The 57,671-nt window shown below is 58.1% G+C and carries 52 protein-coding genes (1 of these 52 running past the window's edge); 22 read left to right on the top strand and 30 right to left on the bottom strand.

The genetic code is table 11. From position 1 onward, the window contains the following. Nucleotides 1–617, bottom strand: the 5' portion of a protein-coding gene (sctJ, locus tag ACZBJS_RS28005) for a type III secretion system inner membrane ring lipoprotein SctJ (RefSeq protein WP_463439561.1). Its footprint begins 247 nt before the window's first position; 617 of the gene's 864 nt are visible here — the first part of the coding sequence; its start codon is at nucleotides 615–617; the stop codon falls past the left edge of the window. An 8-nt stretch (nucleotides 618–625) separates the two neighbouring features. Beyond that, nucleotides 626–1,135 carry a nodulation protein NolB gene (locus ACZBJS_RS28000; RefSeq protein WP_463439560.1) on the bottom strand — a complete coding sequence of 170 codons (510 nt, stop codon included), beginning with the start codon at nucleotides 1,133–1,135 and terminating at the stop codon, nucleotides 626–628. Nucleotides 1,136–1,400: 265 nt separating this feature from the next. Between ACZBJS_RS28000 and ACZBJS_RS27995 the strand changes: the two genes are divergently transcribed. The 10 genes from ACZBJS_RS27995 (at nucleotide 1,401) to ACZBJS_RS27950 (ending at nucleotide 11,576) form a co-directional block, all read left to right on the top strand. Then, on the top strand, nucleotides 1,401–2,042 hold the full coding sequence (locus ACZBJS_RS27995) for a secretin N-terminal domain-containing protein (protein ID WP_463439587.1): 642 nt from the start codon (nucleotides 1,401–1,403) through the stop codon (nucleotides 2,040–2,042). 298 nt (nucleotides 2,043–2,340) lie between these two features. Continuing rightward, the gene (locus ACZBJS_RS27990) at nucleotides 2,341–2,970 is read left to right on the top strand and encodes a hypothetical protein (RefSeq protein WP_463439559.1); all 630 of its coding nucleotides are present in this window, start codon (nucleotides 2,341–2,343) and stop codon (nucleotides 2,968–2,970) included. A gap of 614 nt (nucleotides 2,971–3,584) precedes the next feature. Further along, a complete protein-coding gene (locus tag ACZBJS_RS27985) occupies nucleotides 3,585–5,390 on the top strand; it encodes an HrpF/NolX family T3SS translocon protein (protein WP_463439586.1) in 1,806 nt (601 codons plus the stop codon). An 847-nt stretch (nucleotides 5,391–6,237) separates the two neighbouring features. Next, nucleotides 6,238–6,534 (top strand): hypothetical protein, encoded by a 297-nt coding sequence (locus ACZBJS_RS27980; RefSeq protein WP_456783826.1) that lies wholly within the window; start codon nucleotides 6,238–6,240, stop codon nucleotides 6,532–6,534. A gap of 73 nt (nucleotides 6,535–6,607) precedes the next feature. Beyond that, complete coding sequence (locus ACZBJS_RS27975) at nucleotides 6,608–6,841, top strand: nodulation protein NopA (RefSeq protein ID WP_229157596.1); 234 nt, start codon at nucleotides 6,608–6,610, stop codon at nucleotides 6,839–6,841. A gap of 115 nt (nucleotides 6,842–6,956) precedes the next feature. Next, nucleotides 6,957–7,844: a SctD/MshK family protein gene (locus ACZBJS_RS27970; protein WP_463439558.1), complete on the top strand. Its 888-nt coding sequence runs from the start codon at nucleotides 6,957–6,959 to the stop codon at nucleotides 7,842–7,844. 33 nt (nucleotides 7,845–7,877) lie between these two features. Beyond that, nucleotides 7,878–8,417, top strand: coding sequence for a hypothetical protein (locus tag ACZBJS_RS27965; protein ID WP_463439557.1), 540 nt, complete (start codon nucleotides 7,878–7,880; stop codon nucleotides 8,415–8,417). Nucleotides 8,418–8,419: 2 nt separating this feature from the next. After that, nucleotides 8,420–8,848 (top strand): type III secretion apparatus assembly chaperone SctY, encoded by a 429-nt coding sequence (sctY, locus tag ACZBJS_RS27960; RefSeq protein ID WP_463439556.1) that lies wholly within the window; start codon nucleotides 8,420–8,422, stop codon nucleotides 8,846–8,848. 8 nt (nucleotides 8,849–8,856) lie between these two features. Next, nucleotides 8,857–10,968, top strand: a complete 2,112-nt coding sequence (gene sctV, locus ACZBJS_RS27955; RefSeq protein WP_463439555.1) for a type III secretion system export apparatus subunit SctV — start codon at nucleotides 8,857–8,859, stop codon at nucleotides 10,966–10,968. A 104-nt stretch (nucleotides 10,969–11,072) separates the two neighbouring features. Next, entirely contained in the window at nucleotides 11,073–11,576 is a 504-nt protein-coding gene (locus ACZBJS_RS27950) for a tetratricopeptide repeat protein (protein WP_463439554.1), read from the top strand. 381 nt (nucleotides 11,577–11,957) lie between these two features. Here the strand turns inward: ACZBJS_RS27950 and ACZBJS_RS27945 are convergent, their stop codons facing one another. After that, complete coding sequence (locus ACZBJS_RS27945; RefSeq protein ID WP_076828248.1) at nucleotides 11,958–12,143, bottom strand: hypothetical protein; 186 nt, start codon at nucleotides 12,141–12,143, stop codon at nucleotides 11,958–11,960. A gap of 771 nt (nucleotides 12,144–12,914) precedes the next feature. Here ACZBJS_RS27945 and ACZBJS_RS27940 point away from each other — a divergent pair. From ACZBJS_RS27940 to ACZBJS_RS27930, 3 genes are all read left to right on the top strand, one after another. Further along, the gene (locus ACZBJS_RS27940; RefSeq protein ID WP_253640809.1) at nucleotides 12,915–13,691 is read left to right on the top strand and encodes a hypothetical protein; all 777 of its coding nucleotides are present in this window, start codon (nucleotides 12,915–12,917) and stop codon (nucleotides 13,689–13,691) included. An 831-nt stretch (nucleotides 13,692–14,522) separates the two neighbouring features. After that, entirely contained in the window at nucleotides 14,523–15,272 is a 750-nt protein-coding gene (locus ACZBJS_RS27935; protein WP_229157581.1) for a P-loop NTPase family protein, read from the top strand. Nucleotides 15,273–15,332: 60 nt separating this feature from the next. Next, nucleotides 15,333–16,052: a hypothetical protein gene (locus ACZBJS_RS27930; RefSeq protein ID WP_463439553.1), complete on the top strand. Its 720-nt coding sequence runs from the start codon at nucleotides 15,333–15,335 to the stop codon at nucleotides 16,050–16,052. Nucleotides 16,053–16,277: 225 nt separating this feature from the next. On the opposite strand, the gene ACZBJS_RS27925 is transcribed toward ACZBJS_RS27930, so the two are convergent. The 4 genes from ACZBJS_RS27925 to ACZBJS_RS27910 form a co-directional block, all read right to left on the bottom strand. Next, the gene (locus tag ACZBJS_RS27925) at nucleotides 16,278–18,098 is read right to left on the bottom strand and encodes an NEL-type E3 ubiquitin ligase domain-containing protein (RefSeq protein WP_463439552.1); all 1,821 of its coding nucleotides are present in this window, start codon (nucleotides 18,096–18,098) and stop codon (nucleotides 16,278–16,280) included. A 791-nt stretch (nucleotides 18,099–18,889) separates the two neighbouring features. Continuing rightward, nucleotides 18,890–19,135: a hypothetical protein gene (locus ACZBJS_RS27920; protein ID WP_229157577.1), complete on the bottom strand. Its 246-nt coding sequence runs from the start codon at nucleotides 19,133–19,135 to the stop codon at nucleotides 18,890–18,892. A gap of 206 nt (nucleotides 19,136–19,341) precedes the next feature. Beyond that, complete coding sequence (locus ACZBJS_RS27915; protein ID WP_463439551.1) at nucleotides 19,342–20,925, bottom strand: hypothetical protein; 1,584 nt, start codon at nucleotides 20,923–20,925, stop codon at nucleotides 19,342–19,344. A 163-nt stretch (nucleotides 20,926–21,088) separates the two neighbouring features. Then, nucleotides 21,089–21,850 (bottom strand): hypothetical protein, encoded by a 762-nt coding sequence (locus ACZBJS_RS27910; RefSeq protein ID WP_463439550.1) that lies wholly within the window; start codon nucleotides 21,848–21,850, stop codon nucleotides 21,089–21,091. 2,492 nt (nucleotides 21,851–24,342) lie between these two features. Here ACZBJS_RS27910 and ACZBJS_RS27905 point away from each other — a divergent pair. Further along, nucleotides 24,343–25,413 (top strand): cytochrome-c peroxidase, encoded by a 1,071-nt coding sequence (locus tag ACZBJS_RS27905; protein WP_463439549.1) that lies wholly within the window; start codon nucleotides 24,343–24,345, stop codon nucleotides 25,411–25,413. A gap of 811 nt (nucleotides 25,414–26,224) precedes the next feature. On the opposite strand, the gene ACZBJS_RS27900 is transcribed toward ACZBJS_RS27905, so the two are convergent. After that, nucleotides 26,225–28,492, bottom strand: coding sequence for a S9 family peptidase (locus ACZBJS_RS27900; RefSeq protein WP_463439585.1), 2,268 nt, complete (start codon nucleotides 28,490–28,492; stop codon nucleotides 26,225–26,227). 1,258 nt (nucleotides 28,493–29,750) lie between these two features. On the opposite strand from ACZBJS_RS27900, the gene ACZBJS_RS27895 reads away from it, so the two are divergent. The 5 genes from ACZBJS_RS27895 to ahpD all read left to right on the top strand — a co-directional run bounded on the left by ACZBJS_RS27895 (nucleotide 29,751) and on the right by ahpD (nucleotide 33,882). Next, nucleotides 29,751–30,278, top strand: a complete 528-nt coding sequence (locus ACZBJS_RS27895; RefSeq protein ID WP_463439548.1) for a hypothetical protein — start codon at nucleotides 29,751–29,753, stop codon at nucleotides 30,276–30,278. A gap of 55 nt (nucleotides 30,279–30,333) precedes the next feature. Further along, nucleotides 30,334–31,530, top strand: coding sequence for a molybdenum ABC transporter ATP-binding protein (modC, locus tag ACZBJS_RS27890; RefSeq protein ID WP_463439547.1), 1,197 nt, complete (start codon nucleotides 30,334–30,336; stop codon nucleotides 31,528–31,530). Next, nucleotides 31,514–32,173: a DUF2478 domain-containing protein gene (locus ACZBJS_RS27885; protein WP_463439546.1), complete on the top strand. Its 660-nt coding sequence runs from the start codon at nucleotides 31,514–31,516 to the stop codon at nucleotides 32,171–32,173. The genes modC and ACZBJS_RS27885 overlap by 17 nt, the downstream gene beginning before the upstream one ends. 599 nt (nucleotides 32,174–32,772) lie before the next feature. Then, complete coding sequence (locus ACZBJS_RS27880; RefSeq protein ID WP_229157563.1) at nucleotides 32,773–33,327, top strand: peroxiredoxin; 555 nt, start codon at nucleotides 32,773–32,775, stop codon at nucleotides 33,325–33,327. Between the two features lie 6 nt (nucleotides 33,328–33,333). After that, complete coding sequence (gene ahpD, locus ACZBJS_RS27875) at nucleotides 33,334–33,882, top strand: alkylhydroperoxidase, AhpD family (protein ID WP_463439545.1); 549 nt, start codon at nucleotides 33,334–33,336, stop codon at nucleotides 33,880–33,882. A gap of 185 nt (nucleotides 33,883–34,067) precedes the next feature. Here the strand turns inward: ahpD and ACZBJS_RS27870 are convergent, their stop codons facing one another. The 7 genes from ACZBJS_RS27870 to nifH form a co-directional block, all read right to left on the bottom strand. Then, entirely contained in the window at nucleotides 34,068–34,364 is a 297-nt protein-coding gene (locus ACZBJS_RS27870) for a ferredoxin family protein (protein WP_157348532.1), read from the bottom strand. A gap of 39 nt (nucleotides 34,365–34,403) precedes the next feature. Then, nucleotides 34,404–35,711 (bottom strand): FAD-dependent oxidoreductase, encoded by a 1,308-nt coding sequence (locus ACZBJS_RS27865; RefSeq protein WP_253640819.1) that lies wholly within the window; start codon nucleotides 35,709–35,711, stop codon nucleotides 34,404–34,406. A gap of 11 nt (nucleotides 35,712–35,722) precedes the next feature. Then, nucleotides 35,723–36,832 (bottom strand): electron transfer flavoprotein subunit alpha/FixB family protein, encoded by a 1,110-nt coding sequence (locus ACZBJS_RS27860; protein ID WP_050420689.1) that lies wholly within the window; start codon nucleotides 36,830–36,832, stop codon nucleotides 35,723–35,725. A gap of 974 nt (nucleotides 36,833–37,806) precedes the next feature. After that, nucleotides 37,807–38,148 carry a nitrogenase stabilizing/protective protein NifW gene (gene nifW / locus ACZBJS_RS27855; RefSeq protein ID WP_253640820.1) on the bottom strand — a complete coding sequence of 114 codons (342 nt, stop codon included), beginning with the start codon at nucleotides 38,146–38,148 and terminating at the stop codon, nucleotides 37,807–37,809. 479 nt (nucleotides 38,149–38,627) lie between these two features. After that, complete coding sequence (nifV, locus tag ACZBJS_RS27850; protein WP_463439544.1) at nucleotides 38,628–39,812, bottom strand: homocitrate synthase; 1,185 nt, start codon at nucleotides 39,810–39,812, stop codon at nucleotides 38,628–38,630. Nucleotides 39,813–40,163: 351 nt separating this feature from the next. Further along, nucleotides 40,164–40,874 (bottom strand): nitrogen fixation protein NifQ, encoded by a 711-nt coding sequence (locus ACZBJS_RS27845; protein WP_463439543.1) that lies wholly within the window; start codon nucleotides 40,872–40,874, stop codon nucleotides 40,164–40,166. Between the two features lie 149 nt (nucleotides 40,875–41,023). Further along, nucleotides 41,024–41,908, bottom strand: a complete 885-nt coding sequence (gene nifH / locus ACZBJS_RS27840) for a nitrogenase iron protein (RefSeq protein WP_050403050.1) — start codon at nucleotides 41,906–41,908, stop codon at nucleotides 41,024–41,026. A gap of 558 nt (nucleotides 41,909–42,466) precedes the next feature. Between nifH and ACZBJS_RS27835 the strand changes: the two genes are divergently transcribed. Both ACZBJS_RS27835 and ACZBJS_RS27830 read left to right on the top strand, forming a co-directional pair. Further along, nucleotides 42,467–42,880, top strand: coding sequence for an ArsC/Spx/MgsR family protein (locus ACZBJS_RS27835; RefSeq protein ID WP_463439542.1), 414 nt, complete (start codon nucleotides 42,467–42,469; stop codon nucleotides 42,878–42,880). Between the two features lie 450 nt (nucleotides 42,881–43,330). After that, nucleotides 43,331–44,074, top strand: a complete 744-nt coding sequence (locus tag ACZBJS_RS27830; protein ID WP_375162638.1) for an OmpW/AlkL family protein — start codon at nucleotides 43,331–43,333, stop codon at nucleotides 44,072–44,074. 566 nt (nucleotides 44,075–44,640) lie between these two features. Here the strand turns inward: ACZBJS_RS27830 and ACZBJS_RS27825 are convergent. The 14 genes from ACZBJS_RS27825 to ACZBJS_RS27760 all read right to left on the bottom strand — a co-directional run bounded on the left by ACZBJS_RS27825 (nucleotide 44,641) and on the right by ACZBJS_RS27760 (nucleotide 55,957). Then, a complete protein-coding gene (locus ACZBJS_RS27825) occupies nucleotides 44,641–44,988 on the bottom strand; it encodes a (2Fe-2S) ferredoxin domain-containing protein (protein ID WP_050420686.1) in 348 nt (115 codons plus the stop codon). A 1,193-nt stretch (nucleotides 44,989–46,181) separates the two neighbouring features. After that, on the bottom strand, nucleotides 46,182–46,655 hold the full coding sequence (locus ACZBJS_RS27820; RefSeq protein ID WP_463439541.1) for a Rieske (2Fe-2S) protein: 474 nt from the start codon (nucleotides 46,653–46,655) through the stop codon (nucleotides 46,182–46,184). A 566-nt stretch (nucleotides 46,656–47,221) separates the two neighbouring features. Beyond that, a complete protein-coding gene (locus tag ACZBJS_RS27815) occupies nucleotides 47,222–48,376 on the bottom strand; it encodes a DegT/DnrJ/EryC1/StrS family aminotransferase (protein WP_463439584.1) in 1,155 nt (384 codons plus the stop codon). 44 nt (nucleotides 48,377–48,420) lie between these two features. Further along, on the bottom strand, nucleotides 48,421–48,690 hold the full coding sequence (locus ACZBJS_RS27810) for a hypothetical protein (protein WP_253640829.1): 270 nt from the start codon (nucleotides 48,688–48,690) through the stop codon (nucleotides 48,421–48,423). A gap of 34 nt (nucleotides 48,691–48,724) precedes the next feature. Further along, the gene (locus ACZBJS_RS27805; RefSeq protein WP_463439540.1) at nucleotides 48,725–49,084 is read right to left on the bottom strand and encodes a DUF3024 domain-containing protein; all 360 of its coding nucleotides are present in this window, start codon (nucleotides 49,082–49,084) and stop codon (nucleotides 48,725–48,727) included. Between the two features lie 15 nt (nucleotides 49,085–49,099). Then, nucleotides 49,100–49,339 carry a nitrogen fixation protein NifZ gene (locus tag ACZBJS_RS27800; RefSeq protein ID WP_463439539.1) on the bottom strand — a complete coding sequence of 80 codons (240 nt, stop codon included), beginning with the start codon at nucleotides 49,337–49,339 and terminating at the stop codon, nucleotides 49,100–49,102. Next, a complete protein-coding gene (locus tag ACZBJS_RS27795) occupies nucleotides 49,336–49,656 on the bottom strand; it encodes a nitrogen fixation protein NifZ (RefSeq protein ID WP_463439583.1) in 321 nt (106 codons plus the stop codon). Before ACZBJS_RS27795 ends, ACZBJS_RS27800 begins: the two co-directional genes overlap by 4 nt. 1,256 nt (nucleotides 49,657–50,912) lie before the next feature. Further along, nucleotides 50,913–51,137, bottom strand: a complete 225-nt coding sequence (locus tag ACZBJS_RS27790) for a 4Fe-4S binding protein (RefSeq protein WP_253640833.1) — start codon at nucleotides 51,135–51,137, stop codon at nucleotides 50,913–50,915. A gap of 10 nt (nucleotides 51,138–51,147) precedes the next feature. Next, entirely contained in the window at nucleotides 51,148–52,707 is a 1,560-nt protein-coding gene (gene nifB / locus ACZBJS_RS27785) for a nitrogenase cofactor biosynthesis protein NifB (protein WP_463439538.1), read from the bottom strand. 341 nt (nucleotides 52,708–53,048) lie between these two features. Then, nucleotides 53,049–53,894, bottom strand: coding sequence for an SIR2 family NAD-dependent protein deacylase (locus ACZBJS_RS27780; RefSeq protein WP_463439582.1), 846 nt, complete (start codon nucleotides 53,892–53,894; stop codon nucleotides 53,049–53,051). Nucleotides 53,895–53,908: 14 nt separating this feature from the next. After that, on the bottom strand, nucleotides 53,909–54,133 hold the full coding sequence (gene nifT, locus ACZBJS_RS27775) for a putative nitrogen fixation protein NifT (protein WP_253624742.1): 225 nt from the start codon (nucleotides 54,131–54,133) through the stop codon (nucleotides 53,909–53,911). Further along, nucleotides 54,130–55,380: a cysteine desulfurase NifS gene (gene nifS, locus ACZBJS_RS27770; protein ID WP_463439537.1), complete on the bottom strand. Its 1,251-nt coding sequence runs from the start codon at nucleotides 55,378–55,380 to the stop codon at nucleotides 54,130–54,132. Before nifS ends, nifT begins: the two co-directional genes overlap by 4 nt. Next, nucleotides 55,332–55,637 (bottom strand): NifU family protein, encoded by a 306-nt coding sequence (locus ACZBJS_RS27765; RefSeq protein WP_463439536.1) that lies wholly within the window; start codon nucleotides 55,635–55,637, stop codon nucleotides 55,332–55,334. Before ACZBJS_RS27765 ends, nifS begins: the two co-directional genes overlap by 49 nt. Next, nucleotides 55,637–55,957 (bottom strand): HesB/IscA family protein, encoded by a 321-nt coding sequence (locus tag ACZBJS_RS27760; protein WP_463439535.1) that lies wholly within the window; start codon nucleotides 55,955–55,957, stop codon nucleotides 55,637–55,639. The genes ACZBJS_RS27765 and ACZBJS_RS27760 overlap by 1 nt, the downstream gene beginning before the upstream one ends. 276 nt (nucleotides 55,958–56,233) lie before the next feature. Between ACZBJS_RS27760 and ACZBJS_RS27755 the strand changes: the two genes are divergently transcribed. Then, complete coding sequence (locus ACZBJS_RS27755; protein WP_463439581.1) at nucleotides 56,234–56,824, top strand: hypothetical protein; 591 nt, start codon at nucleotides 56,234–56,236, stop codon at nucleotides 56,822–56,824. 9 nt (nucleotides 56,825–56,833) lie between these two features. Here the strand turns inward: ACZBJS_RS27755 and ACZBJS_RS27750 are convergent, their stop codons facing one another. Further along, nucleotides 56,834–57,229, bottom strand: coding sequence for a Rieske (2Fe-2S) protein (locus ACZBJS_RS27750; protein ID WP_463439534.1), 396 nt, complete (start codon nucleotides 57,227–57,229; stop codon nucleotides 56,834–56,836). Nucleotides 57,230–57,671 lie beyond the last annotated feature (442 nt).

Below are 57,671 nucleotides of genomic sequence, written 5' to 3'. Positions count from 1 at the left end.
CGCTCAACGGGCACGAACACGACCGCCACCTTGTCATATGATAGACCTTCGATGCTGTTGGCGACGAGCATCTTGATCTGCGGCAGCAAGGCTGAGAGCTTTGCGTTGGAGGCGTGCCGAATGAAAACCGACGCCGAGGACGGGGTTGCATCGTGCCGCAAAAGATCATTCTTCGGCAGAACGACATGAACACGGGCGGAGAGAACCCCATCAATATCGTTGATCGTGCGCGACAATTCTTCACTGAGGGCATAGACGTAGCGGGCCCGCTCCTCAACCGGAGAGGCAACGAGCCCCGACCCCTTGAACACCTCACCAAGACTCTTGAAGGGCTGGCGCGGCAAGCCCTGGTCATTTAGCAGCTCGATGGAATAGGCGAGCTGCTTTTCTTCGACCTGAATGGTGCTCGTCCCATCCTTGCCGACGACCCGAATGGCATCGACGCCCCTGCTCAGCAGCAGCCCAAGCATCTCGTTGGCGTCACGCTCCTGCACTTTGGTATAGAGATCGGTTTTGCAACCGGTGAGGGTCGGTAAAAGTAGCAGCAGAACAAGAGCATGAAGCCGCTTGCTCGCGGGCCGACCGTCACCGATCTTACCTTTCGTCAAGACAGCCAACGGCCCGCTCAGCCTGCTGATAGAAGCTTATTCAGAGATGAACTGACGGCACCTGTACCCTTGGAGATGAGCGAAACCTGGACGACGCCGTTGTAAACATCGCGCAAATTCGTCAGCGCCGAATCGAAATGATCCGCACTTTCCGGCTTGCCCGCCGAATGCACCTCGACTTGCTGCGGCCGCAGGAGCGGTTGCGCGGCCGGCCCAAGCTGGAAACTCTTCGCAGGATCAAGGTCGCCGACGAGCGTCGGCGAAACTGCATCTCCAGGAAATGGTTTGCCCTGGTGGATAGCAGAAATGCTCTGAAGGACGCGATCGCCAAGCGGGCTCGCCGGCGTGACTGCGCGCTGCACTTCCGGCACCGATGAAACTGGCGCGCGCTCGGTCACAGAAGAGACGCCCCCCTGTTTCAAGGCGGCCTGCGCGAGACTCTCGTGAAACTGGGCGTGCGCCAGCGAACAGCCGCTGGAGGCACACTCGACGGGGTTGGCGGAGACCGACGCAATTCCAAGCAGCATGGGAGAAATCATTTCTGTCACGTGGTGAGATTAGCCATTCGCTCGCATGAATGGGCTGGCACCCTAGAGACCCAAACTGACCAAAAGCTGACGAGCATCTGTCATCTAATAATCACGGTTGGCTTCCAATTTCGGGCGAAGCGTCGGCCTCCAAATTTTGGGACGAATTCCGGTGCTTGGTCTCAAGTAGAAGAAAATCGCCGGAATGCTCATCCCGTCTACAAGGCTGCATATCTTGAAGAAAGTTCTCTATCTTGCTGTTTTCATGTGCTTGGGCGCCATCAAGGCGCTCGGCGCCCCGCTGGCGCTGCCGTCGACGCCGTATAGTTACACAGTGCTGGATCAGGACCTCGCGACCGCGCTGCAGGAGTTCGGTAACAACCTCAATATCAGAGTCAATATCAGCACGGGGGTGAAGGGACGAGTTCGCGGGCGAATGCCGGATCTCTCACCGCGGGAGTTTCTCGAACGGTTGATCAGTCTCTACAATCTTCAATGGTACTACGATGGGCTGGTGCTCTACGTATCTGACGCGCATGAGGCGCAAAGTCGCCTTCTGATACTGAATCCGATCAGCTTTGACGCGTTCAAGGCGGCGCTCGACGCACTTAACATCTCGGACGAGCGCTACATCGTGAGAGCCGTGCCGGGAGATGGCCTCGTCTTCGCGTCCGGTCCGCCTCGCTTTATCGCGCTTGTGGAGCAAACGCTCAAAGGACTGGTGACGGAGGCACAGGCGCGACGAAACCCGAACGGAGCCGAAAAGCCACCGCATGAGTCGGTCTTGATGCTGTTTCGCGGATCTTCCAGCGTGGTCGTTCGCGAAGGACGCCCCAACGACGCTCCTTCACCCGAGCTTTCACATCAAGACGGCGTGGATCACGCACCTGATACTGGCAAGAATTGAACGGATGATAACAGATGGGTTGGGAAGAGATGTAATTTCTACTTATGCCCTCTGTCAGCTTTTCGAAAGCTGCTGCTGTCATGATTAGCGGACGGCTGTCCAGCGGCGATGCCGCAAGACAGGCAATAAACGTCCGGGCCCGCACCACGGATGCTCGAGCCGGAAAGGGCAAGCAGTATCCGTGACCTGCTTTGCAGCCTTAGCGCTTCATGCGAGCCTTTGAAAAGCTCTACGAAGTCCGTCATGAAGTTCGCCGCATCGGTTGAGACCCGCTTTGTTGTGCAAAAGGAGGAACAGGATGGACTTCAATGCGCTAGGCGGAGCAGACAAGAGCCCACCGCCCCGCTCGGCCTCATCGTCCGCCGATCGAAGGGAGTTTGAGCGTGAACTGATGGCATTGCATGAAATGCCCGAATACAACCAGGACCTGATTTGGCAGGAGCTAGGAGGCCAATCATCGCGCGGCGAGCCGTCATTGATCGACGGCGAGCAGTCCAATTCCCAACAAGCGGCCGCTCAAGATCGCGCGGATGCCTCCGATTTCGGCAACGACCCTGTTTGGCAAGATCTTGAGCCTGGACTCCTGCGGGCGGGGTCGCCTCACGCCGGACCGTCCCAAGCGGGACCCGCGCTGCCCGCACGCGGCGCGCCGCCGGAGCTTGGCGATTTCGTCATGGCGAACGGATATCTCGCTAGCGAAAACTGGGTCTTCGTCGGCCAAACAGCTACGCCTGCTCAGATCGAGATGCTGAGAGGCCGTGACGTCATGCCGAGCAGAAATGTCCGGACTACAACGTTCACCGTCTTGGGTGTGCCTCACACGGCACAATGGCGAGCAGAAGGGTTCATTCGTCTCGAACCGTCGCTAGACGCCGCCCTTAGGCCCGCAGGTTCGAGCGAACACCCACCAGGTGACGAAGCACAGTGACATTGACAGATGCAGAGGTACATCTGAGATCCGAGGTGTCCGGAGTACCATGCGCCGCTCAACTTTTGGGCGATGGATTGATTCGTGCGTCCACCCCGGCAATCTGATCCGATCATGCTGCATCGCCGCGATCGGGCAGACGCCAACAACTTGTTTGACACGCAGGCGCGAGCTGGCTGAACGCTGGTGAGTTGCCGAGAGATGTTGCGGAACCGGCGATGTGTTGCATGAATCAGCGCACGCGAATCCTGCGAAGAGCGGCAGACTCGTTGACCTGGCTGTCGCAGAGGCGAGCGATCGAGCACCGAAGCAAGCCGATGCCGAATTGAGGACCCGTAGCCGCCTTGAGCGACGTCATTTCTCAACTCATTGTGAAATCCTTTGAGCGCCGTCAGCTTCTCGAAAGCTAATCGCTCCTACCATACGGCGTGAATATCTAGACGGCGATATGCCTATAGATTGTAGCCAAACTGAGCGCTGGGAGCGCTGTGCAATCGGAAGCAAGCGGTAGGAGCCATTGAAACCTATCGACATCTCTTGCTCGTTGTTCGCCGCGATCTCAGGCTGCGCCACATAGCCAGCTTGTGGTGCGATCTCAAATCAGAGGACGTATGATGTCAGTCAACAATCTGCCGCTAACCACCAGCTCGAATTTGGCTTTGTCGGGGCTAGCTTCCGGGCCCTCGCCGGCGCGCGACTTTTCAAGCTTCGAGGCGGTGCTGGTCAGTTTGTCGTTGAAGGGCACGACTGACGAGCATTCCCCACCGCAAGGTCCGACGGCCGAGGACTCGGCCAAGCAACTGACGGAGGAACTCACGCAAGAGGTGCGGAACATCATCCCGCCGGAGATCAAGGCCGCACTGGACGCATGTCAGGAGACCCCCGAGCCGTCCTCTGAGGAAGCCTCCTCCGCTGCGAACGCCCCAAAGATTGCAGAAGCCCCCGTACAAAGCTCCAGAATTACGTGGAACAGCGGCACCCCGACTGAGGCCGAGCTGCAGATTGTGTCGGTGCTGATCCGACATAAGGACAAATGCCCGCTGGATTGGAAATCTCTGGGAGATTTGGCCAACGATCCCTCCACACCGCCGGATCTAAAGGCGGCGATCGAGGCACTGCAGCGAGACCCCGAGCTCTTCTACGCGATAGGCTCGCAAGGCGACGGCCGCTGCGGCGGTAAAATCAAAGCGGGTGATCTCTCCGGCTTCTCCGATCACCACCCGCAAGTTGCTGAGTTCCAGGAGCAGCGGGCAAAGAACTATACGCAAAACTACATCCCCTCCGACGGCAGCGGCAACGGCGAGCCATCGGTTATGATGCTGACCGATGCATTGCGCGAGCTCTATCGCTATTCCGACAACCTGCCCAAGAACCTAAGCCTTTCGGATTTCAAGCAGATCGTCGACGGCGAAGCCAAGACGGGCAAATGCCCGCCGCAGGTTCTCGCGGCCGCTCAATACTTCCTCGACCATCCGGATGAATGGAAGCAGTTGTATGGCGGCTCGATAGACAAGGTCCACAAAGAGGACTTCCTGCAGGTTGCTTCATCATCGGTGAATCTCACGAAAGCCGAGCTCGATACGCTCGACACGATCAGCAAGTACCAAAGCGCCTTTTTCGGGAAGGGCGACCTGACGCGGGAAAAGCTGGCGAGCATGGCTGACGACAAGAGCCTCGCGCCCGAGGTGCGAAGGGCGGCATCCCAGCTGCTGTCCGACCCTGTGCTGTTCGGGTTGATGAACAACGCGATTACGGGCTACAAAACCCACCACAAGTTCTTCGACTTCGGCGGCGGTCATACGGTCGATTCCGGCAATATCAGCAAGAGCGACTTCAACCAGTTCTTCAGCAACATGTCCGGTGCGAACCGCACCGTTCAGCATGTGAAGACGCATGCCGCCCAAACGGCCGCCGAGAAGGACGCGATCGCGGACATGACGATGGGCGTGGCAGACCAGCCCGACATCAAGTCTCCCAAAAAAAACGGTGGCGCCTTCATGCACGCAATCAACGACGTGCTCAAGGTTGGCTCGAAGGTACTCGACTGGGCCGCGACAGCAGTCGGTGTACTTAGCTTCATTCCAGGCTTGGGCGAATTGGCCGATTTGGCGTCAATGGTGCTCGAAGCCGAAGCGCAAGCTGCAAATCTTCTTCACACCGCGATCAGCGGTGGCAATATAAAGCAAGCGCTCGAAGAAGCTGGCCTGAGCCTTGCGGCACAGGCGGTAGGCTGCATCGGCGGCCCTGAGGTCAAATTGGCAATGCGAGAAGGCTTGGTAAAGCAGGCAATTCAAGAAGCGGCCACGGCGGGGGTCAACCTCCCGGTTTCGGTAGCCCAGTCCTACGCGGAGGACTACTTGAACAACTTGAAGGCTCGCATCGAGTCCGAACGCATGCAAGCTGCAGGCGCTAACGCCTAGCCGGATCGCACTGTCTGTCAGGATCAGGCTGAAAACGCCAGTCGAGCTTGTGCGGCTTACGCGCGGTCAGGTCTCCCTGCCGAGCAGTCGGCCGCGCAAGCTCTACCATCCTCGATACCGTCCGTTGGATCCAAGGAACTTGCTCGCTCTTCACTGCGCACAATTTATGTGGGCCGCGCTCGATCGCGCGAGGGCGACCTCAAATCTAGTCTGCCGCTGCGAAGGTCGATCGACTGCATACGCAGCCCGGCAAGAAGGTCGATGCATTAAAACCGCGCGACAGAACCGGTCAGAGCCGCGGAGCCTGCCGGCTTGCGCAAGGATCAGGAGCACCCGGATCGTAGAGCGCCAGGGCTCAGGACCTTTCTCGAGCGGCAGGCTGCTGTTCGCTCTCCTGAAGGCGGGCCCCGATTGACGGATCCTTCATGAGCCCTCCAGGACCGAGGGATCGTCATGAATCGCCGTCAATCTCGCTTTCCGCCCCGCTCCAAACCAGGTCAAGATCCGTCCCGCTGCGCCCGGCCGCGAGCAAATTGTCGAAAGACCCCGCGGGTATCGAAAGGGACGTCAGCCCGGGATTGCAGCACGTCGACTTCGAACGTGATCTATTAATGGTTGCGTTAACATCCGCCTGTTGAAGCTTTTGACTTGATGAGCAGCGATCCGACCCGATCGAGCTCCACAAACGAACGTTTGTCCTGGTACATACCATCTGATCTGCAGCTTTCGCAGATCCAGCATCGGCTCAATTTTCTAGAACTCGTCAGCTTCTCGAAAGCTAACGTTTGCACATTGGTGGGCGGAGACTGCCTCCATTGGCACGATCGAATTGACAGAGGAGAACCCGATGCGCGTTACGAGCTCTAGCGCCGCAGGGCACGTTGATGCCGACCTCCATGCGGCTGGCGGCAAAAGCAGCGGCAAAAAAGGATCTCACAAACCTGACGAACGCGATGATCATGGCCGATCGCCAGATGCGAATAGTCCCGTAAACGGCGGCGCGTCCACTCCGGGCGGCACCTCGCGAGAAGCTGCTATGCAGCAAGCATTCAACGTCGCTCTGGGAGCCGCTGCTCTGCAGATTGCCAATAGTGCAATGGGTCATTTCGACGACGTCATGGCCGAAACAGAAGAGGATTCCTGACGTCGCATGTTGCGGCGTCAGGAAAATAGGAGCCGCACGTTGCGGCGAAATTCGAGCAAACAGGAGAATTACTATGACTAAGGGCGTTGGTGCGTCTGGTACCTCGATTGCAGGCGGTGCAGCTGGCACCGCTGCAACTGGAGCCGCTTCCGCCGGTGCTGAAGTTGCTGGAGAGGCGGCATTCCAACGGCAAATCGCCGCTCTGACCGCCACGAGCACCAAGGCTGCCGAGAGGGATGTGGAACTTCGCGTCGTCTCGACCGAGCTTTCGACCGTCAAGAAAGCAGCCGATGAGCGGGTGCAGTAAGGGATGAGGTGGGGCGACGTACGTCGCTCACTTTCCCGGGCTGTTTAGTCCGTGAAGTCGCAACGGGCCGTACGGTTTTGCCGTACGGTCCCGTTCGCAGTTCAGGAGAGCGACCGTGAATGAACCACATTGCCCGCGTTTCGAAGTGCTGCTGGGGTGCTATTCTGGGCTGACGGGCAAAGTAGGGGTCGGATCGTGTCTGATCGGAAGCAGCCTCGATGCTGATTTAATCTTTGTCGAACAGGGCCTCGAACCACACCATCTTCGTGTCACCCCGCAGTCCAACTCGATCGAGATCGAGGCCCTGGCGGGCGACGTTCGTGTCGAGGGACACGAGACGGTTTTGCCAAACGCGCCCATCGTTGTCCCTCTTCCTGTTGTCCTTCATGCCGGCGAAATGTCGATCCAGTGGTCTATCGAGGGTCTTGAAAAAGCTGGCTCTATCGATCGCCGGCGTGTATCGCTCGCCGGACTCGCCATGGTCGTTATCAGCCTTGCCGCGGCTGGCACATTGTCGACCAGTTTTGTCCAGACTGACACGGCTGCAGTGCCAAGTCCGCCTCCTGCCGCCGACGTTGCCCCCAAGCTGGCGCTCAGCGCTCCTGATGCTCTGGTCACCGATGCAACTGCGGGGCTGCTGCAAGAGGAAGTTGACAGAGCGGGCCTTGTCGGCATCAAAATCGGTTCTGGGGCCGGCGTTGTCACGGCCGACGGCAGCATTACGCCCGCTGCACTTGCCACGTGGCAAGACATCCAGCAACGCTTTGATCGCAATAGCAACGGCGCTTATACGCTCGTCAATGCAGTCGCCGTCAAGGATGAGAAGACACCCTCCGCAATTGGAATCCAGGCTGTGTGGCGCGGCAGCGACCCTTATATCGTCGTTGCTGGCCAAAAGTATTTTGTTGGCGCGCTCCTGAGCAATGGATGGACCGTCAACGGAATTGAGGAAGGGCGTGTTCTGCTGAGCCGGAATGGCCGGCTTGCCGCTCTGTCCTATTAGCGTTTCAGGCCGCAGGTAAGGAAGCAAAGTGCCATGACTAGGCTGCCCCCGAATTCCGTCGAGCCTGGCGCCTCTTTTCAGGGACCAAACCTTGATCATCATGCATCTAGCATCACGCCGGGCAATTCTCGAGCGAAGTCCATCGGGATCGATCGGACGCGTGGCAATGATGACAAGAACCACGGCGCAATTTCCCAGCATAAAGACGCGCCGGATCGCTTGGTTGAGGGCACGATCGACAGCGCGCTCGAGCTCGGTTCGATCAATGCGATTTCGCGCGTCAATCTCGACGAGGCCCGCGCCGAGCCAGGTCAGATCGAGCCAGGCTCGGAACTCGCTTGGCTTAACGGGCCTAATCTCGCGCATAGCCTGCTCTCTTTCGTGACGCCGCGGCTACGTCATTCGCACTTTCTGCGTCCCGAGCAACACGGCCCTCTTTTGGAGCGTTTAGCCAATACGCTATCTGCCGCGCCAGAGGATTTGGTGGCACGCGAAGGAGCCGCCCTTCTGCAGCTGGAGCTGCAGCGGTTAATCTTGCTCCGGCAGAGCCACAACGGCTTGATCAAAGGCTAGCAATGGCCGAGCCAGACAAATTGCAACACGTCACATCTACACAGCCGCCAAGCGTTTCCGAAGCCGATGCTCGCGAGCTGGTCTCTGGGCCGGAGCGAGATTTGCTCTGCGTGCTTTCTTATATCTATCTTTCCTGCGGGCAGAGCGCAAAGAGCCTGGCTCTGTTGCGGCTGGTTGCTCACGAACAGTCTCGAGACATCGGCTTGCTGCGGATCCTGGCCTACGCTCTCATCTCGGAGCGTCGCGGTGACGAAGCACTGTCGGTATTGGATCGGCTTGACAAACTAGATGACGAACCGTCCTCGTCTCTGCCCTTGATGCTTATGCGCAGCCACGCCCTGCGCCATGCCGGCCGCATGACCGAAGCGCAGGCCACCTTCAAGCGCTATGTTTCATTGCGGTGCAACACAGCTGCAGCTAGGCAACAATAAGGCTTTTCATGGCCCACGTTCTACGAAATCTCATCACGCGCGCGCCCGCTCATCCGGATTTGATGGTCGCGCTGATGCTTCTTCTGGCGATCGGAATGATGATCATGCCGATCCCGATCGTCGTGATCGATATGCTGATCGGCTTCAATCTGGGCTTTGCCATATTGCTGCTGATGGTCGCCCTGTATCTCAACACGCCACTCGACTTTTCGTCGCTGCCGGGCGTCATCCTGATCTCCACTGTTTTTCGTCTCGCTCTTACCGTTGCAACGACGCGGCTGATCCTGTCCGAGGGTGACGCCGGCAGCATCATCCATACGTTCGGCGATTTCGTCATATCCGGCAACATCGCCGTCGGCATTGTCATATTTCTGATCGTAACCATGGTGCAATTCATGGTTCTGGCCAAGGGCGCCGAACGAGTGGCAGAGGTGTCGGCGCGCTTCACGCTCGATGCGTTGCCGGGCAAGCAGATGGCGATCGACGCGGAGCTGCGCAACGGCCATATCGACCAGCACGAAGCCCGCAGCCGACGCGGCGCGCTGGAGCGGGAAAGCCAGCTTCACGGCGCGATGGACGGCGCCATGAAATTCGTGAAGGGCGACGCCATCGCCGGACTCATAGTCATCTGTATCAATATGCTAGGTGGCATCACGATCGGCTCGCTCTCCAGGGGCATGTCCCTTGAGGAGGCGATGCATCAATACACTATCCTGACAATCGGTGATGCGCTCATTTCGCAGATCCCAGCCCTGCTGCTGTCAATTACAGCCGCAACCATTGTCACTCGTGTCAACGGTCCTTCCAGACTCAATCTCGGCGCCGATATCGTCAACCAGCTTACGGCCAGCACACAAGCGCTCCGGCTGGCCGCCTGCGTCCTGCTTGTGATGGGGCTCGTTCCTGGCTTCCCTTTGCCCCCCTTTGTCATACTGGCCGCGCTCTTTTCCGCCGCCAGCTTTGTCAAGGTTGGCGTGCCAGAGAGCAAGACCGCTCCCAAGGCCGGCGTCAATCCCACCGGTTCGGCTCCCGCTTCCACGCAGGGTCAGAAGCAAACCGTGCCGGCCGAAGCACTTCCGATTACCCTGTTGCTGGCGCCGAACCTAATGAAGGCAATGGACGTGGGGGAACTCGAGCAGTGCGTCGCACGGGTTTCAGCACTGGTCTCAGCTGATCTGGGTATCACAATTCCACGCATTCCCGCCCAAAGCGCCAACCACTTGGCCCGATCGCAATTCAGTGTGGCCGTCGAGGGCGTACCCGTAGAAGAGGGCGCTATTGACCCGACAAAGCTCTTGCTTGACGACGACGTAGCGAACATCGAATTGAGCGGTATCCCGTTCTGGCAGGATCCAGACACGCATCGGATCTGGATCGAACAGGACCATGCGGCTGCTCTCAAAGCGGCCGGCATAGGGCACCACGGTCCGAGCGAAATCGTCGCCTTGCGCGTCCGGTCCACGTTGACGCGCTATGCACAGCGCCTGGTTGGCATTCAGGAAACGCGCCAGTTGCTTGGCCGGATGGAGCAGGAATATGCCGATCTGGTGAAAGAGGTGCTGCGCACGACACCGATCCCTCGGATCGCGGATGTCCTGCGTCGTTTGTTGGACGAGGGCATCCCAATCCGGAACACCCGCTTGGTTCTGGAGGCGCTTGCGGAATGGAGCGAACGGGAGCAAAACGCTGTACTGCTTACCGAATATGTGCGCTCTGTTCTGAAGCGGCAGATCTGTCACCGCTATGCCAACGCACATCGCGTTGTGGCCGCCTTTATCGTCGAGCGTGAGACTGAGGATATCGTGCGGGGTGCCGTGCGCGAGACCGCCGTCGGCCCATACCTCGTTTTGGAGGATCGGCAAAGCGAGATGCTGCTCTCCCAATTTCGCCAGATCCATTCAAGCATCGCGCGCAGCCAGAACCAGCCAGTTATTCTAGGTTCGATGGATATCCGGCGTTTCGTTCGCGGCTTTCTCACGCGTAACGGAATCGACCTACCTGTCCTTTCTTATCAGGATCTCGCCGCAGATTTCACTGTCCAGCCGATCGGATCCGTGAAGCTGGCACCTGCCAAGGACAAGAGCCCTTCCCCGGGCGGTCTCCTGAGCGCTGCGAGTTGAGACTGCACGAGCAGGCCATGAATTCAAATGGAACCAAACGTCGGCGGCGCTTGTGCTTCGTTAGTCCAGGCCCATGGTCGGTTCTGCCTGCGATGCTCACTATTATGATGCTCACCGGTTGCGCGAACCTGTCACGCCAGCAGTGGTCCACGTCAGACTTAGCAGACGCCAAAGAGTTTGATCCCGCCAAGCGCGAGCGCATCTCGCGCGCTCTCATTGATGCTGATGAGCAGACTCTGCGCGCGGCCTTGGACCAACAACCGGACAACGTCAATGCGGCAATTTCTCTTGCACGGGCCTTGTTGGCGCGCAACTCCTCAGATGAGGCACTTCAGGTGCTCAATGAGGTACTATTGGCAGCACCCGGCGACCTGCGCGCATTGAATGCCAAAGGCGTAGTACTCGATCAACAGGGGCGCCACGAGGAGGCGCAAGTGCTATATCGTCAAGGCCTCGCGATCGAGCCCACAAATTCGATGTTGCGCAACAATCTCGAGTTGTCGGCCGCACTTGAAGGTAAGACGGACATCCGAAACTCCAATCAGGAGTTACAACCTGGCGACGAGTACGCATTAGCCAGATCGAGATCTCACGGCCGACAACGGTAAATCGCGAATGCCTATCCACGTCAGTCGGCTGGCCGACAGACAGCTGGATAATGATCACGTGCAGAGATTACAGGCGCATTTGCATTCGAACGATATTGTCGCGAGGAGCGCAACTTTATCGTGCACAATCGGGAGAGCCGAGCGCCATCTCTTGGCTGGATGGCGTGAGCCCGACACGCCCTCGCTTCGACGGAACGGCGATCGGCCGGGCCCTGATGTCGCGCCCGCGGCTTCTGCTGCTCGACGAAGCCTCTACCCTCAATTAGAAGCCAGTAAGTCACCGATCTTTCACACGACTTCGTAACCAGGTTACCTGGCCAACATTCTGTATCTTGAGTTTACCAATTCTTGGGTAGCGGCTCTTTGGATCGTCCGGTCACTTCAACGAAGACATGCAGGCGAACAGTTAAAATATCTCTCAAGCTCAGCAACCGCGCGCTCCTCCCACTCTACAGCTTGCGCCAGCAATGAGCCGCCTTGTATTGGCCGAAATGCGGCAGCCTGCCGGCACAGAGACGCTATCGCGCGATAGCGGCGCACGTTTTCCATAACGGCCAGTCCGGTCATTTGCGGATATTTCCCCTGCTGTCCCAGGCAAGAACTTGCTGCATAACAGTTTTCGATCCGTTAGCGGCAAGGGCGAAAGGCGTGAATGGTTGGCAGATTCTTGCCGGCCGACGGCCGATGAACCTTTCCCAGGAGGAGATCCTCCATCAAACGCGCCTCGGCACTGCCGGCCAAGGACGCCGCTGCTCCGCGTTTTCTCGGCATACAGTTTCAGCAAGAGTATAGATGAAAAACAGGAGCGAGGGCACGTCTCGGCTTGCACGTCAATCAAGCGACCTGTGATAGTGGTCGGCTTCCAATGTGAGAAGCGGAGGCCAACGCTTTGTCAACCCCGCGACGAGGCCAAGCTTTGGGATCGACTCCGACGCAGATTGACGTCCATTGGTGCCAGTTCGAACCTCGGTCCCATGCCACACGACAGGGCTAATTCTGCGCGGTCCAGACTGACCGATCCGTAGCCCGAACCAGCGACGTCGCCGGATCTGGAGACACTTACAGTACCTGTCAGCATGACAGCGAGGCAGCACTCTCAGCGTCAGGCGCATCATTTTCCACCTCCGATTGAGAGTCGGGCCTTCGATTTGCGGCCTTTGGCCCAAGCACTTGCTGCCCCTTCGGGTGACGCTTGGGCCAAGGCGGACGTCTCCGACCTAGACTCAACTCGCCAAAACAGATGGGTGACGGCACGTGTTGTTTGCAGCAGACTGCTTAACAAGTTCTCGGTTAACAATGCCACGCTAGAGCGCTCGCACCGCGATTAGGGGCACTCAGATGATCACGCCGGTTCGACGGAACTGGAGTCCAAAAGAACTATTCAATTCTCTTACGCCAGCGATGTTCAACGCTGAGCCGTCGGCTATACGTGCGCGTTGGAATAAATTGTGGCCTGACCTGTACACGGAATATGACGCCCGGCACTTGAAACAAGAGTTAGCCGACCGAAACCTCATCGTTAGCGATGAAGCTGCGGCATTCTTCAACGCGTGGGCGATCGACGAGGAGCGCCACACCGATGGCTTCATCCGCATCATTGAACTCGTCGCTAATGGATCCGAAAGGGATCTTCGGGAGAGATTGGACGCTCGGCCTCACGATTTTGGTCCAATCGTTGAACACATGAAGGACGAATTCTCCCTGATGGTTATGATTGCATTTGATGAGATGTGCACTTGCCGTGCCTATGCAGCAGAGAAGCCCTTCTATGACGCCCTTGGTAACAACACGTTTCATCACTGGCTGAGGGAAGTGATTGCCGACGAGGCGGTTCACTCGATGAACGCCGTAAACGTTATCCGTGCGCGCTATCGCGATCGCATTGGCCAAGTGGACTCAATTCTCGATAATCTAATCCGCGCGACCGAAAGTCTACGCTATTCCGGCACCTTCGTCCTCGACTACTTCGGCGCGGTGTACTCTAAGGAGCTGCTCGCCGGTTCTCGCCTCGTGACTATGAGAAATATCGCCAGGCCATTCACGGTGGAGAGCAGAATGTTGACCGCGAGCCTGTCGAAACTTCAGTCGGCGCCACATCGACGCCCTTCCCCGTAAATATCCATTGTGCCAATTGGCTCCAGCTTTTCGTTTGCGTTCGAGCGTGCCGAATTTCGACAACCGCGTCGGGAAGCCGCAATTCGACGCCCGATCTTCTGCAAGTCCGCCTTAGCTAGATAGATGCGGTTATCGACGCGCGCGATGTTGTCGGACACGCGTCCGCCGGACCGGTCGCTCCGGCTTCCCTGCCGTCCTCGTCCGCGACACGATAATCCTGCTTCGACACGGATGCAGGATTGCGATTTGCGTCCTCGCGGATTTAAGCACTCGCACATCCCGCCCCCCTCCCACGAGGGTAAGAGCGAGTTCGTTCAACCCATTTTTAGAACTGATGAGGCGCATTCCAGCGAAAACGTCATCACGCTTCTGGAGACACTAGATCGGCCAACCCAGGTCAAACGAGCTAGATTCGCGACTTTTCTCCAGGCAATTGCCGCACCACCTCGATCCTGTTTACATCGAGGCTACAAGCTGACGCAGCGCAAGATTCACGTCATTTCCAACGCCGCTCCAACGATCGGTAGATAGAACGCTATCGTTATCGCAACGACCACCAGCCTCACGGTTGATCCTTTGGTGGCCGACCCTTCGGCTACTCACAAACCTCACGTAGATCACGAGCAGGAGCGATTACTTTCTGCTCTCGGCCTGCGTCACCGTCTCAATCGCACGACGCAACTCTCTCGATGTTGAAAACGTTCGTCAACCTGAGGAGCTCTCTCATCGAAAATTCAATTACCCTTCTTTCTGCCATGTTCTCACCCAAAGCAGAGACGCGCCGATTGCGCACGTCGCGCACGGCAAGAGCGAGTGTCTCAGGAGAATTCGATGGTGAAGCCAGTTGTGATTGTAGTGGGCGCAGACAAGGGAGGGGTCGGCAAGACGACCGTATCACGAACGCTGCTGGACTACTTCAGCGTCAACAACGTGCAAACACGCGCCTTCGATACGGAGTCTCCGCGGGGGACGTTGAAGCGCTTTTATCCCGCGATCACCGAGATCGTCGACATGACGACGACCGCGGACCAGATGAAGATTTTCGATACCCTGAACTCCGGGCTATCCGTCACCGTCATTGACGCTCGCGCCGGATTACTGTCCTCAGCACTGGCCTCCTTGCGCGACATCGGATTTCTGGATTCGGCGCGGTCCGGCCAGATTACCTTTGCCGTATTCCACATCTTAGGATCGTCCATCGCTTCGCTCGACGAGATCGCGGAGACCGCTACCTTCATGAGCGGCGCAAAGTACTATCTGGTCAAGAACTTCATCAATGACACTCAGTTCTTCCAGTGGGACCAGTCGACCTATAATTCTTATTTTCACCGCATCAAACAGGCGACCGAGTTGACCATCCCGAAACTTAACGAGATGGCCTATGAGCAGGTCGAAGTCGCATCCGTCCCGTTCGTCGATTTCGTGGCAAACAAGGGCCGCAACGATGAGCCCGCGAACAACTCCTTCGTGCTACGCGGTTATGTCCGGCACTGGCTGGCAAATGTCTGGAGCGAATTTGATCGCATCAACTTGACGGAGTTGGCCGGCGCCAAGTCCGCTACGCGGAGTGGCGAGAAGTAGTCGCATATTCTTGCGGGCCAAGAGCAGGCCCATATACGAAACGAGATTGATCTGCTGGCTATGTTAGCGACCCCTATCTACATCATCTGCTCTCCTAGCCCGCAGGTCGGAAAAACCCTCATCGCTCGCGTCCTGAGCGAGTTCTTGCTGCTCAAAGACGGCACCGCCCTGTCGTTCGATGTCAATCTAAAAGAGCCATCACTGCTCGATTACCTGCCGAAGATCACCGAGACCGCGGATGTGACGGACACTTACGGCAAGATGCAGTTGATGGACCCGCTTATCGTCCACGATCGGGTACCCAAGGTGATCGATCTCGGCTTCCATGCCTTCGACGAATTCTTCAAGATGTGCGAGGAGATCGGCTTCATGAAGGAGACGGCGCGCCGCTGTGTCGCTCCTATCATTCTCTTCATCGCCGGCGCTGACCGCATTTCCTTTCGCGGTTATGACATCCTGCGGCGGCAGATTCCGTCAGCATCGCTGGTCACCGTCCACAATGAATTTGCGCTGCGCGGCGCATTACCTGAAGTCATGGATGGCGAGCGGGTGCTCCAGATTTCGGCGCTGCCGCTGTTTCTCAAGAGATATATAGACCGACTTAGCTTTTCCTTCACCGGATATCTGCGGGACGAAAAAGACTGGTCCACCGAGCTGCATCAGTGGATACGACGGAACTACACGATGTTCCGCGACCTAGAATCGAGCTTGATGCTGCGAAGATCCTATCGATCCCGGGGGACGAACATCGAGAGCCTGCGTTGCACAAAGGCAACTTGAGGCTGGGACTACTCGCCATCTATTCGTCCAGCTTATGAGCAGTCGTTTGACCGGCCGCCAACGGCTTCGGCGGTCATGAAATGCACCGTGCGAATCCCCGCCAGGATTGGGTGCAATCAAGCGTCCTTTTCCTTGAGCTCATCCGCCCCCAATCGCGCGACCGGCAACTACCTCTTGGGCTTTGCGGGCGGCCGAGACGCATCGATGATCTTTCCAGCGGAGGGCTCATAGCTCGAAGCCGAGCTTCCCGAGCACCTGGTCCATGACCGCGCCTTTGATCTCGCGGGCGATCTCGTTGCGTATCTGGGCGCCGAGCACCCGCTCGGCATCGGCGTCTCCTGTCAGACCATCCTCGGCCAGCCGCCGATCCAAGCGGGCTTGAAACGGTTCGCCCATCGCGTCGACAAGCCGTTCCTGCATCTCAGCATGGTCTTCGGGCGCGATGCGCCTTAGCACACTTTCCCATGGCTGCCATCGGGTCGCGAGGAACTGCGGAAATTCCGTCGCCTCCTGGTTCCGCACTGCCGTCTCCGCCCTGGCTACATCATCCCCAGTAACGTGAGAGACGCTCATGAAGCGCATATCGGGAGCGATGTGCCGCAGCTCCAGCGCATCATGCAGCCGGGTCTGGTAGGCAAGGTAGACCTCGATCTCATCGATGTCCGCATCCGGATCGGCACGACGAAGCGAGTTGACGGTCTCGCGCGCGATTCGGTCCAAGGCCTCCAAGCGAAACATGACGCGGCCGTGCTGAAGCAGTTCGCCAAGGCGTCCGTCATAGACGCCGTCTTCAACATCCGCGTTCAGGCGTGCGCTCTGCATGCCGTTCCAGGTCAAAGTGATGCGATCTTCACAGCTCGCGCTCGCTCCGGAGGCCAGTTCGAAATACTGCTCGCGCAAATTCGGCCTGATGGCTGCCTGCCGCAGATCTTCGGCGACCGCGTGCCGGAACGCGTCGCGACCATAGTTCACGGTGCCGCGGAGCCTGTCGAGAAAGCGTGCATAATCTAGGGCACCTGGCTCTTCGGCGAAGGCCTGCCAAGCGGTTATTGCTGCCGGCTCGCCCTCGAGCCAGTGCGCGACAACCTCCTGCAGCGACCGCGGCTCAACTTGGACCGCGCCTGCGGTGTTCGAGAAGAAAACCTGCGGGCCGACATAGTCCCCGGCATGCATGGCGGCCGCCAGGCCGGCCTGCACCGCGTCGGGCAGAGGATTGTTCTCCAGATCAACACTCGCGTCACGGCTTAGCTGTGTCAGCACGGTCTCGGGCACGCTGGTTAGCTGGTTGTTGCTGGCGGCAAACCATAGCAGCTCGGCCGGAAACGTCTCGGGAATACTGGTCAGCCGATTATGGCTGGCACTAAGCCATTCAAGCCCGGCCGGAAGAGGCTCGGGCAGATCGGTCAGCTGGTTATAGTCGACATTCAGGCGCTCGAGCCCGGCTGGAAGCTCGGGCAGACGAGTCAGCTGATTGCCCGCGACGTCCAACTCCTGAAGCGTCGCTGGAAGGCGATCGGGCAGACTAGATAACTGATTGTTGTCGACATTCAGACGCCGCAATCCAGGCGGCAGCTCTGCGGGCAGGCTGAATAGCCCGTTGCTAATGGCATAGAGCCGCCGCAGACCGCGCGGAAGCTCGGGAAGCCCGGTCAGCCGATTATTGTTCGCATACAGCCGCTGCAGACTGGCCGGAAGAGTTTCGGGAAGGCTGTTCAGCTGATTGTTGTCGACATTCAGGCAGCGCAAGCCGGCCGGGATCGGAGCCGCCAAAGTGGCCAGGGAGAGGGACGACAGATCTAGTGGCTCATTGAGATTGCCCGTGTCCCTCCAGGCCCTCATTCGACTTACCGCCTGCTGCCGATCCTCATGCTGCCCCTGCCCGTCTTCGGCAGCCCAATCCGTCACGACTAGGTCCGGCAAGTCGGCAGACGCCTGCGCATCCGTCAAGACTTCGTCCCATTGCGATGAGGCCGGAGACCCTGGTTCGGAGCTTTCCCAATCGGAAGCTTCGGAAGGAGCGCCCGTGCCGAGCTGTTCTGCATTCATAAATGTCGTCTCTTGGGTAGCTAAAGGAAGCGAATGCACCGGGGGCGGCGTATCATGAATCCGGTAGAGTCCCGCTATGGATGCGCTTCATCGGCTGACGAGAGCACGGGATCACGAAGCAGTCGCCACGCAGGGATTGGTACGATTACTCTGCGCCGGATGGCGACCGAGGACCAATCTCAACGGGCCTCACTCGCTCCCGGATCGGGTCGATACTGGAATCCACCTCTCCTCTCCTGCAATGCTTGAGCACATCGAGCCGGCCTTGCCAACGAGTAGGGACTTTCAGCCTACGAGATAGAGCTGTCGACAAGCTGACGGCCTCGACGATGATCAATGCGCCGCCCCACATTCCTTCGATGTCTCTCGACGCCTAGTCGCAGGGCTCCGCAAAACGCCCGACGGGATCAAAACGGCTTCCTGCTCGCCGAATTGGTGTCCGAGCGGCGGCACGCCGGCAGCGTGATGCTGACAGGACGGCGAGGTTGCCGTTCCTATGCGGTCGAGGCGGCTACCCCTTCCTGAGAGAAGTTGTGGGCGATCGACGAGCCGAACGCTAGCAGAGTTTCGCGCGTAACGCGCTCGCTCCTCACCAAGGGCCAAGGCGTGTACCCAATCATCCCGACCTGAATGATGAACCTACAGCTATTAATGATCGGGGCCATGATCCTCAAGCTCGACTGGCGCTTTCGCGGATTGCGGCAGGCAAGCGGTAATTCCGCTCGCGGATCCCTTCCGTATCGAACAGACACCGCGTATCGCTGCCGGGACCGAATTTCCCTACGTCGCGCTCAGTGGAGCCGGCCCTCGCCGCGACCAACGAACTCGAGCACTGACTGCGCTTGGTTGATCTCGCGCGACACGCGCTTCAATACCCGTATTGCGACCTCTTCCGTCGCGATCAATCCCGCTCTTTCGCAGGCCAGCCCGAAATGATGCATCACTTGTTCGTCGGATGGCGCGATACGATTCTGAAATAGGCTGATCGTCAATGATGAGAGCATATGCTCGACGACGTCGTTTTCAGCCTGGCTCACGAATCTACGTCCTTCTGATTAGTCGCTCGATTCTGTACAATATGGGCATCGCCGATAGGGTCATGACACCTCTCATTGTGCCGGGTTGTCGCCTCTTGACATCGCCGCATGATGCGTATCGAACACCGCTAGCTGGCGCTTTCTTTCCTCGATCGCCTCATCTGCTGGCATCACCTCTCTTCCTCACGAGGCTGCGCGGCCTCAGACTACGCAAGTCTCAGCTCCCTGATGATCTCAGTTATCCTCCCTTGGCCGGCGGCGTGTTGCGGCCACTTGCTAAAGCCACTCAGCAAATTCTCCGATTCGAGCCTGGTAAAGTCAAAGAGCCTGACACCGCGCCCAAGGACCTCATTGACGATCGTGATCGTGGCTTGGCGAGCGGCACTTTCTTGTGGCGATCTGTTGAAGCCGATCAGCAGGCCCCTGAGATCCTGGGTAGTGAAATCCGAGAGCCCCGTCCTCGGATCGGCGCGGCGAAGGACCTCGCCTGCGAGCACCACGGTCACTTGACCGCATGGTAGCTCGTCCGGCCAGTTACTGAAGCCGCTCACTAGGTTCGCAAGTCCCTGCTGTGAGAACTCGCAGAGCTGATCAGCGCGGCGCAGGACCTCGCGAGCGAGTGCGACCGCAGCTCGGCGAGACGCGGCCTCTTCCGGCCACTTACTAAAACCGTTCACCAGGTTTGCCAGCCCCTGCTGAGTCAGATCGGGGAGCTGGGCAGCACGGCAAAATACCTCACCGGCGATCGCGACCGTAGCCTTACGGCAAGTCGCATCTTCGGGCCATTTGCAGAACCCGTTCACCAGGTTCGCCAATCCTTGCTGGGTATAATGGGGAAGCTGGGCGGCACGGCGCAGGAGCTCGCTTGCGATCGCGACTGTTGCCTGACGAGATGCATTCTCCTCTGGCCATTTGCTGAAGCCATTCACCAAATTCGCCAGATCCTGCTCGCTAAACTCGTGGAACTGCGTCGCACGTCCAAGCACTTCGGTTGCAACCGCGACCGTGACTTGACCGCAGGGCAGCTCTTCAGGCCACTTGCTAAAACCGTTTACAAGGATGGCCAACCCCTGCTGAGGGAAATCGGCGAGCCGGCGGGGGCGCCGCAGGATTTCTAGTGCAAGCGTGGCCGCGGCTTGGCGCGAGGCCGCCTCTTCTGGCCACTTGCTAAATCCGTTTACCAGGCTCACCAATCCTTGCTGTCTAAACTCAGAGAGCTGATGGGGGCCGTCCGCTCGGCGGATGACCTCACCCGCGATTGCAACCGCGGCCTGTCGAAAGTCACTCCCTTCCGGCCACTTGCTGAAGCCGTTTATCAGCCCTGCCAGGCTGAGATTGTTCAATTCTTGAAGCGATTTGCTTTCCTCGCGACAAAACTTGGCTATTCGGACCGCCCCATGGCGACATTCCGCTCTCCTGGCGTGCCTGCCGAACGATGCCGCAAATATGGAAAGCGCCCTGATACCGATCTTTCTCATCAGAGCATGGTCCAGCTGCGACACGCGAGAAGCTATTCTCTCGCAAGTATCCCGCCCCGCCTGGCCTCCAGCCCTTCGGCTCACCGCATTGCACGTCGTGGCATAGCCCCACGATTTCTCTGCACGGATGCTTTCCTCGAAACTCGGTAGAAATCTGGATTGAAACTCAACGGCTGCTTGTTGCAGAAACACCGGCAGGTCCGCCTTGCACAGTTGCTTGTCGCGCCTGACCACTGCAGTTGAGAATTCAACAATGCCGCCAGCACGATCGATTTCGTTTAGCGCCGTCGTGAGACTAGTTTGAACGGACATAGGACCTTCCGAGCCTTCATCGCAGCACCCTTCGGCTATATGCGACGGGTCATCGCCTCTGGCTAGATATTAATCGTCTACGCTCTTGGAGCATCTGCCTGACGCCGGGCTGTTCACTCGGCGCGCTTTCGCTGCGCGACTAAAAACGCGATTGCAGTTGTGGCTAACCACATTTTGCTCCCCGCGCCATTCCAGCGTTCCAGCCAAATGGCGACTCCGCTTGCCAGCACTTGACAATGCCCCGCCCAGCGCTCCCGTGGCGATGGTGCAAACTCCCCTTCCTGGCCATCGCCTGAACAAGGTGGGCAATCAGCAAGCCATTCCCTCGGTCTCGATTTGCCAATGAGCCGTCGACGCCTGCCCCATTCTGAGCTTTGTCTTGACGCATCGGCAAGTCTACAACCTGCCGCAACGTGAGATTCAAGCTGTAAATCGGCCTCCTGAGGCAGAGGCGGATTGTATAAAGCGGATATCGATTACAATACTTGCCGGTGGAGTGCTTATTTAGCTCGACACCGCGTCCAGCTGACATTTGCCATCGATAGCTGAGATCCCACCCTTGGCTCATGCGCTTTGTTTGATCGATTCGCGAGCGCCGGCGGTCGCGGTCAGGCTCACCCGCCAGCCCCATAGGCGAAAGCATCTGCGCCATGTCATTTCTCATGCTGTAAATGAGAGCGCCCTCACTCATAAATTTATCCATTCGGAAAAACGATTGCCCGTACCCGGTGGCGGCGCGGGACTGCCCAACCATTAGAGAGGAGGCGAACGCAATGAAGGCGCCACCCTTGATACCGCTTGCGCCGCCACAGGACGATATCGCTATATTCCGGGTCACGAGTCGCCGGCCTAAAGTTAAGCTGCGCCAAGTCTGGGCAATCAACAAAGCCGCCGGACGCTTGTAAGTTTTTGTGTCATAGACCATGGCGACATTCTCCATGCTTTACCAGCTCGTGCTTAAACAGCCTAATGCCGGACGTGACTTAACATCTCTCCATCTTTCGTATCTGATGGGCACGAAACTGTAGAGCGCAGGAATTATGCAAGATACGCGATCAGGGCGCGGAGAACACTCGCGGATCTGCCGCGATTTCTCGTCAGACGTGCGGTGTAAGGTGATATGGATTAAGAGGGGCCTTGCACAAATCGAACCACTCGCCACATCTACGCAAAAACGGGGGAGCAGTCACAAGCCCTCAGACAGAATTATTCGGCATGAATGCGGAGCCACCGCTACTCATGAAGATCCGCGCGCTTAAGCTCGAATGCCAAAGTGAACTACATCTGCAATGACTTCGATCGATGATAGATTAAGTGAGATCAGGTGGCTGCGGAACGAGATCTGGCGCTGCCGACGGTTACTTAAGACGGACCTATCTGGCGCGGAACGCGAGGGGGTTGAGAAGCGCCTGCTTGAACAGCTGTCTGCCTTTGAGCGGCTCTCGTCGACGACGTTTCCTTTGGTTTTGAACCCTAATGTGAATTCGACCAAGAGCATCACGACCGGGCCAAACGGCTCCACCGAAGCGCCCATCGAAAACGCCGCAATGGCATCAAGCAGTTCCTTCGCGAATTCAATTGGGGGTTAACCTCAGCGCTCTCCTCGGCTCGATTCGACCCCCTCGAGCCCAACCTAATCCCAATGTGAAAATATCTGGAAGACCGCGCTCGAATGCCCGCCCCAACGCGAGCATTCCGCGATTTTTTGCCAGTCATACTCGATCTGGTCACCTGCGGGAAATGCTAGGCTGAAGACAACGACGCCATAGATTGAGGGACAATACGGACTCCTGAACGATGTGCGGCCTAACGACCTCCGACGTTGAAGCAGATTCGTCCGTCGGATCATTTGCAGCCAGCCGATTGCAACTTCACGGTTGCCTTATCCGCCGAACAGGCTGCAGCGCAGATAGCGCGCAACTGCTGCAGTAGCGCATCGAACCTCAAAGCGAACCATGACCTCGTAACACGCGTGGCGGCCCTGTCGATCGCCGAACGAGGCCAATCGGCTCACGACGTTCAGTGCCGCTGGCGGACGCGTCCGGCTCGACAGGGTGACGATTCCAGTCCGATAGACTTTCGAAACAGTAGTCAGATCAAAGTCCGGTGCTAATCAGCCTGGAACACGTCACCGTGCGTCAAGTTCTGTAACTTCTGCTCGGACGGATCACTCTCGATGGAGGACGATCGGAACTCTATTGAGGCGACGTTTTCGCCCGCCGTTTCTGTCCGCCGCGGTTGGCATCGCGCGGCGACATTCGACGCCCAAGCTTTTGAAATTGTCCCTAAGACAAAACATGGCTGCGTCTACATCCCTACGTCCTGTGAATCGCTCACAGAAGCGCATTACGTCTGGTCTGCACGACGTAAGGACTTCTTCGGCCCGCTGATCTCGCGCACGAGCGTATCCTGTACACCACATGGCCGCGATCGCGATCGCAGCAAGGGCGGTTGCCGAGCGGTGCGCATTGTAAGTCCACCCCATTCGTCTTTGATTCACCAAACCCCTCTTAAGCCGCATATCCTTCACTATGGTTCTTTGCCCAACGAGCGTCATCTGTTTATCGGGAGCTAGGCAACAGCTCGGCAGCGGCCGTCGCGGGGCCGCCGTAATCATTGTGGTCCCCTGAATCATCGTCTCGCCACGCGCAACACGTTCACTGCTAAGACTGAGACACGACAGAGACCCGCTGCGCTTTGCAGCGCGCGCAATGCGTTCCAGCCTCTGTGACATTCGCGATGCTAGTTCCCAATGTGACGTTCCCTGATGCGACGCTCTGCTTCGCAATGCCTACAACCTGACGCTACGATCGATTCAAGCATTTTTAGCGTCCAGCAAGTGTGAATACGCTCTGAGACGGGCACATCCGCATTGTGGACGAACTCGCGCCAGCTGCACGCTTCACCGGCTGCCCCGGTGTGAGAAACGTCGCCGGTGTTGGTCGATGACCGCTCGGCCTAGTGTTGGGTTGAAGGCGCGCCGGGACAATCGGCGATAAGTTATCGCCAACGCTGCTCGCTTGTTCGTCGTCCGATCCAACGATCTTAGAGCCTGCAGACAAGAGTTTGGCACGATAGTTTTCCGAGAGGCACAAGACTTTGGACCGGTGGGTCAGAATGGCTTGTTCTGGATTGTGACGGTCGCGGCTCTGACCGACGGCGGATCCTGTAGGCTCAAGCTGCCCCCTGCCTATTGCTAGTGTGCAATTGTTCAACGCCAGCTCAGCGGCTTCGACCTTGCGCTCCGCTGGCACGGCAGTTGCTACTCAGCGCGTGAGCTGGGTTTGGGTGCAGCCTAGCCGCAACGCGGAAGATATCATTCGTCGTTGATTGCTGCGGATCTTTCTGCGGACGGACTGAAGCGCCCGCACCGCCCTATGTTCGCGATCGCCTGATCTACGACGAAAGAGGCTTAATATGAGGAAACCAGCGGCAGGCGAGCTTTATATGGTGGGCAAGCTATTTGTCGTGGCCATTGCCATTCTGGTTTCGTCGGCAGCAGGTGCCAATGATGATCTAATGAGCGCCGCCAGGCGACTTTTCAAGCCGATCCCCTCAATGGTTCCAGCGGTGAGGGACAATCCGATCACCCACGAAAAGGTCGCCCTTGGCAAATCCCTGTTCTTCGATCCGAGGCTTTCGGCGAGCGAGGTCATTAGCTGCAACACGTGTCATAACGTTGGGATGGGCGGGGTAGATGCCGGTCCGACTTCGATCGGTCATCGCTGGCAGCAGGGTTCACGTCGCGCGCCAACTGTCTACAACGCGGTCTTCAACGTGGCGCAGTTCTGGGACGGGCGCGCGGCAGATCTCAAGGCGCAGGCCGCGGGCCCTATCCAGGCCGGCGTCGAAATGAATGCGACGCCCGATCGCGTGCTCAGCACGTTGAATTCCATGACGGAATATGTCGTTATGTTCAGTAAGGCGTTCCCCAACGATGCGGCGCCCGTTACCTTTGAAAATTCTGCCAAGGCCATCGAGGCTTTCGAGGCGACCTTGATCACACCCACCGCCCCCTTCGATCAGTACCTTGAGGGCGATGCATATGCTCTCAATGATCAGCAGAAAGCCGGGCTAAAGCTATTCATCGAAAAGGGATGCTCCTCTTGCCACAACGGAATCAACGTCGGTGGACAGGATTACTTCCCGTTCGGCGTGATTAAAAGGCCCGACGCAAACTTGCTTCCGAGAGACGATAAGGGACGTTTTGCCATCACTAAGAATCCTAGCGATGAGTATGTTTTCCGCTCCGCGCCATTGCGCAACGTCGCATTGCGGTCTCCCTACTTCCATTCCGGTCAGGTTTGGAGTCTCAAACAAGCGGTTGGCGTAATGAGCGAGGTTCAACTTGGCATAAAGCTGAGTGACAAAGAAACCGACGAAATTGTCGCCTTTCTAAATTCGCTTACCGGGCAGTTGCCGAAGATCGATTATCCGATACTACCCACACGCACCAACGTCACGCCAAGGCCCTCTTTAGACAAATAGGCCGTCACGATCGCGACACTCCATGTGATTAGCGAGAATACAGCGCAGTGACTCAGGCCGCGACGAAGTCAGGATCGGGTGGTCGAGCTAAAGCTATCAGCCAAACCTCTAGGTCGCTACGCTACCCTTTCGCAGCTGACACAAGCACTCTTTGGACGCGGGTCGACTTCATCTCGATCCTAGGTGGCTCAGCCCCGGAAAGAACAGCTGGCACTGCAACAAAAGCCGCACTGAGACGCGCCAAGTGACGCTGCTACGAGGGATCCGCGCCTTCCGTAGCTCGCGAGCACCGCATATCGCCGTACGCCGGCAATTTTTCCACCCTGACTTCAACGATCAAGACGCCCCTACCCTAGCGCGAGGAGCAAGCGCGACGTCGCAGCAATTTGCAATACCGTCCGATTATGCGAAAGGCAACCGCTCTCTCTGACAGGAGAAAAAGTGATGCGGCAGCCGAACGTTTTTGGAAACCATCACTCTGTACGATCTCACTCCAGTTGAGCAGCTCGAACTTGCGAGAGCAGTTTTGCCTCCCTTGCGCAATGTTACGACGGCACGGCAACTTCGATCTCGTATGCGGGACGCGCAACGCTGACGGGCGGACGCAGGCGCATTCGAACGCGCACAAGCTCCCGGAGGTTGCAAGCTGACATTGCCGCCTCAGCCGCGATGAGCTTCTTAAGAAGCCATTCAGTTGTGAATGGCCCTTTTGCCTGAAATGCTACAGAGCCCAAGTTTCGGGAGAGCTGTCGTGCGAAGTGTCATGGCGACAGCGACCAAAATGATCAGGGGTCCTTACGCCATCACCACGTCATTTGGCCTTCGGCAACTCGCTCATTGCGGCATTCCAGTTCGGCGTTCTCTGACCGAGTATGTTGCAAACAAAGAAGTCCAGCAGCTTGAGCTCGGCATAATTGCCCGGTGTTCCGTGATTGCCGCCCGGCACATAAAGCATATCGAAGAATTTTCCCGCCTTGACCAGCCGATCTACAAGCTGCAACGTGGAGGACGGATCGACATTCCGGTCCATTTCGCCGACGACAAGCATCAGCTTACCCTGCAACCGATGTGCGTTGTCGATCGCCGAAGACTGCGAATATTCGACGCCGACCGGCCAACCCATGTACTGTTCGTTCCACCAGATTTTGTCCATGCGGTTGTCGTAGCAACCGCTGTTGGCCACAGCTACTTTGTAGAATTCAGGATAAAACAGCAGCGCGCTCACTGCATTCTGCCCGCCGGCGGACGTGCCAAAGATGCCGACATTGGAGATATCATACCAAGAATATCTTGCGCTGGCCGCCTTGTGCCACAGGATTCGGTCGGGAAAACCGCCGTCCTTCAGATTCTTCCAAGCAACGTCATGAAACGCGCGCGAGCGGTTATTCGTACCCATGCCATCGATCTGAACAACGATAAATCCCAGCTGGGTGAGCGGTTCGACCCGCGTCGAGAAAGATTTCGGAACGGAAGATCCGTGTGGGCCGGCATAGACATCCTCGACGACCGGATATCTCCTGTTTGGATCGAAGTTGACCGGCAGGTGAATGACGCCCCATATATCGGTCTTGCCGTCGCGCCCCTTGGCAGTGAAGCTCAATGGCGGCTGCCAACCGACGCCGATCAGGTCTCTTATGTCGGCCCTCTCGACATTCGTAAGTTCGGCATTATCGCTGGCCCGGTACAACACCATGCGCGGCGGCAAGTCAAGGCGTGACCACAGGTCGACATAGTAGCGGCCGCTCGGTGAGAACTCAATGTGATGATTGGCCTGCTCAGGCGTCAGCGCAGTCAGTCCCCTCCCATCGAAGTCGATGCGATAGGCGTGGATGAAATAGGGATCCTCCCCAGAGTTCATCCCGCTGGCGCCAAACCAGATCTGGCGTCTGATCGGATCGACATAATAGACCGCGCGGACCACCCAATCTCCTCTGGTGATCTGATTTTTTAGCTCACCGGTCCGGCCATTGAACAAATACAGGTGCTCATGCCCGTCGCGCTCGGACGCCCAGATGATCTCCTTCCCATCCTCAACGTCGTACCGGAAGGTCTTTCCAGTACGCGGCTGCAGACGCCCGTACTCGATAAAGGTCTCGCTGACCTCGTCAATCAAGGAGCGCACCTGCCCGGTGGCGGCGTCCACCTCGACAAGTCGATAGAGCTGATGCCCACGTTGATTGTATTCGAAGGTAAAGGCACGTCCGTCCTTCCACCACTTGATCGGCGACAGTTCATACGGATTTGGGAAAGCGGTGCTGTCGATTGCAATCACGCGCCGGCTGACGACATCAATGAGCACCGGCTGGGACAACGCCAGGGCATCACCCGGCTTTGCATATGTCATCGACAAAGGCCTGGGTTGAATCTGGTCAGTTGGAGAAGATTCGACGTAGTGAATCTTCCTTTGGTCGCCTGGACGGATCCGATAAGCAGCCAGGCGAATTGAGTCCGGAGACCATCTCAACGTCGACAAAGCATAGTAGTTTCCTTCTGATCCGTCCCAGGTCAATGGGATGTCCTGCAAGCCGTCCTTGCTGCGCAGAAAGATATTGTAGTTTCTAATATAGGCGTCCCATCTCCCGTCGAGAGATGTACTTGTCTTCGACGAATGATTCACAGCAGGTAGCGTGTCGTCAGCACTCAGCCCCTGATGGACCTGCATGCTTGTGCAGACATAACTTGCAAGTTCGCAGCTCCAGCGGGTATTCTCGATTTCGAAACTGAGCCTTTGACCGCTATCGGCCAGCTCGAAACGGGCGAAGGGCAGATCGTCGGCTTTGTAGTTCTTATGGCTCTTCCTGTTCAGCGCCGCCGCGAGGCGAATCTGATCAAAAGCTGGTCGCTTTACACCTGTGGCAGCATTCACCAGCATGAACTGGCGTTTGCCCTGGGTTGTACGTCGGTAGACGAACGACTCGCCCTCTGGCAGCCAGAACGGCACTTCGGGTACATTGACGGTGAGTTGGCCGTAGCGGTCGCCGATCGTCAGCGCTCGCTCATAATCGGACTGAACCAGCGGCGGACGGGCGATTTCGTCGGCCAGGGCGTGCGTGGCAGCAGATTCCGGCTGGACCAGCATCGCAAGCACTACAAGAACTCCAGGTCGCATTTCATCCCACGAAAATGACAAGCTCGTGCCAACCGCGGCAACCTGACCAATGTCCGATCGCTGCTCGGCCGCCGGTGATATGCAGGGGCCATGCCAGCTGATGCGGCGCGCGTGCCGGCTCTTTTCGATCTCAACGTCGTTTTCGCGCCAAGATCTGTGACTGTTCAACGCACAGCTGGTCGGAGGTTGAACACAAAGCACATATCGCACGTGGTCTGGTGGTTGATTTCAGGCCGCAGCATGCTGAAAGACTTGAACTCCGGCTCCAACAACTGCCAAGGCAGCATGAAGATGCCATCGAAAGTCAACCGATTGGCTCCTACCGCCATCACATGCAAGGACGCAGCGATCTCCTCTTCGTTTCGCCACGGCTGCCGTGGTTGTTGCAGCTGGTCAGATATGCGATCATCTTCGTCATCAGATCGCGCGCCTCGGCCTCGGCGGCAATTGTAACCGGACGATAAGTGCCGCTGGTTAGACGTACATCATTTGGTCGACAGCTCTTTGACTTGCCGTGAGGCGCAATCGATGGGCTGCCAATGATCGAGCCTCTGTCGATATCGTTGCAGACGCCCCTGCCGGTCGAATCCGTCTGCTCCGAGAACGCAACGTCGTACTCTCGACACCTTATGCGGGGACTGACGCGCAATGGAGCGGTGGTGTTGCGGTGTGCTGCTCCTGATGAGAGAATGTTGCACGCAGTGGCACCGTTGATCGTTTGCGGCCGAAACCACCTGTGTGCTGATGTGACCAGGAGATCGATCATGAGTTCGCGCGTGACGCCTCGCCCTCCGGTTGCTGGGACGATCGCGCGCGGCTACGAACTGGGCTGGATCTGAATGCTCATGACCTAGCGATAACTCGCATCCGTGAGATGTCCGTCCAGGCGATCACGAAAGCTTCTAGATAGCCAGTCAAGTCCCTCAGGTTGCCAATGAGCTCACCTTCTCTCCTCCGGCAGATCGGTGAGGTCTGACAAACTGGATCGCATCGCCTTATGCATTATTGGCGAGTTTGACGGTCGCACGTTCGCCAACGCACCATCTTCAGCGCAAGTGACGATGGTACTGCGCCCAGCTTCATCTCATCGCCCTGTATGTGCGGTTGATGATGCGAGCGTCCAAAACCCTACCATAAGATACGACCATCTAAGACGCCGGGCGGAGAGCGATGCGAAGCCCCTTTGTCACGCCGGCCGCGCTCCATATTCCTGGGAACGGCACGCGGATTGCTGGGCAAGGATCAACGAGTTGCCGCGAAGAAAGCGGTCGCAACGGACCCGGAGTCCAAAATGAGGCTTATCCGATTGATCTTGATCGATCTGACTTTGATGCTGCTCGCACCGGGGAACGCAGAAGCCACGATTAGGGCCGCCGGCGCAGCCTTCACATCTGCTACCAAAACTGTGGCGTCATCGGAGCGGATTTCGGCCCCAGATCCAATCTTGAGCTCTGGCGCGAGCCGACAGCCTTCCGGCCCAACGACACAAGCGGCGCCATTTCAGCTTGCAACGAACACCCTCGGTCCGGTCAAGCCGGCTGAGCATTCCACGATGCTGGAATTGGGCTCTCCCTGTGTGATCGGCAAGCGCGCAGGGCAGCTTCCGATTGCCACGATCATCGATGGCTCGGAGATGCTCAACAAGCCGCTTGTCCTAACACCATCGATCTGTATTGCCGCAACCATGCGTTATGGCCTCTTGGGGCGCAGACACCGCGTTGGAGCGGAACAGACTGGATTCTCGGAGGCATGGTGATCGCGGCGATTCTGCTCGTGATCTTGGTAGAAAGATACTTCACAGGCGCGGGCACGTGAGAGAAGCAAAACCTGGCTATATCGAATTCGCCTTCAACGGCTCTCTCGCAAACATCCCGCTGGTGGCCCAATTCAGCGCGCCAGCCAAAGGCATCACGGCTATTTTCGGGCCGCCTGGCTGCGGCAAGACCGCGCTCGCACGCTGCATCGCCGGCGTGCAGCGTCTGCCGGGTGGATTTTGCGCAATCGATGGTGAGATTTGGCAAGATCAGACGACGTTTCGGCCGCCTCATCTGCGTCCCGTCGCTTATGTATTCCAACGACCAATTCTTTTTTCGCATTTGTCCGTCAAGCGCACCCTTCTGTTCAACGCGTCAAAATCGAAACCGACACTGATCGACTTTGATGGCGTGGTCGAATTGCTCGCCCTTACCCCGCTCCTCGAGCGTTCGCCATCGCATCTTTCTGACGCCGAGCGACAGCGCCTTGCCCTGGGCAGCGCGCTGCTGGCACAACCTCGGCTACTTTTGCTTGACGACCCGCTCATTTTGCTCGACCGCTCCGCTAAGTGCGAGATCTTGCCGTTTCTCGAGCGCATGCGGGAAGAGCTCCCATTACCCATGATCTATGTCAGCCATGACATGGCTGACATAGAGCGTTTTGCCGATCATCTCGTCATGATGAAAGATGGCGTTGTGACTGCGGCCGGGCCACTCAATGTCGTTCAGATCGCCCCGGCTCTTGCCGCGCGCGGCGATGCGGCAGTCTGCCTTGATACCGTGGTCGGCGGCTATGACGGGCGCTATGGGCTGATCATCCTCCGCCTCAAAGGTGCGCGCCTGTTGATCCCTGGAGCGCCGCTTAGGCCGGGCGCGCAGCTGCGGCTGCGCGTCGCAGCCGGTGACGTCAGCATCGCGTGCGAGCCGCCGCGCGCCAGCTCCATCCTCAATGTCTTTCCGGCACGCATCAAAGCCTCTCTGCCGTTCGACGATGCTGAGGTTACCTTGGTCCTGGCTCTCGAAACTGGCCGTTCGGGCGTACCGCTTCTGGCCCGCATCCCGCGTCGCTCCTTTGATGCGCTACGGCTCAGCAATGGCATTGACGTATTCGCCGAGGTCGCGCGCGCCGTGCCGGTCGCAGTCCCCGAATGGTTGCTCGTAGGGCCTTCCACATCAGCAGGAGGCGTTCGACAGGTAAGCGCCGATACGAGAATTGAACAGCAGTCGGAGTACGACAGTGAGCGACAATCTTGATGAGATAGATTCGAAGCATATTGCGGCTGTCTCCGACCGGCCAGACGATGTAGATATGCTACAGGGCGATTTAGCCCAGGATCTCGCGCGGCGAGCCGTACGCGTCGGCGGCATCATCCGGCGACACTTAACGGGCGCACACGGTACCCAGCCTGGTCGCAGGGGACATTACGTCAGGGCGACAAATCTCGATTTCCGGGCAAGTCGGCAGCGCAGCTTTTTCTATAAGCTCAATACAAATGGACTTGCGAAGGCCGCAGCTATTGCTTTCCGCGCGCTTCGCGACCTGGTCGCTCTCCGCGCGATGAGCACATTTTGCCGGCAGCAAGCAACTGGCGGCCGCCTGCGCGCCGAATTCGTCGACCCAATTGCCCGTGACGTATCACTTCTGACAGCCGTTCTAGTTAGATGTCTTGCCGCTTGGCGAATTTTCACGGGTGATGTTGGCACGTTGCTATTTTGCGATCGCCAAATCGTTCAGCGATGGTGGCGCGATATCTCCACGCGCCTAACGCGCAGCTGGGCTTTCATTCCCAGCTGCGACTATTTGGGCACTATGATACCGGAGCGCTTGATGACGACTTTACGACCACCGGATACGTCGGCTCCGAAATCGCCCGTCGGACTCCTTCGCCGTCTCTGAAAACAGCCTTACCCTTCAAAACAATTCAAGAGAAAAGAAAGCCAGATAGTTGTCATTCGAAAGGCAAGGCGTTCGGCCACCCTCCCGGCCAGCGCCGCATGCAGCGCATCGGGATAGAAAGCGGGCCGCCCCATTGCCGCAGGACCTCCAGAATCTGCTGCTTGCCGCAGATTCTGCTTCGTCTCGACTCTTCAGTTTATGTCTCCATATTAGCTACAACCGGGTTGTGCCTGCACACCAGCATACTCCCACTCACCACCAAAGAACCTGACATATTGACGTCTCTCCTCGTGGTCATGAAGCCTCAGAGCCATAGCCGCCTGTACGATTGAGACTCTACAGCCTGACGCTACGTAGACTTCAGGCCTTCATTGCCACCGCAGCGAGCCTGGTTGGGTTTCATTCCCGTTTCAGATGCGGCAAATCCTCGCGGCCTGGTGATTACCTGCCGTTTCGAGCGGCCTTAATGCGCGAGCCGAACTCTGCAGCCAAGCCGCTGCGCGGCGCAACCAGGACAATCGGCTCTTGAGACCTCATGGCATGTCGTTTGCTTCGCCAGCGTGGTCACCATGTCCGGAAAACAAATGTGTGAGGACCGTATGCTTGGAATTGGAAGTCAATTGCCGCCGTTCGAGGTCACAGGCGTGAAGCCTGGCTTTCAGGCGCAGGAAGAAGATGGGCAGAGTGCATTCGAGACGTTGACCGAAGCTAGCTTCCCAGAAAAATGGAAGATCATCTTCTTCTATCCCAAGGACTTTACCTTCGTCTGCCCGACCGAAATCGCCGAGTTTGCCAGGCTTTCCAAGGAATTCGTCGACCGCGATGCAGTAGTACTGGGGGGCTCGACTGACAACGAGTTCTGCAAGCTTGCGTGGCGACGCTCACATGTCGATTTGCAAAATTTACCAATCTGGCAGTTTGCCGACACAAAGGGGACCCTGGTCGATGGCCTTGGTGTGCGATCCCCCGAAGGGGTCGCGTATCGTTACACCTATATTGTTGACCCCGCCAACACGATCCAGCACGTCTATGCGACCAATCTCAACGTCGGCCGCAGCCCCAAGGACACACTGCGCGTGCTGGACGCCCTCCAAACCGACGAGCTCTGTCCCTGCAACCGCGAAATCGGCGGCGAAGTCCTGAAGGTCGCTTGAGGCAGCATGTCGTCGATTGAACAGTTGAACGAAAAGATCCCCGATTTCGCCAAGGACGTCAGGCTCAATCTGACGTCCTTGATGGCCGATGAGACACTCTCGCCGCAGCGGCAATACGGGCTGTTGCTGGCGAGCGCGATCGCCACCCGCAATGCAGACGTCATTGCCGCAATGGAATCCGCCGCGGTCGCCGTGATGACGCCCGTGGCGATCGCGGCAGCGAAATCTGCGGCCGCTGTGATGGCGATGAACAATGTGTACTACCGCTTCGTTCATCTCGCCTCTAATCCGGAATACAAGACGATGCCGCCACGGCTGCGCATGAACGTGATTGGCAGTCCGGGTGTTGACAAGTCTGATTTCGAGCTATGGTCACTTGCAGTCTCCGCCATAAACGGATGCGGTGCTTGTATCGATGCCCACGAGAAGACACTGCGAGCTGCGGGCGTCAGCTCCGAAGTGATCCTCACTGCCGTGCGTTCTGCCGCTATCGTCCAGTCAGTGGCGATTGCTATCGAAGCCGTTCGGCCGAGCCCATCCCAGGCAACGCGCTGATTCCTCCTCTGCCAGCCGATCGACAGGGTGTGGCGCCGTTCCGTATCGCCACACCGATCCTGTTACCTTGATACGTGTCTAGCTCAAATTGCTCGCACCGTGCCAGAGGCGGAACGCGCGAAGGATGCTAATATTCCGACGCTTAGGGAGGCTCGTACCACGGCTCGTTCCATCTCACCTCACCCTCAGCCAAATTTGAACAGCACCCCATATCCGCCGCGCGGGTAACTCCACTGGATATCGCCGGTGGGCTCGGCGATCACCCGACAGGTACCGCACTCGATACAGCCGTCAACAGTCACCTCGACTCGCCCCTCATCGTTCAGCTCATAGCATCGCGCGGGGCACGCTTTCAAAAGCGCAACTAGCTGCGGCGATGGGGACGTGTGTGCGCGAACCTTGACGTGAGGACGACCAATGTCGACAAGGTAGCGGTTGTAATACAGCTTGTCTTCCACGCGCACCGAGGGTTCGGCATCCATGCTTTGTCCTTCCATACTTGGAACTCACACTTTTGATAATTAGCGCCAGGCTCGCGCAAAACGACATGCATCGCCGAACAGCCCCATCCATGAGCGCGCCTTGACAAAGGATTTCAAGGTCGCCTTCTCCTTCTCAACCTTGGGCGTACCATCGACCCGCACAAAGTTTTGCATTGCCTTAGAGATGAGCTGCGGATAGGTGAGAAAGAAGTTTTGTGAGTGAGTATGCATCAGGGGTGGCAAATCCTTGTACTTCTTGAGGTCCTTGATGACGAAGGACTCATCCAACATCTTCTTGTAGAGCGACAGATTTGTCGCTGTCATCGGCTCGCCGCGCGATTTCACCAGGCCGATCGCTTCGGCCGCTATGCGACCTGAGGTCATCGCGAGATTGGAGCCCTCGCGATGAACGGCATTGTTGAGTTGCGCCGCATCGCCAACGACCACCCAGCCTTCCCCGTAGAGCCGTGGGATCGATTTGTAGCCTCCTTCAGGGATGAGATGCGCCGAATATTCCTTGACTTCGGAACCTGCTAGCAGAGGCAACACAGAGGGATGCCTTTTGAATTGATCGAGCAAGCCGTAGGGCGTCTGGCCGGTGCGCTGGAAATCGGCGACGAGACAACCGATGCCCAGCGAAATACACTCTTTGTTGGCATAGATGAAACCCATTCCGGTCATACCGCGGGAAATGGTGCCCGCCGCCTCGATCACGACGCCTTCTTCGCCCTTAAGATTGAAACGCGCTTCGATGGTCTCGCGAGGCAAGAAGTGCATTTCCTTGACGGCGAGCGCAACGTTATCGGGTGTCGGCCGCGCGCGCAGGCCCGCGCGCGTCCCAAGCAGACCATTGACCCCTTCAGCGAGCACGACGACGTCGGCATGTATTTCGCCGTCGCGGCGATCTGTACGAACGCCGACAATCCTTTCACGCTCGTCCCGTACGAGCTCCGTCACGGTCGTCTCGCAGAGCACGGTCGCGCCGGCTTCGCGCACCTTTGACGAGAACCATTTATCAAACTGCGCGCGTATGATCGTGTAACGGTTCGGCCGCTCCTCGTTGAAGTCGTCCGAGCGGTAATGCATCCCGACATGCGAGCGGTCGTCCATCATCCAGAACCGTTGTTCAACCAGATGACGTTCGAGCGGCGCCTCTTCGCGAAACTCGGGGATTAGCTTTTCCATCATGTCCGCGTAGAGGATTGCGCCCTGCACATTTTTCGATCCAGGATATTCGCCGCGCTCGAGCTGCAGCACCTTCATGCCTTGCCTGGCCATGGACAGCGCCGCCGCGTTACCAGCCATGCCGGCTCCTACCACGATGGCATCGAACCTCTCTTCAATCATCATCATCTCCTCTAGACCGCGATCCGGGCGCGCGAATTCGGCAAGAGCCGAGCGCGAAATGCCGCCGTCAGCGCCGGCAGCAATTGCATGGCATCACTGACGATCGCAACATGGGCGAAGTCGAAGATCGGAGCACGTTTGTCAGTATTGATGGCGACGATCAGATCCGCCCCCTCGACACCCACCCGGTGCTGGATCGCGCCGGAAATACCGGCCGCAATATAGAGCTTTGGCCGGATCGTCTTGCCGGTCTGACCGATCTGCCGATCAGACGTAACCCATCCCTTCTGCACCAGAGGACGCGAGCAGCCATATTCAGCGCCAAGAAGAGTTGCAAGCTCGCGCACCAGCCGGAAGTTCTCAGGCGATCCCAGTCCCAAGCCACCCGCAACCACGACGTCGGCATAGGCCAGATTTGATGTCTCGGAATCACGATCTGGGAGGAACGACAGAACTTTCGTGACAATATCGTCTTCGACAAGGCCGAGCGGATGGACGATGATACGGGCAGCATCACGTTCGACGCGCTCAGGCATCGGCATGACCCGCGGACGCACCGTTGCCATCTGCGGACGATAATTCAAGGTATAGATCGTGCAGAGCAACGAGCCACCAAAGGTCGGACGCGTCGCCGCAAGAGAACCATCGGCGTCGACATCGAGCGCGGTGCAGTCGGCAGTGAGTCCCGTTGACAAAGTGGTCGCCACCGAACCCGCAAGATCGCGCCCCAGCGTGGTCGCGCCCAACAGCAGGATCTCGGGCTTGTAGGTATTGACGAGTTCGGTGAGCGCCTTGGTATACGATTCATTGCGGTAATCCGCCAAAACGTTGTCGCTCACGAGATAGGTCAGATCGGCCCCATAGCAAAAGGATTCAAGTGCGGCGTTACGGGTGGACTGCCCCTCCGGGCCGACAACGACCGCGGCGAGATTCACCTTCAGCTTGTCGGCAAGCCTGCGCCCCGCTCCCATGAGCTCCCAGGAAACCGGATGCACCTGGCCGCGCTCCAGCTCGACGAAAACCCAGACATGCTTGTAGGCCTTAAAGTGCTCCGGCAGTTCCTTCTTGGCTGCTGCCCGGCCGGCCGCCGCAGGCACAGCTGTTTTGGTGACATTGCTCATGCTTTAAAGTCCCCTCAAGAATACGCGCGCCCGCGCCACAGGTTTGTATCTAGATTCAGTTGACTGAGGATCAGTTCTGATCAGCAAGTGGCCTGGCTGCTCGGCTGCCCGGCCCGCTTAGTGCAAACCGACCAGGCAGTAAAACTCGTCATCGACGTAGACGCTCCGGGCGGGCCAGAGCCAGAGATGTCCTCGACGGTAGTGCCTCGCGCGCTCGGTTCGACAAGCGCCACGGTGCCGGCGACGCCGCTACGGCATCTGTGCCCGGAAGAGTTGTTGCGTCCGCCTGCTCTGCAGTATCGGCGCCTCGCTTTCGGCCCAGCGCTCTGCACCGGGTGCGACCACCAAAGCGATCGGAGCTGCGCACCTGTCATGCACTGCGTGGTCAGCCTCCAGCCCCGGCACCTTGCATCGGCCGAGCTTGGCGCCTCCGCCGGACGCATGTTGCTATCCGCGTTGCGACGAATGCCACTTTGCACGCATCCGCGGACTCGCTCGACGCTGACGACTATGTACATGCCCTCTCCAGGTGTTGCGCAACGGATGACTTAGCCACTGACCACCATCTCACGGTCGGTGTCGGCTTCGTTCGCATCAAAGGCCATATCGAACGGACCGGGTGCGAGCGTGAGCCGCGAGATCATGCCGCATCGCTCGGTAGGCGGTAGAAGCAGTGTCATAGGTGTTCCTTTTTCATCTCGGACGACCGCCATCTGTCAGCATCGATGACGGGATAGGCACGACAACAGCAAGTGTCGTACCACTTGCAAGAACCATCGAAAGTCAGGCGGAAGCAATGATTTGACAGAAACTTAAATGCTCGCTCAGGGCCTTGGACACGATCAGTCCGGACATGGGTCGGGAATGCGACAGCGTCGCTCGGGTCATGGCTGGCAGAGAGATGATCTGGATGAAGGAGCTTTCAGACCGCACGGCAATCGTTGGAGAGCACCTCATTGCGGTGGAGCGCGAAGTCACTTCAGCTCGCTCAACGGAACAAAGGCTGTCGGTTTGCCTGGGCCTGCAACCGCATCCTTCAAAACCTTGAATACTCGCTGATCAATCGGCCGCGATGCCACGAAATCAGCATAAGCCTGCTCCAGCATCGCTTTGCACCGAGCTCTGATTTCCAGCTCTGTGGCGCCAGAAAATTGCTCTTCTGCGAAATATTGTCCCATGCGCTTTAGGATGTGAAGGCGCGCGACATTTACAATCTTCGGATCATAATCGACGCCAAGCAGCGAAAAGAACTCCTCTGCCGACGAGGCGTTGCTAAGCCGGTCCAGGATAGGGGCTGCCGGGGATGAGTTGATCATCGAAAGGTCTCCTTTGGATCAGCTCTCGGACGCCAAATTAGATACTCTTAGCGCCTGATGATATTGCCGCGGTTCTACCTCGCACAGCGGGTGCGCATCGCCAACGCCTGGAACGCCGACGCGCTCAACTTCGCTATCCAGATCTGCAGGTTCGGCGGGCGCCGACGTCAGCCCGGATGAGGAAGGGGCATGAACGGCCAAACCGCAATCGGTGCTGATGCTCGTCCGACCGGTGGTCGGGCGGGACGGCAGCCTCAAGAGAAGACGTCGCTTGGCAGTCCGCGGACGGCTCGCTGCCGGATTGCAGATCACAGCATGAATGCCGGAATAGCCCGTAATAACTGGAGCGCAGATTTGCGACCAGCGAGCTGGCGTGCGGAAGTGGGTCACTTTCGCGCCAATCAGTGGCATCGGATGGCCTCCTTGCGACGCACTTGGTCTCTCGAATAGTCGGCGCAAACGATGCTAAGCACGGCTCTTCACTCGCTTTGGGTGGCTGGGCATCCGCACACGTCGCGCCAGATCGCCGCCACCGTTTGGCGCTCGACCGGCAGCTTGTGCTCGATCGCATGCTTGCGAACCTGCGACAGGATCTGTCTGGCTTGATCGGCGCTGGCGGCCAGCTTGAGTTCATCGAGCAACGCCGTAATCGCCGCAAGTCCAGAATGCTTGCCGATCACAAAGCGGTTGCGGCGGCCAAGCAAAGCCGGATCAAGCGACTGATAGGTGCGCTGATCCTTCAAAAGGCCATCGACATGAATGCCGGATTCGTGCGTAAATACGTACTCTCCAACGATGGCCTTATTCAGAGGAATGGCACGCGCGGCCGCTGCAGCCACCAATGCGGCGACGTTCTCGAGCTCCGGAAGTATGATGCCGGTCTCGCGCCCGTAGAGCTGCTTGAGTGCGACCGCGACTTCCTCGAGCGGCGCATTTCCGGCCCGCTCGCCTAACCCGATGACGGTCACCGAAGCGTGGCTCGCGCCAGCTTTGATGGCTGAGAGTGTATTGGCGGTTGCGAGTCCGAGATCGTCGTGGCCGTGAAATTCGAGTTCCAAATCGGTGGTCACACGCAGTTTCCTGACCAGCGCGTAGGTTGCGTCGGGATCGAGCACACTGAGCGTATCTGCAACACGAAAACGACGCGCGCCCGCGGCTTTTGCGACTGCAATCAGCCGGATCAGAAACTCGACGTTGGCGCGCGAAGCGTCCTCGCCGCCAACAGAAACCTGAAGCCCCTTCTGACGAGCATAGCCGACCAATTGCCTCACCTGTTCCAGTGCCAGGCTGCGATGACCGCCGAGCTTGGCTGCGATCTGCACATCGGAAGTCGGGATCGACATGTTGATCATGGACACCCGGGCTTCAATCGCCGCATCGACGTCCGCTTTCCTCATCCGGCACCAGCCTATCGTAGTCAGCGGAAGATCTGCTTCGACAATGGCGCGGATTGCTGTGATTTCCTCATTGCCCATCGCGGGCGTTCCCGCCTCGATCTCCGTGACCCCGGCCCGCGCGAGCGCCTGCGCGATCGCCAGCTTTTCCTTCGTGGTGAACGCAACACCGGGCGCCTGCTCCCCGTCCCTTAGCGTCGTATCGTTAAGCACGGTCGGCTTCGCGCGTTCTTGATCGAACCATGAGGGTTCGTCACTAGAGGCGATCACGCAGGCTGACTCCTTGTCTTTGACCACATCCCCTTAAGCAACCCGCATGCCACTGCGCTATCCCCGGCAACCCATTGAAAGTCTACGCTCCGTCCTTAACCTTCGTTCCCCAACGGATTATTGAAGGCGACGGGCTCATGAATCGGACACTTTGCTATTCCCAAGTCTCGCTCGAAAGCCAACGCGATTGCAGCGCGCCGAGATGTGGCGCTTGATCCCGGTGCAATTCTAGCCGGCTGTCTTGGATCCATGGTGAGTTGCTGGTATCGATACGGCGTTTGGCCGCACAACCAACCTGCCGGAGTTCGCCAGATCTGGGAGCGCGCTCGCGCCGCAACGTACGATAACAAGTCAGATGGGCCAGTCAGCGGCGACCTCCTGGCGACCCGCCAGCAGCAGAAGGTCGCGCCGGCGCTCCGCCATCCGGCTCTCACCGCTTTCTTCGCCGAAACACAGGTTGAAGTCGCTACATTGCGTGCACACTGGTGTTGTACACATCGCGAGGCCTTCATCCTCGCAAATCATCCGATAGAAGAAACGCTTCCAACGCATATTGTTGACATTGCGCGCGGCGAGCGGCGCGTAGTGACGGCTGAGCACCCGAGAGAGCTCGCCACGATTGCGCAATCCGAGATCTTCCCATAGATGGTCTGGTTCGATGGCTCGTCGGGCGATCATGGCAGCCAGCCAGCGGCCGAGATCTCCTTCCGTCGAGCGGTGCTTCAGGAGTAGATCGCGCACCATTGCGATTTCGTCGTTCTCATTGCATTTGTACCTCAGGAGCTCATCGGGGAGTTCGACCTCAAGTGAGGGAAAGTACTGCGCGAGCAAAGCCGCGAGTTCATCGCCCGATAGGCCAGTCTTCTCCGGAAGAGCGCCGCCATCCATCGTGGCAGCCGCCAGAATAGATGCCAAGGCGTGGCGGTCGAAATGACTGTCACTGGCAATGTCGGCATCCGCAGGAAGTACGCCGGTGAGGAGGCGGTAGGCTACAATTCCGTTGGAACTGCTCGCATCAGGCTTACAAGCAGCCATAAACGGAAGGAAGTGCACTTCAGACATGATTTTGTGGGTCTCTATAGCGGCCGGGTTTGCGTCGCCGCGTCCTGGTCCCGGCCGGGAGCGCTGATCAGAATGCCGGCCTCCCCGGATGGGGGGTGAGGGAGGCCGGCATCCGTCGCGCGCCTTCACAAGGCCGCGACTCACGACCTTTACGAGGCCGCGAGTTCGGCGGCAGTTTTGCCGATGATGGATTCGTCGACCGGCTTCATAATGCCATGCTCCATCAGCATGTCCTCGAGCTCGTCCATGGAGATCGGAGTCGGAATGATACCCTTGCCGCCATTGTTGTGAACCTTGGTAGCGAGATTGCGATAGTGATCGGCCTGCTTCGAATCCGGCGCATACTCGAGCACCGTCATGCGGCGGAGTTCGGCATGCTGCACCACGTTGTCGCGCGGCACGAAGTAGATCAGCTGAGTGCCTAGCTTCTTGGCCAGCGCCTCCGCCAGTTCCAACTCCTTGTCCGTCTGTCGTTCATTGCAGACCAGGCCGCCCAGCCGCACACCGCCCGAGTTGGCGTATTTCAGGATACCCTTGGAAATATTGTTGGCGGCATACATAGCCATCATTTCACCGGACATCACGATATAGATCTCCTGCGCCTTGTTTTCACGGATTGGCATCGCAAAGCCACCGCAAACGACGTCGCCGAGCACATCATAGGATACGTAGTCAATGTTCTCATAGGCGCCGTTCTCCTCGAGGAAGTTGATCGAAGTGATGACGCCACGACCGGCGCAGCCGACGCCCGGCTCAGGACCACCGGACTCCACGCAGCGGATGTCTTTGTAGCCGACCTTCATCACGTCCTCGAGTTCAAGATCCTCCACGCTGCCGGCACTCGCCGCCAAGCTCAGAATCGTGTCCTGCGCTTTGGCATGCAGGATCAAGCGGGTCGAGTCCGCTTTAGGATCGCACCCGACAATCAGGATTTTCTGACCCATCTCGGCCAGCGCCGCCAACGTGTTCTGGGAAGTCGTCGACTTACCGATGCCACCTTTCCCGTAGAACGCGATTTGCCTTAGTGAAGACATGTTGCTCTCCATCAACCGATTTGCCAAAAGTTGCGCGCCTCTTACGCGCGAGCTTGTTTCTCTCTCTCAGAAACGGGGCACACGGGTTCAAGGGAAGGAGCACATCGCTCGTCTTACGCGTCGGCGTGCGCTCAGCCCTCACTCAGTGTTGCTGCCCGATATTAGCAACCGCCGTGCCAACGCTCGTAAACGCTGCCAAGTCTTTGATTACATTTAAAAAGCCACCTGCCCGCGAGTGCGCATGGCTGTTTTGGAACCTATCGGTCAGCGCGGCTGTCAGAAAACGAACAAGAGGCAACCGCTGACGCGAAGCTCATTTGCATGGGCTGTCCCATATCTTCAGCCACGGAATGGGACTTGCTACTCCTCTCGTGAACCGGCTCTCTGGGGCTTGGGCGGTGCGACAATGTCGGTTGCGATCCAGACTGATCGGACAGCGGATACCAGCGGCGCTTAGCCAACTGACATTGAAGATAATCGGCAAGACCATCGAATGGGCGTCGAACGCAGCAGCGACAGGGCCACCGTTCAGCTCAGCGCTGCCAACATAGGTATGACATGGCGACAATCATCTTTTATCAAAAGCCCGGCTGCGCGACCAATGCGCGTCAGATTCAAGCGTTCAACGCTGCCGGTCACGACATCATAGCCAAAGATATTTTGATGGAGCCGTGGGCTTCGGAAGAACTGCGCCGCTTCTTCGGCAATACCCCGGTCGCCTCCTGGTTCAACCAAGCGGCCCCCCGTATCAAATCAGGCGAAGTCAATCCCGCCATGATTGACGCCCAGCGCGCACTAGCGTTGATGTTAGACGATCCGCTCCTGATACGCAGACCTCTGATCGACGTCGATGGATCACGATGCGCCGGATTCGATCATGAGCTCGTGCTGTCGCTGCTTGGCCGCGAGACCCCAGATGATCTCGAGGGATGTGTGCATGACGCAAACGAAACGCGCTGTCCGCAAACGTGAGGCTAGTACAGAAGGCTTTGATGCGAAGAACCACATTTTTCTGCTTCCGGATTGGTTCGTGACCGCCGACTCGGGCCCTCGCTGAGAAGGCCAACCTGGCTGCTCCGTAACACGGATCTGCCGATATTGCGCCTCGGGTGAATGCTGCCTCTACCGGCCCTGCAATGTGCGGGGTTGCTGCATTGCCATTTTGATTCTGCATGGCCCAACGGGCATTGATTGGATCGGGGCATCAAGCCAACCAACAATCTCCTGAAGAGATTGGACTCAGCACAGACAATGAATCGAACAGCTATCAAGCAAAGACAACGACGCTTCGATAGCCGTGCTTCTTATGCAACTCAGCCGCATAATTGCGGTGAGCCCACCACTATTTTGATCCGCATCAAATCCTTCGCCGCTTGTCATGTGTGACAGAGATCTCGCGCGCGTTATCGCGCGACTTTTGGAATGGAGAATTCGATGAGAAGAAGAACAATTCTGACGACGACGTCGCTCCTCACGCTCGCGATCTCGTTGGCCAGCATCTCGGCACAGGCTGCAGATCTCGGTCCGGCGCCGGTTTATTACAAAGCACCCCCGATCGAACCGTTCAATCCATGGATGATCCGCCTGCGGGTGCTCGGCGTTTTGCCGGATACCGCAGGCAGTTCAGTCCACGTCTCCGGGGTACCCTCGCTGTCTTCTCCCAACTCCGGGCTATCGATCAGCGATCAAGCCATACCGGAGCTCGACATCACGTATTTCTTCACAAAAAACATCGCGGCCGAACTTATTCTCGGCGTGACCCGCCATCACATCAGCGGCACTGGCACGCTTAATGGACTCGATATCGGCAAAGCCTGGCTATTGCCGCCGACGCTAACCCTGCAATATCACTTCAACGATTTCGGCCCACTGAAGCCTTATATCGGCGCAGGCATAAACTACACCGCATTCTTCAATCAGTCGGCGGCCAATACGTCGCTCGCCGGCCTTACCGTGACGGATCTGCACATCAGCAACAAGTTCGGCGCGGCGGTCCAATTTGGCTTCGATTACATGCTTGACCGTCATTGGGGCCTCAACTTCGACGTGAAGAAGCTGTGGCTGCGGCCAGACTATTCTGCGACCGTAAACAATGCGATTCCCGTCTCCGGGCGCGCCAATATCGACCCATGGCTCATCAGCGGCGGCATCGCTTACAAGTTCTGACGTCAGAACAGGGTCCAGAGAAGAAGACAAGGTTGATCAATCCGGACGCGGCGAGCCATCGAGCGCGTCCTTCAACCGCACCGCAGTCCATCCGTGAGCGAGATGGCGTGTCAAAGACGCGTCGTCTCGCGAAGAAAGTGAGCGCCATCCGCACCTTGCGCTTGCGGGGTGCTGCGTAGGGACAGTATTAAGTGACGCGAACAGATTGATCCAACAGCCATCGAAGGAAACACGTTCTTGCTTTGTCAGGCGTTGCGACCGTGCCAGTTGCCGATCGGGTCTGACAATTCAAGGCGCCGCGCTGCGCCGTGACAATGATAGTCTGACAAAGGAGTTGACGCTCAAGGTTCAGGGCCCGGGCACGAGCAGCGCTCTAATCTGGGCCCGTCTCACCGAACATCTCAAAGACCGCCATAACGACAAGCTCCATGACGCGCTGTCCGCACGTCCTGACGCCTGAGGGCCGCCCGGTCATCCTGAGCCGACCGACGTGCCGAGGGGACAGCTCATCGACGGAGAAGCTGTCCATGCTTGATTGCCCGGCCAAGCGGCGCGAAGCAAGCCGTTTAGCTGCGCTTTAGCACCATCACGAGGCGGTCGACACGTTTACCCTGCTTGAGATGGGATTCCAGGATTTCGTCGACGTCTTCCGGCGTAGTCGCGCGGTACCAGATTCCGTCAGGATAGACGACCATCAAGGGACCGGAGTTACAATAGCCGAGGCAGCCAGCCATCGTGAAACCGATATCATTAAGGCCTTGCGCTTCGATCGCCTTGCCCATTCGATCCCACAATGCTTGCGCGCCAGAGGCGCCGCAACTGCCGTGCGGATGAGTGGGCGGACGCTGCGTGTTGCAGGCAAAGACATGATGCCTATAAATTTGGGGGAGCTCGAATTCAGTTTCTGAGTCCATGCGCTTATCCTGTGATCAATGCGAGCGATCCGAAAGAGACATGGCCCGGGCTCGCATCGCCCTCACAGGGTCTCTTGCTGTCGAACGCCGCATCGATAGATTGATGCTACTGATTTCGGCGCGCGCCTGCGAACGCAGGCGAAATGAGCGAACGCAACACTAATTGTAAACGCTGAAGATCAGCCACAGATGGCTCACGTCTGGCACAACCTTCCTGATTCGTTTCAACGTCTTCTCCTACCATCGCAATCTCTTCGCTCCTACATTGCTCAACCATCCGATTGCTCCAAAGCAAGTTCCACACCAAATGCAGAATCCTCGCGTTTTTACGACCATCTCTTGTTCTGCCGAGGCGCTCCTCATCGTTGATGCTCGAGTTCCGACAATGTCGTTTCTCTTCTGTTTTGGACAGGACAATCGTTGGCTTCGCGTTTGACGCCCCCCATTCTGCCTCAGCCGTTCGCACGCATGATGTGCGCTCCGCTGTTTCCGATCTATCGTTTACCAGATAGCGCCTGGCGCAAACGCCCCGACAGTCAGAGTGAACGCAGGCCCGCGTTCAAGGCTATAGGTTAAGCTGCCTGGACTTGATCGGCCGTCACGAAACCGGCAACACAGCGGTCCTGGATCGCGCCCACAGCCCTCCACGACACCGTCAAGGCGCACTTGCCGCCTCAATGCCGAACAGCGAACACGCGTTATGCATGCGTCCGCAAACCTGCGGTGCGCTGAGGATCGCGGCGCCACTCGCTGAGTGTCGCATTGAGGCGTTTGGCATCGCAATTGCTGCGCGGGCAACAAGCCAGTCTTAGCGGATAGCCAAAAGCTTCTGACACAGGATCGTCATTGTTCCTCCCAAACGATCCTGTCAGTCTGGGTCTCCCCATTCTCGCAGCCCAGACGGTGCCCTCGGCGGACTTCCAGCCGCCGAGGGCATTTCTTGAACATGTTCTATCGGCCGGCAGCAAGAAGCATGTCCCGCCTGCCGGGTCCATTTGGCGAGTTGACGTAAGAGCAACCTTTCGTTGGTGCGGTGGAGCTCGCTGGCCGCCTGGCAGCAATGCGTTGGACTGCCGTTTGCTCTGACAAGCTAAGAACGCATAATACCGATCTGCACCAACGCTCAGGAGGGACGATTTCGTCCTCCGATAAAATCCCGCAGCCAAGTTGAACAACAGCCAAGTGATACGCCGTCAATCCGGATGGATCGTGATATCCATTGTTTCTTCGCTGTCCTCGAAGCGCTCGGAAGCCCGATCCTCCTCCAGCAGCTTGACGCCGCATAGGCAAACGTCACCTTCGATCACGGCGAGCGCTACCGGCTCAAGCGCTTGTCCATTGCATGGACCATCGATGCACACTCCGGTCTCGATCTCGAACCTTGCACCATGCCGGCCGCATCTGAGAAAGGAATGGTCTGCCGAGAAAAACTCGCCGGAGCCGATGTTCAGCCAGACGCCGTCATGCGGACAACGATTCACATAGCCAAAATAGTCGTTGCCGAAGGTACGCACCACAATAATGGAAAACAGCCGGATCTCGCCGCTATCATCGATACGCGACAGGCTAAAGCCCCTGGCGCCACTCCGCTCGATGGCGTCGGCCGGACAGACGGCAAAAACCTCGATCTGGTCGCCCATTGGGTTCCCGATCATCGCTTGGCTCATCCCGGCCTCGCAGTTTCCTGCCTGAAGGCTTCGACCGCAGTACGGCTCAGTCGGAATATGCCACGGCCAGGAGCGAGCGGTCGATATGCCGCGCCAGCGCGGGCGTTGAGAACTTCAAACCATTGGTTCGGCGTGAGCTTTGCCGGTCGCTCGCTGATCTGGACCACTCTTCCGTTCGGAGCGAAGCGGACGTGAATGATGACTTCCTGTACGTTCATGGTAATCTCTGTTTGACTAACTCGAGACACCCCAGCCGAAACGATGATGGCGCGTGCTCGGATTCGAGCATCTTGGTGCGTAGGCCTCAAGCCACGGCATGGGTACGGCACTTTGCGACGATCGAGCAGGTTTTCTGCGAGCGCGAGGCTAGAGTATTTCTCCCACAGCTTCCCGAACAGTACATGATGCAGCGGCATGTGGCCTGCTCCGGCCTTACGCGGATAGCTATCTGCCCGCGAGGCATCGCATGACATGCGGCTCGCTCGATTTCTCATCTCGCGCACGCCCAGAGCTACGATTGTGCTCAATCGATCCTGCTCCCTTTCATCTGGTGCATAACGATCATCTCAGTAGATCGCCGCACCTGCGCCCACGTTGATCGACGCATCTTTCATGGTCTCCACGATAAACTCGATCTGCTTGTTCGTGAGATGGGTGTGAAACGGCAGCGCTAAAGCGCGATCGGCGACCTTTTCGGTAACCAGGAAATCGCCACGGCGATAGCCAAGGTCAAAATAGTGGCGTTGCAAATGCAACGGTTGGCTGTAGGCAGTGGATTGAACCTGGGCGGCGCGCAGATCATCGATAATGGCGTCCCGACCGGAGCGCGTGAAGCGTGTCCCCAATTGAACGAGATAAAGCATCCAGTTCACATCCGTCACATCGGGACCGACATAAGGCGGCTTGATGCCTTCAAATGACTGGATATGCGCGTTATAGAGCTGCTCGATGAGCCGACGCCGCTCCAGGATTTCATCGAGACGCTTCAGCTGCGCCAGCCCCAAGGCAGCCGTGAGATCGCTCATGCCAGCCTGGTAAGGTGCTGTGCTCGCGACGACAACTGAGAATCGCTCGTCCAGGCGGTGGGCGCGATGGCGGCGCAACCCAACCGCAATATCGATGTCATCCGTCACCACCATTGCGCCTTCACCGCAGCTTAGGGCTACCGGCTGGGCAAAGTCGAACACGGCCAGGTCGCCAAATCGGCCGACGAGCTCCCCCTTGTAGCTCGACCCGATCGCCTCGGTAGAATCCTCCAAGAGCAGCAGCCGGTGGCGCTGTGCGACCGTCCGCAGTTCTGCCCATGGCGCAGGATGACCGTTGGGATTGCCGGCGACTATCGCCCGCGTGCTGGCCGTAATGCTCTCTTCGACCTTCGCTGGAACCAATGTTCCCGACCAATAGTCGACATCGGCAAATACCACCCGTGCGCCTGCGAGACTGATGGCATGCGCTGCTTCGCGAAAGGCGTAGGGCGAGGCAATGACCTCGTGTCCTGCTCCGATCCCGAGCGCCTTGAGTGCAAGCAGGAGCCCAATAGTACCACTCGAAACCGCAACGGCATGTTTGCGGCCCAGATAGACCGCGAAGGCCTGCTCGAACGCCTCAGTGATCCGCCCGCTGGAGATCTGCGACGAACACAGCAGGGTTTCCACTGCAGAGAGCTCAGCGACGGTAATATCCGGGTCCGACAGTGGGATGAAGGACGCATTATTCTCCACATTATGCGCGCCATCGCACGGATGCTCTGCGAGCTCAGTACCGCTCACTGCGCAGCGGTCCTTTTGGCCAATATGATGCCAGTCGCCCGTGCCGGATCGGCCGTAATCTGCACGCAGTGATCCGATCCATCGATCAGATGGAGATCGAAACGCACAAACTGCCGGAATGGCTGATCCGTCATATCCGACGCATCACAGCGCACACAAGCAAGCTGCGGAAAGCGGCGCCGCAGCTCGACAAACGGCTCCTCCTCGGCCCTGTCGGCCGCAAGCAACTGCTCGATTTCAATCAATTCCTGCGCAGTGAGCGTCATCGTGGCTCCTCTGTGGCCCCTCAAAAGCCGCCCCTCATTGCCAGAACAGACGCTCCGGATCCGCGTTCAATTCGTCGATCGCTGAAGTCAGGCGGTGATATAGGCTGTAAAATTCCCAGATTCCTTGGGCGTGGTTCTTGCAAAACACCTTCCAAATTCCGCTCACGCCATCATAAAGAATCAGCGCGACGTCGATTGGCGCGCCGTCCTTGTCAATATTGCGCGAACAACAGGGGCTCTCGACGAGGTAGCCGGCTTTCACCGGTGTCACCTTCGGCGAGACGTAGAGATAGCGCGTGCGGGAGCTCAAGCTGCGCTCGATCCGCTTGCGATCAAGCTCGTTGGGGTGCGCCACCAGCCCGGTCTTGACCTTCCTCATCAGCCCGGCATTCATCGCGAAAGCCTCCCTTCAAAGACCTGTGATTTCTTCTTCAAGACAGCCGATGAGCAACCGCTCTCCAAAATCGACAGTATAGATCGGAACGTTCGCTTCGGTATGGATGGCAACCCTGATGATCTCTCCGGCCACTCCGGCGCCGAGCAGGACCCCGTCAGGCTCCGCATTGGGAAAAGAGCCGTCGTTAATGATATCGACTGCGGTTTTAACCCGCTGGCCCCGCCGATATTTCAGAAAACCGCCTTCATTCACGACACGGCCTCCTCCAGCAATGGCACATCATCGATCTCCTCGCAGGCATCCACCGGCTCGAGTTCCTTGCGCTTCATGCCAACGCGGTAGCCGCTTTCCAGAAACTCGACACCGTAGATGTAGAACTGTTGCAGGAATGTGCCGATCGAGATGACGTAACCGATCTCTCCCTTCTTGACCAAGATGTCGCCAATCTCCTTGCCACGAAAGGTGCCATCATTCCGGATGGTGCGATTGGCTCGTACCTTTTGGCTAAAACTGAAGACAGGGGGCTCGTCGAGCTCGACGACGTCGCTGTCGCGAACAATACCGCTCATGTAGCGCTCCTCATGCATCACTCGCCGGCAGACATGCAGGGGTGCTGCCCGGCCCGACCAGGAGACATCCTCCACGATTGTGCTCATCCCTCGCCGCACTCAGCCGATTCGCCCACCGCAATGCGGTTCGCCAGCTTGTGCCGACGCCAGGATGTCGCTGTAGGGCAGTCCGTGCCCCGAGTGACAGCCATTCCGCGAGATCTAGCCGCGCTCTGGCGTATCGGCCCGTAGCTACGCCAAGTAGCCCCGCAACGGCAGCGCGACGCGGCACGATGTGTCGGAACTGGACGTCCTCAGCGCAGACCGATTGATTGCGGAGCTGCCGGGCGAAGTGGCGCGCGAGGGCGTCGCCAGCTCCTTGTCGGTCAGCATCGGCATCATTTCCCCGTATGAAATGATGTTCCGGCTTGGGCGACGAGGCTTCTATGGCCATCGAGCATCGACGATAAGACGACGGCATTGGCCTGCATGGACACGATCGCTCGGACCTCGCCGTCTGCGCGCCACGTGCCGCCGTTGCTGAGCGCGGGATTCCGCTGGGAGACGTGCTGGAAACGTTGCCGGCACGATCATTTGCGCAAATAGCCGAACGCCGGTAGTCGCAGCCCTTCTTGCGCGACGGACGAGCGCAGGCACTGTAACTAGAGTGATGCCCCTGGGCAGCGTTGCCAATGTGATCGATCTTCGGATTGGCTCCTCCGCTCCAGGACGTCCGCGAACGATTCGGTACCGATCGTGTCAGCCGGTTCGAGTTCGAGCAGCTTGGTCGCTGCCTCGCCCCTGCTTCCAGATTGCCGGCCCATATCGGGAGGCCGGTGAGATCCTTCAACACGGTGGGATGCAACCGCGGCATGATGATATCGGCGTGATCAAGTGCAGCATCAGTCACGTTGACCATCCACCGGTCTTGGCCCGGGACTTCGCCGAACAAAGTGCGCGCGAGCAGCGCTTCCTGACCGGCAGATGGCGACTTGGCTGCTGCCTCGAAGGTCATCGGTAGCTTCGCTCGCCCGGCACATTCCGCGATGTTGCGGCTCGGTAAGGCTGATCCCGCCGGGCATGCGCCGATCAGCGTGACCTCGTCAGTCACATCAACGATAACGGCGCTGCCCAGAAGCCTACGCTCGGAGTTGAGAGGCGTTTTTGGCCTGCCGCGCCAAATGAAATGTCTGCCGACGCTCCGCTGCCGGCGAGCAACGAAGCTTGCAACGCTTTCAGTCCCCGCTCTTGGCATGCCGTTCACGGAAGCTCGCGTCCTAGGCTGGCGCCCGATAGCGGGGCAAGGAGGTGTCAATTACGCAGGTATTGTCGACCGGACAGGCCGCGGCGCATTGCGGCTCGTCGAAATGGCCAACACATTCGGTGCATTTCGTCGCTTCGATGACAAAGCTTCCTCCCTTTTCCGAGATGGCAACGTTCGGGCATAAGGGTTCGCAAGCTGAGCAGCTGGTACACTGAGAGGCGATGATCTTGAATGGCATATACCCCCCTTTACGCCGCGGAGATCAGAGCTCCCTGGCGGATCGCGGCGTCGCCGCGCTTCTCATGCTGGACATCGCCGCTCTTCACCTTGTCTAGATAGGACCTGAACCAGGCGATCGTCGACTTCTCGATGAACTCATGCGCGTATTGATCGACTGGCTCGATCCCGGCCTTGATCAGGCTGCTTTTTGGGCAGCCACCGATCTTGGCCACGAACACCGCATGGCAGTCATGGATGCCACGAATGATGGTCGAAAGCCTGTCCTCCTCGCCATAACCGTCCTGACAGTAGACGTCGACGCGACGGTGACCGATGAATTTGGCGCCGGATGTAGAAAGTTCGTATACTTGGAATTCCTTTGCATGCCCAAAGTGCTCGTTGATGAGTCCCGAGCCCTTGGTTGCGACTGCCACCAGAACCGTGATCGCGCTCGTCTCGCCGGCGAACTGTGTAAGCTCTTGTTGGTGGGCCACGACGCTGGCGGCCCGCTCGTCCTCCACCCTATCTTGATAAGCCTTGCGCGTCCCAAGGTCATATTTGACGTCCATTTTCATGATCTGAGCGGTACTGAACTCTGCGCTGCGATCCTCTCCGATCAGTCCGACAGCATCAGCGCGGCACTGGCGACAATGCCGCATCATGTTCATCTTCCCTTCACAAGCATCCTGCAGCGTCTTCAATTCCTGCGCCGTCGGCCCCCGCTGACCGTTTAGGCCAAACACCGTGCCGTACTCAGGCGCGGAGATCAGCGGCATGATATTGTGAAGGAAGGCACCGCGTGCCTTAACCGCCTTGTTGACCTCGACCAGGTGCTGATCGTTGATGTGGGGGATCATCACCGAGTTGATCTTGCACAGGATCCCCCGTTCGCTAAGCATCTCCAGTCCTTGCAGCTGACGGTCGGTTAGTATCCTCGCCGCATCGATGCCGGTATAGCGTTTATGGTTGAAGAAGATCCAGGGATAGATCTTGGCGCCGATTTCGGGATCGATCGTGTTGATAGTGATGGTCACGTGGTCGATTTTGGACCTGACGATCGTGTCAATATGGTCCGGCAGAGCCAGTCCGTTGGTCGACAGACACAGCTTGATGTCGGGGGCCGCCTTGGCGACCAGTTCGAATGTCTTGAACGTCTTTTCTGGATTGGCGAGAGCATCGCCGGGACCAGCGATTCCGAGCACGGTCATCTGCGGAATGGTGGTCGCGACCACGAGCACTTTTCTCACCGCCTGCTCGGGGGTGAGCTTCTCGCTCACCACGCCCGGGCGAGATTCATTGGCGCAGTCATATTTGCGGTTGCAGTAATTGCACTGGATGTTACAGGCCGGCGCGACCGCCACATGCATGCGGGCGTAATGATGATGCGCCTCTTCGCTGTAGCAGGGATGGTTCTTCACCTTTTCCCAGATTTCGCTCGGCAGATCGCCTTGGCTTGTCCGTGACCCGCAGCCTGCCTGGGCGGTCTTGGCTGCGATGCGACAGCCCTGTTGCTCGGCGGCAGACTGCATCATCGTGCCGTTATCCAGCGCAGCTTTGGCGTATCCTCCGCCCCCCACGACCGCATTCATTCTCTTTTTCCCCGCAGGCACATTGGCTTCCCAGGACCATCCGTGAGCGAGCCTCTAGACGAGGCGTAGCAACTCACATGCCACGGCGCAGAAGACGAACTTTCGTCGGTTTGTCATATCGTTAGCGGACCCGGCCGACGTTGAGACATGTAAGAGCCGCAGTGATACGCTTGTTAAGAATGCGACAGATGCGTCCCCATCCTCACTCAGAGCTTCGCGGGCTGGCGCGTCAATGATGGCGGCAAAGCGCGCGCAACATCCAGCTCCATCTGAGCGGGCCTTTCGTGCGCCGCCCCCACTCACAACTGGCGATACAAGTCGGGCTATCCAGCTTCACACATCTAACGGGTGAGCAGTATCTCAACCGCGCAAGGGAGCCGAATCGCAAGCGGCGCCAGACCTTGTTCGAGCAGAAAACGGAGCTCGTTGCGCGACAGCGTGTCCGGATCGACGATCGCATAGTGGGCGCCACCCGAGCGCTTGATAATCTGCCGCGCATAGCCGCGCAACAGCTGGTCGTTAAAGCGACAACCGATGAAGAGAAAGGCCCGTCCGCTCCGCCTTTCCTTGATGATGTCCGGAATTGGAGTCTGAATGTCGATCTCGGTCAAGGCCTCGACATAGTCAGCATCGGAGATCAGGAAGTTGTTGGCTGGATGCACGCTGCCATGCGGCTTATAAAGCACTGTCGCCCAGCTACCGGCCACGGCACTGTCGACCTCTTGGCCAGAGAAATCATAGAAGCGGTACCAACGATTCTCGCCAATGCCGGTACGGGTAATGCCCTGAACTTCACCCCAGCCCTCGTGCTTGCCCAGCGCGGCGCGCATTGCGCCATCGTACCATGCATCGACGATGACGGGAAGCGACAGGGACGCGAAATGATGATGTAACGGCGTCGGCTCCGCTGACCGAGCGAAGGCCTGCACCATCAATTTCGTCAGCGTAGAGCGATGTTTGCTGACCTCGATATGCTGCGCCGATGCCCATGCATTGCCTTTGGCCCGCCGAGGCAGTGCAACCTTGCTGGCGAAGAAGTCGGCCAGCGCCTCGGGCGAGGTCGGCACATCGGATCTGGACAGTTCGGTGAGGCCAGGACCGAGATAGGGCACGACGCGCGCAACCCTTAACCCGGCAGCGATGTCGACGAGAATGGTCCTAGCCTCAGCTGCATCGACCAAGTCGATCCGCCGAGGCCCCTTCACTGACCCTCTCCGTCCGCTCCTCGTTTTTTGGCGTCGATTGTGATTGGCAATTTTGTATCGCTCGCCATCTTGGGCAAATCGAGTACCCAACCGTTGGCTATTTTGATCCACCCACCCCAGAGCGTCTCATACTCGGACTCAACGATCGGCTCTTCGAGATCTTTCTTTGGTACGTAGATCGACAGGCCTGCCTCTGGAGACCGGCGGATCATGATTTTCACATTGAACTCCTTGACTGTGAACCATGGCTCGCCAAGCGAGCCGACTCCCGCGAAGCGGCGCGCAGGCGAGCCACGATGTCAGACACGGCGCACACGACCTCGTCGACCTCTGCAAATGAGGTTTCTCGCGATAGCGAGAAGCGCACCGCGCCACGCATGCTCCACGCCGGCACCTGCATGGCCCGCAAGACATGCGATGGCTCCATTGAGCCCGCGTTACAGGCTGATCCGAGCGACACAGCAATGCCGGCCCGATTGAGATGATGGGCGATCGCTTCGCCTTCGAGATGATCGAAGGCAATATTGGTCGTGTTCGACAGCCGGTTACTGATATCGCCGAGCGCAATGCACTGACCAATGTGCAGTATCCCCTGCTCCAGGCGGTCGCGCAACGCAGCAATGCGAACGCGCTCCGGTTCAAGCCGCTCCGCCGCGAGCTCTGCAGCCTTTCCAAGGCCGACGATTGCGGGAATATTCTCCGTTCCGCCGCGGCGCCGTCGTTCCTGGGATCCGCCCCAGATCAGCGGCCGGAAACTTGTCCCTTTGCGCAGATATAGCGCGCCGATGCCTTTGGGACCATGCAGTTTGTGCGCGGATAGCGACAGCATGTCGATCGCACTATCCTTAAGGTCTACGCGCATCTTGCCGACGGCCTGGACCGCATCGGTGTGAAACAGCGCGCCCGCCTCATGGGTCAACCCTGCAAGAAACTCTACAGGAAATATCGTACCGGTCTCGTTATTGGCCCACATAACGGAGGCAATCGCGGTCCTTGGTCCGAGCGCACTGCGAAACGCCTCGATATCGAGCCGGCCGCGGGAATCTACCGGTACGACATGCGTCTTGACTCCGCTTGCCGCCAATTGCTCAGTTACAGTAAGAACGGCAGAGTGCTCGACTGAGGTGGTGACGATCTCGTCGCGGCCTTCCTGGGTCGCAAGCGCAGAGAGAATCGCGGCATTGTTGGCCTCGGTCCCTCCAGAGGTGAAAACGATCTCACGATCGTATGCGCAGCCTAGCAACCCCCGTAATCTACCCCGGGCCTGCTTCATGGCGACTGCGACTTCGCCGCCAAAGACATGCGTGGATGAAGCGTTGCCGAATTGCTCTGTGAAGAACGGCAACATGGCTTGCACGACGGATGGATCGGTCCGGGTCGTTGCATTATTGTCGAGGTAAATCGGCACTTGAATCCCGCTCAATCCAGCGCCTGGCCGACAGCCGCAATCGGGACGAGACGAACGCATTCGCCGATTTTGTCGACCAGCCTCGTCTGAATGCGGTCCAGCGTCAGTCTAGGACGCTTATAGAACGCGGATGCGCCGTTCAGACTGGCGATGGTCCTGTGGCTATTGGTCCCGATGAGCCGACAGTCGCCACGATCGCCATGCAGATCCGCTCGCATCGGTCCGATTGCGTTGCGAATGCGAAGCTCTCTCGCAGTGGCCGACGATTGCCATCCTTGTTCCGGTTCGGCCAACATGCTGCGATGTTTTTTCTTCATCAGCTAAACGATTTTCCGCAGGAGCAGCTTGCGGTGGCGTTCGGGTTCTGAAAGGTGAAGCCCGAGCTGTCCGGCGCCATGACGAAATCAATGGTCGTGCCGAGCAGATGCTCATGGCTCTTGCTGTCGACAAACACCTTCAGACCGCCGCATTCGATCACGGTGTCACCAAGCGTCGGCACCTCGGCCAAGCCCATCTTGTATTTGAACCCATTGCAGCCGCCTGCTTCGACCATAATGCGCAGGCCACCGGTCGGGTGCGTCGATGATGCCATCGCGCCTTTGATGGCACTCACTGCGCTATCTGTCAGGTTGATCATGGCTTACCCTCTCATGAGCTTAGGTCTGCCTGACAATGGCAAGTCATGTGCCAGCGTGCACAAGCTTGACCCCGCTTACCTTTTTTTGATCGCATCTGTCGGCTTCGGGACCGGTGTCGAGTTCGTGACAACGCTGCTTGAGGCGATCGCCTCTCGCATACGCGTTTTGTTTCGAGGCACGGCTGGAGGTCGTTACAGATGCGGCGGCAAGCAATTTGCATCGCATCTGGCATCGGCCAGCGCGCCGGTGAAAAGCTCAAATCGAGGACGAATTTAATGACTGCAATCGAGAACACCGCACTCGGTCGACTTGAGAAGGAGGGCCGCCTGCTCAATGCTGTACTCAAGGGCGGGACGACCAAGCCGGGCCGGTTTGGCTTTCGCGGCGACATAGCACTCAAATTTCAGACGCAAGTCGCGGACGAGAAGCGGCCGCCGGACTATTCGATCGAACAGGTTCTGACGGTCGCGCAGGACGGAGAACGTACTATCCCGGTGCTGGCCGGCTACCTGCACTCGTTCGCCTATCTTGCTGACGTCGCGGCTGTGCTTGACGGTGCGTTAAGCCAAAAGGGCAGCTATTTCTTGTTCTGTAACAACGTCGATTTGCTGGCGAAGTACCACATCAAGCTCGGTGGCATTACCTTCCACGTCCTGCCATGCGATGAATCCACTGTTTGGAAGGAGATGATGGACTTGGCCGGGCTCAACAAGGACGACCTCAAGAAATTGGATGCGGGCGGCAAGCTTGATTACCTCCTCGATGCGGCGAAGGCTCTCCATCTATCCTACGACGAGATCTCCTACGAAGACGGGCTGGAGAGGATGGAGCCGGTAAAAAACCGCAACGAGAACCGGCCGGTCTGAGCGCGGACGTCATTCGTTCCGGGACGCATCGTCTTCGACAAGACGCACGCCGACGACACAGATATCGCCATCCAGCACTGTCAAGGCGATCGGCGTGAGCGTTCTGCCCTTACACGGACCATCGACGCACAGCCCGGTTCCGAGCTCGAAGGTGGATCCGTGTTTGCCGCACATCAGCCGGACGCCGTCTGGATCGAGGAACTCGTTTCGTTCCCAGTCCAAAGCAACGCCGTTGTGCGGGCATCTATTGACATAGCCAAGCACCTTCTTACCCCAGCGCACCACAACGATGGACCACGGCCGGTGATTGCCGTCATGATCGAGGACCATAAGGTGGAATCCCATGGCCTTGCGGCTCGGAATGTCGTTAAGGTCACAAATCGCGTAAATAGCAGCTGGCTGCATTTATTGCTCGTCTATCGCAAGGGCTCTGCACTGTTGCTGTGCCTTGAGCTGTAAGAATCGTCCGAGTGCTGCGTGCCGTTCTCTTAGCCCAACGCGCCCCCTTCGGCGCCGCACACCTTGTCCGGCTAGCAAAAGCGCGTGCGCAACTCGCTGCTCCTGGCGTAGCGATCCATTCCGTCTTCCCAGCGTACGCGTATTGGTGCTCCCAGGGTCTCTATAAAACTGATGTTCTATTGTACTGATAATTTCGTCCATTTGCTGGACGAGCCCGACACGACGCTCGATCGTATGCTGGAACGCTCGTTTGGTCGCACTCCCGATGGGGCACCTCGCGCTAAAGCGTGATGGCATTAGGTCCGATAGCCTGAATTTTTCAGGTAGTTGGCGCATTCCTCGGATGTGAAGGCATCGAGTGCGTGGCTGATTGCGGCGCAGACCGCGT

Source organism: Bradyrhizobium sp. KZN70725, assembly GCF_055264925.1.
Note: the sequence above shows the minus strand (reverse complement) of the source record. Positions and strands in the feature narration are given on the sequence as shown.

Bases quoted from the DNA above. Each gene is read 5' to 3' on its own strand.
- ACZBJS_RS28000 (WP_463439560.1), bottom strand. From the start codon at position 1,135: ATGCTGCTTGGAATTGCGTCGGTCTCCGCCAACCCCGTCGAGTGTGCC.
- ACZBJS_RS27995 (WP_463439587.1), top strand. From the start codon at position 1,401: ATGTGCTTGGGCGCCATCAAGGCGCTCGGCGCCCCGCTGGCGCTGCCG.
- ACZBJS_RS27990 (WP_463439559.1), top strand. From the start codon at position 2,341: ATGGACTTCAATGCGCTAGGCGGAGCAGACAAGAGCCCACCGCCCCGC.
- ACZBJS_RS27985 (WP_463439586.1), top strand. From the start codon at position 3,585: ATGTCAGTCAACAATCTGCCGCTAACCACCAGCTCGAATTTGGCTTTG.
- ACZBJS_RS27980 (WP_456783826.1), top strand. From the start codon at position 6,238: ATGCGCGTTACGAGCTCTAGCGCCGCAGGGCACGTTGATGCCGACCTC.
- ACZBJS_RS27975 (WP_229157596.1), top strand. From the start codon at position 6,608: ATGACTAAGGGCGTTGGTGCGTCTGGTACCTCGATTGCAGGCGGTGCA.
- ACZBJS_RS27965 (WP_463439557.1), top strand. From the start codon at position 7,878: ATGACTAGGCTGCCCCCGAATTCCGTCGAGCCTGGCGCCTCTTTTCAG.
- sctY (WP_463439556.1), top strand. From the start codon at position 8,420: ATGGCCGAGCCAGACAAATTGCAACACGTCACATCTACACAGCCGCCA.
- sctV (WP_463439555.1), top strand. From the start codon at position 8,857: ATGGCCCACGTTCTACGAAATCTCATCACGCGCGCGCCCGCTCATCCG.
- ACZBJS_RS27950 (WP_463439554.1), top strand. From the start codon at position 11,073: ATGATGCTCACCGGTTGCGCGAACCTGTCACGCCAGCAGTGGTCCACG.
- ACZBJS_RS27945 (WP_076828248.1), bottom strand. From the start codon at position 12,143: ATGACCGGACTGGCCGTTATGGAAAACGTGCGCCGCTATCGCGCGATA.
- ACZBJS_RS27940 (WP_253640809.1), top strand. From the start codon at position 12,915: ATGATCACGCCGGTTCGACGGAACTGGAGTCCAAAAGAACTATTCAAT.
- ACZBJS_RS27935 (WP_229157581.1), top strand. From the start codon at position 14,523: ATGGTGAAGCCAGTTGTGATTGTAGTGGGCGCAGACAAGGGAGGGGTC.
- ACZBJS_RS27930 (WP_463439553.1), top strand. From the start codon at position 15,333: ATGTTAGCGACCCCTATCTACATCATCTGCTCTCCTAGCCCGCAGGTC.
- ACZBJS_RS27925 (WP_463439552.1), bottom strand. From the start codon at position 18,098: ATGAATGCAGAACAGCTCGGCACGGGCGCTCCTTCCGAAGCTTCCGAT.
- ACZBJS_RS27915 (WP_463439551.1), bottom strand. From the start codon at position 20,925: ATGTCCGTTCAAACTAGTCTCACGACGGCGCTAAACGAAATCGATCGT.
- ACZBJS_RS27910 (WP_463439550.1), bottom strand. From the start codon at position 21,850: ATGGTCTATGACACAAAAACTTACAAGCGTCCGGCGGCTTTGTTGATT.
- ACZBJS_RS27905 (WP_463439549.1), top strand. From the start codon at position 24,343: ATGAGGAAACCAGCGGCAGGCGAGCTTTATATGGTGGGCAAGCTATTT.
- ACZBJS_RS27900 (WP_463439585.1), bottom strand. From the start codon at position 28,492: ATGCTGGTCCAGCCGGAATCTGCTGCCACGCACGCCCTGGCCGACGAA.
- ACZBJS_RS27880 (WP_229157563.1), top strand. From the start codon at position 32,773: ATGCTTGGAATTGGAAGTCAATTGCCGCCGTTCGAGGTCACAGGCGTG.
- ahpD (WP_463439545.1), top strand. From the start codon at position 33,334: ATGTCGTCGATTGAACAGTTGAACGAAAAGATCCCCGATTTCGCCAAG.
- ACZBJS_RS27870 (WP_157348532.1), bottom strand. From the start codon at position 34,364: ATGGATGCCGAACCCTCGGTGCGCGTGGAAGACAAGCTGTATTACAAC.
- ACZBJS_RS27865 (WP_253640819.1), bottom strand. From the start codon at position 35,711: ATGATTGAAGAGAGGTTCGATGCCATCGTGGTAGGAGCCGGCATGGCT.
- ACZBJS_RS27860 (WP_050420689.1), bottom strand. From the start codon at position 36,832: ATGAGCAATGTCACCAAAACAGCTGTGCCTGCGGCGGCCGGCCGGGCA.
- nifW (WP_253640820.1), bottom strand. From the start codon at position 38,148: ATGATCAACTCATCCCCGGCAGCCCCTATCCTGGACCGGCTTAGCAAC.
- ACZBJS_RS27845 (WP_463439543.1), bottom strand. From the start codon at position 40,874: ATGTCTGAAGTGCACTTCCTTCCGTTTATGGCTGCTTGTAAGCCTGAT.
- nifH (WP_050403050.1), bottom strand. From the start codon at position 41,908: ATGTCTTCACTAAGGCAAATCGCGTTCTACGGGAAAGGTGGCATCGGT.
- ACZBJS_RS27835 (WP_463439542.1), top strand. From the start codon at position 42,467: ATGGCGACAATCATCTTTTATCAAAAGCCCGGCTGCGCGACCAATGCG.
- ACZBJS_RS27830 (WP_375162638.1), top strand. From the start codon at position 43,331: ATGGAGAATTCGATGAGAAGAAGAACAATTCTGACGACGACGTCGCTC.
- ACZBJS_RS27825 (WP_050420686.1), bottom strand. From the start codon at position 44,988: ATGGACTCAGAAACTGAATTCGAGCTCCCCCAAATTTATAGGCATCAT.
- ACZBJS_RS27820 (WP_463439541.1), bottom strand. From the start codon at position 46,655: ATGAGCCAAGCGATGATCGGGAACCCAATGGGCGACCAGATCGAGGTT.
- ACZBJS_RS27810 (WP_253640829.1), bottom strand. From the start codon at position 48,690: ATGACGCTCACTGCGCAGGAATTGATTGAAATCGAGCAGTTGCTTGCG.
- ACZBJS_RS27805 (WP_463439540.1), bottom strand. From the start codon at position 49,084: ATGAATGCCGGGCTGATGAGGAAGGTCAAGACCGGGCTGGTGGCGCAC.
- ACZBJS_RS27795 (WP_463439583.1), bottom strand. From the start codon at position 49,656: ATGAGCGGTATTGTTCGCGACAGCGACGTCGTCGAGCTCGACGAGCCC.
- ACZBJS_RS27790 (WP_253640833.1), bottom strand. From the start codon at position 51,137: ATGCCATTCAAGATCATCGCCTCTCAGTGTACCAGCTGCTCAGCTTGC.
- nifB (WP_463439538.1), bottom strand. From the start codon at position 52,707: ATGAATGCGGTCGTGGGGGGCGGAGGATACGCCAAAGCTGCGCTGGAT.
- nifS (WP_463439537.1), bottom strand. From the start codon at position 55,380: ATGCGTTCGTCTCGTCCCGATTGCGGCTGTCGGCCAGGCGCTGGATTG.
- ACZBJS_RS27765 (WP_463439536.1), bottom strand. From the start codon at position 55,637: ATGAAGAAAAAACATCGCAGCATGTTGGCCGAACCGGAACAAGGATGG.
- ACZBJS_RS27760 (WP_463439535.1), bottom strand. From the start codon at position 55,957: ATGATCAACCTGACAGATAGCGCAGTGAGTGCCATCAAAGGCGCGATG.
- ACZBJS_RS27755 (WP_463439581.1), top strand. From the start codon at position 56,234: ATGACTGCAATCGAGAACACCGCACTCGGTCGACTTGAGAAGGAGGGC.
- ACZBJS_RS27750 (WP_463439534.1), bottom strand. From the start codon at position 57,229: ATGCAGCCAGCTGCTATTTACGCGATTTGTGACCTTAACGACATTCCG.